The sequence below is a fragment of the Brevibacillus sp. NSP2.1 genome (genome assembly GCF_000470975.2).
GTDB classification, from domain to species: domain Bacteria; phylum Bacillota; class Bacilli; order Brevibacillales; family Brevibacillaceae; genus Brevibacillus; species Brevibacillus agri.
Genome location: NZ_CP048274.1, coordinates 633,698 through 691,368 on the forward strand (window position 1 = coordinate 633,698; position 57,671 = coordinate 691,368).

General features: G+C 52.1%; 56 protein-coding genes and 1 pseudogene (2 of these 57 running past the window's edge). 47 read left to right on the plus strand and 10 right to left on the minus strand.

Going from position 1 to position 57,671, the window contains the following annotated elements:
• The 3 genes in view from M655_RS03075 to csrA are tightly spaced (at most 16 nt apart) and all read left to right on the plus strand, a layout consistent with a single transcriptional unit that may run on beyond the window.
• Positions 1-196: the final stretch of a DUF6470 family protein gene (locus M655_RS03075; protein WP_005829801.1), read on the plus strand. Its footprint begins 386 nt before the window's first position; 196 of the gene's 582 nt are visible here — the last part of the coding sequence; its start codon lies beyond the left edge, outside the window; its stop codon occupies positions 194-196.
• A gap of 16 nt (positions 197-212) precedes the next feature.
• The gene (fliW, locus tag M655_RS03080; protein ID WP_026557537.1) at positions 213-632 is read left to right on the plus strand and encodes a flagellar assembly protein FliW; all 420 of its coding nucleotides are present in this window, start codon (positions 213-215) and stop codon (positions 630-632) included.
• A gap of 7 nt (positions 633-639) precedes the next feature.
• Positions 640-879: a carbon storage regulator CsrA gene (csrA, locus tag M655_RS03085; protein WP_026557536.1), complete on the plus strand. Its 240-nt coding sequence runs from the start codon at positions 640-642 to the stop codon at positions 877-879.
• 82 nt (positions 880-961) lie between these two features.
• On the opposite strand, the gene M655_RS03090 is transcribed toward csrA, so the two are convergent.
• A complete protein-coding gene (locus M655_RS03090) occupies positions 962-1,714 on the minus strand; it encodes a hypothetical protein (protein WP_051353914.1) in 753 nt (250 codons plus the stop codon).
• 332 nt (positions 1,715-2,046) lie between these two features.
• Between M655_RS03090 and M655_RS03095 the strand changes: the two genes are divergently transcribed.
• The 6 genes from M655_RS03095 (at position 2,047) to M655_RS03120 (ending at position 6,953) form a co-directional block, all read left to right on the plus strand.
• Entirely contained in the window at positions 2,047-3,744 is a 1,698-nt protein-coding gene (locus M655_RS03095; RefSeq protein ID WP_026557535.1) for a flagellin N-terminal helical domain-containing protein, read from the plus strand.
• Between the two features lie 152 nt (positions 3,745-3,896).
• Complete coding sequence (locus M655_RS03100) at positions 3,897-4,256, plus strand: flagellar protein FlaG (protein ID WP_025844246.1); 360 nt, start codon at positions 3,897-3,899, stop codon at positions 4,254-4,256.
• Positions 4,257-4,272: 16 nt separating this feature from the next.
• The gene (gene fliD, locus M655_RS03105; protein WP_035422891.1) at positions 4,273-5,826 is read left to right on the plus strand and encodes a flagellar filament capping protein FliD; all 1,554 of its coding nucleotides are present in this window, start codon (positions 4,273-4,275) and stop codon (positions 5,824-5,826) included.
• Between the two features lie 21 nt (positions 5,827-5,847).
• Complete coding sequence (gene fliS, locus M655_RS03110; protein ID WP_025844251.1) at positions 5,848-6,228, plus strand: flagellar export chaperone FliS; 381 nt, start codon at positions 5,848-5,850, stop codon at positions 6,226-6,228.
• Positions 6,229-6,321: 93 nt separating this feature from the next.
• Positions 6,322-6,618, plus strand: a complete 297-nt coding sequence (locus M655_RS03115; protein WP_005829831.1) for a flagellar protein FliT — start codon at positions 6,322-6,324, stop codon at positions 6,616-6,618.
• Positions 6,619-6,707: 89 nt separating this feature from the next.
• Positions 6,708-6,953, plus strand: a complete 246-nt coding sequence (locus M655_RS03120) for a helix-turn-helix domain-containing protein (RefSeq protein WP_005829832.1) — start codon at positions 6,708-6,710, stop codon at positions 6,951-6,953.
• Positions 6,954-7,007: 54 nt separating this feature from the next.
• On the opposite strand, the gene M655_RS03125 is transcribed toward M655_RS03120, so the two are convergent.
• Positions 7,008-7,199: a putative motility protein gene (locus M655_RS03125; RefSeq protein ID WP_005829834.1), complete on the minus strand. Its 192-nt coding sequence runs from the start codon at positions 7,197-7,199 to the stop codon at positions 7,008-7,010.
• 150 nt (positions 7,200-7,349) lie between these two features.
• On the opposite strand from M655_RS03125, the gene M655_RS03130 reads away from it, so the two are divergent.
• The 5 genes from M655_RS03130 to M655_RS03150 all read left to right on the plus strand — a co-directional run bounded on the left by M655_RS03130 (position 7,350) and on the right by M655_RS03150 (position 11,132).
• The gene (locus tag M655_RS03130; protein ID WP_026557533.1) at positions 7,350-8,159 is read left to right on the plus strand and encodes a motility protein A; all 810 of its coding nucleotides are present in this window, start codon (positions 7,350-7,352) and stop codon (positions 8,157-8,159) included.
• The gene (locus tag M655_RS03135) at positions 8,152-8,961 is read left to right on the plus strand and encodes an OmpA family protein (RefSeq protein WP_005829838.1); all 810 of its coding nucleotides are present in this window, start codon (positions 8,152-8,154) and stop codon (positions 8,959-8,961) included. The genes M655_RS03130 and M655_RS03135 overlap by 8 nt, the downstream gene beginning before the upstream one ends.
• A gap of 303 nt (positions 8,962-9,264) precedes the next feature.
• Positions 9,265-10,086: a basic amino acid ABC transporter substrate-binding protein gene (locus tag M655_RS03140; protein WP_007778013.1), complete on the plus strand. Its 822-nt coding sequence runs from the start codon at positions 9,265-9,267 to the stop codon at positions 10,084-10,086.
• An 81-nt stretch (positions 10,087-10,167) separates the two neighbouring features.
• Positions 10,168-10,842 carry an amino acid ABC transporter permease gene (locus M655_RS03145; protein WP_007778010.1) on the plus strand — a complete coding sequence of 225 codons (675 nt, stop codon included), beginning with the start codon at positions 10,168-10,170 and terminating at the stop codon, positions 10,840-10,842.
• Between the two features lie 92 nt (positions 10,843-10,934).
• Complete coding sequence (locus M655_RS03150) at positions 10,935-11,132, plus strand: cold shock domain-containing protein (protein ID WP_005829843.1); 198 nt, start codon at positions 10,935-10,937, stop codon at positions 11,130-11,132.
• Positions 11,133-11,191: 59 nt separating this feature from the next.
• Here M655_RS03150 and M655_RS03155 read toward each other — a convergent pair whose 3' ends face one another.
• On the minus strand, positions 11,192-12,244 hold the full coding sequence (locus M655_RS03155) for an HD-GYP domain-containing protein (RefSeq protein ID WP_026557532.1): 1,053 nt from the start codon (positions 12,242-12,244) through the stop codon (positions 11,192-11,194).
• A gap of 207 nt (positions 12,245-12,451) precedes the next feature.
• Here M655_RS03155 and hpf point away from each other — a divergent pair, with 207 nt between their 5' ends.
• The 4 genes from hpf (at position 12,452) to prfB (ending at position 17,754) form a co-directional block, all read left to right on the plus strand.
• Complete coding sequence (gene hpf / locus M655_RS03160; RefSeq protein ID WP_005829846.1) at positions 12,452-13,006, plus strand: ribosome hibernation-promoting factor, HPF/YfiA family; 555 nt, start codon at positions 12,452-12,454, stop codon at positions 13,004-13,006.
• A gap of 194 nt (positions 13,007-13,200) precedes the next feature.
• Complete coding sequence (gene secA, locus M655_RS03165) at positions 13,201-15,720, plus strand: preprotein translocase subunit SecA (RefSeq protein ID WP_005829848.1); 2,520 nt, start codon at positions 13,201-13,203, stop codon at positions 15,718-15,720.
• A gap of 334 nt (positions 15,721-16,054) precedes the next feature.
• Entirely contained in the window at positions 16,055-16,504 is a 450-nt protein-coding gene (locus tag M655_RS03170; protein ID WP_005829851.1) for a hypothetical protein, read from the plus strand.
• A 136-nt stretch (positions 16,505-16,640) separates the two neighbouring features.
• Positions 16,641-17,754 (plus strand): peptide chain release factor 2 gene (gene prfB / locus M655_RS03175; protein ID WP_100228543.1). Its coding sequence is split into 2 segments (ribosomal slippage): positions 16,641-16,721 and positions 16,723-17,754, totalling 1,113 coding nucleotides; the frame shifts between segments, so codons are not numbered across the junction.
• Positions 17,755-17,760: 6 nt separating this feature from the next.
• On the opposite strand, the gene M655_RS03180 is transcribed toward prfB, so the two are convergent.
• The 3 genes and pseudogenes from M655_RS03180 to M655_RS03190 form a co-directional block, all read right to left on the minus strand.
• A complete protein-coding gene (locus M655_RS03180) occupies positions 17,761-18,141 on the minus strand; it encodes an ATP-binding protein (RefSeq protein WP_235694634.1) in 381 nt (126 codons plus the stop codon).
• A gap of 43 nt (positions 18,142-18,184) precedes the next feature.
• Positions 18,185-18,565: pseudogene (locus M655_RS03185) on the minus strand (histidine kinase dimerization/phospho-acceptor domain-containing protein); the annotation flags it as partial.
• 38 nt (positions 18,566-18,603) lie between these two features.
• Complete coding sequence (locus M655_RS03190) at positions 18,604-18,756, minus strand: PAS domain S-box protein (protein WP_235694635.1); 153 nt, start codon at positions 18,754-18,756, stop codon at positions 18,604-18,606.
• Between the two features lie 140 nt (positions 18,757-18,896).
• Between M655_RS03190 and M655_RS03195 the strand changes: the two genes are divergently transcribed.
• The 14 genes from M655_RS03195 (at position 18,897) to M655_RS03260 (ending at position 35,068) form a co-directional block, all read left to right on the plus strand.
• Positions 18,897-19,166 (plus strand): YciI family protein, encoded by a 270-nt coding sequence (locus M655_RS03195; RefSeq protein WP_005829860.1) that lies wholly within the window; start codon positions 18,897-18,899, stop codon positions 19,164-19,166.
• A gap of 81 nt (positions 19,167-19,247) precedes the next feature.
• Positions 19,248-19,613: a cytochrome c551 gene (cccB, locus tag M655_RS03200; RefSeq protein ID WP_026557530.1), complete on the plus strand. Its 366-nt coding sequence runs from the start codon at positions 19,248-19,250 to the stop codon at positions 19,611-19,613.
• A gap of 189 nt (positions 19,614-19,802) precedes the next feature.
• Entirely contained in the window at positions 19,803-20,843 is a 1,041-nt protein-coding gene (gene argC / locus M655_RS03205) for an N-acetyl-gamma-glutamyl-phosphate reductase (RefSeq protein WP_026557529.1), read from the plus strand.
• 13 nt (positions 20,844-20,856) lie between these two features.
• The gene (gene argB / locus M655_RS03210) at positions 20,857-21,657 is read left to right on the plus strand and encodes an acetylglutamate kinase (protein WP_005829867.1); all 801 of its coding nucleotides are present in this window, start codon (positions 20,857-20,859) and stop codon (positions 21,655-21,657) included.
• 13 nt (positions 21,658-21,670) lie between these two features.
• Positions 21,671-22,852 (plus strand): aspartate aminotransferase family protein, encoded by a 1,182-nt coding sequence (locus M655_RS03215; protein ID WP_007777983.1) that lies wholly within the window; start codon positions 21,671-21,673, stop codon positions 22,850-22,852.
• Between the two features lie 205 nt (positions 22,853-23,057).
• The gene (locus M655_RS03220; protein WP_005829871.1) at positions 23,058-24,164 is read left to right on the plus strand and encodes a carbamoyl phosphate synthase small subunit; all 1,107 of its coding nucleotides are present in this window, start codon (positions 23,058-23,060) and stop codon (positions 24,162-24,164) included.
• On the plus strand, positions 24,157-27,399 hold the full coding sequence (carB, locus tag M655_RS03225) for a carbamoyl-phosphate synthase (glutamine-hydrolyzing) large subunit (protein WP_025844285.1): 3,243 nt from the start codon (positions 24,157-24,159) through the stop codon (positions 27,397-27,399). The genes M655_RS03220 and carB overlap by 8 nt, the downstream gene beginning before the upstream one ends.
• Positions 27,344-28,315, plus strand: a complete 972-nt coding sequence (gene argF / locus M655_RS03230; protein ID WP_005829874.1) for an ornithine carbamoyltransferase — start codon at positions 27,344-27,346, stop codon at positions 28,313-28,315. Before carB ends, argF begins: the two co-directional genes overlap by 56 nt.
• 433 nt (positions 28,316-28,748) lie before the next feature.
• Positions 28,749-29,300 (plus strand): DUF5317 domain-containing protein, encoded by a 552-nt coding sequence (locus M655_RS03235; RefSeq protein ID WP_025844288.1) that lies wholly within the window; start codon positions 28,749-28,751, stop codon positions 29,298-29,300.
• Positions 29,284-30,621, plus strand: a complete 1,338-nt coding sequence (locus M655_RS03240; protein WP_025844290.1) for an HD-GYP domain-containing protein — start codon at positions 29,284-29,286, stop codon at positions 30,619-30,621. The genes M655_RS03235 and M655_RS03240 overlap by 17 nt, the downstream gene beginning before the upstream one ends.
• A gap of 114 nt (positions 30,622-30,735) precedes the next feature.
• Complete coding sequence (locus tag M655_RS03245) at positions 30,736-31,032, plus strand: hypothetical protein (protein ID WP_141333637.1); 297 nt, start codon at positions 30,736-30,738, stop codon at positions 31,030-31,032.
• A gap of 54 nt (positions 31,033-31,086) precedes the next feature.
• Positions 31,087-32,346 carry an argininosuccinate synthase gene (locus tag M655_RS03250; protein WP_005829883.1) on the plus strand — a complete coding sequence of 420 codons (1,260 nt, stop codon included), beginning with the start codon at positions 31,087-31,089 and terminating at the stop codon, positions 32,344-32,346.
• On the plus strand, positions 32,343-33,788 hold the full coding sequence (argH, locus tag M655_RS03255) for an argininosuccinate lyase (RefSeq protein ID WP_005829884.1): 1,446 nt from the start codon (positions 32,343-32,345) through the stop codon (positions 33,786-33,788). The genes M655_RS03250 and argH overlap by 4 nt, the downstream gene beginning before the upstream one ends.
• A gap of 167 nt (positions 33,789-33,955) precedes the next feature.
• Positions 33,956-35,068 carry a GerAB/ArcD/ProY family transporter gene (locus M655_RS03260; RefSeq protein WP_005829885.1) on the plus strand — a complete coding sequence of 371 codons (1,113 nt, stop codon included), beginning with the start codon at positions 33,956-33,958 and terminating at the stop codon, positions 35,066-35,068.
• 52 nt (positions 35,069-35,120) lie between these two features.
• On the opposite strand, the gene M655_RS03265 is transcribed toward M655_RS03260, so the two are convergent.
• Complete coding sequence (locus M655_RS03265) at positions 35,121-36,278, minus strand: iron-containing alcohol dehydrogenase (RefSeq protein WP_026557528.1); 1,158 nt, start codon at positions 36,276-36,278, stop codon at positions 35,121-35,123.
• A 349-nt stretch (positions 36,279-36,627) separates the two neighbouring features.
• On the opposite strand from M655_RS03265, the gene ftsE reads away from it, so the two are divergent.
• The 6 genes from ftsE to M655_RS03295 all read left to right on the plus strand — a co-directional run bounded on the left by ftsE (position 36,628) and on the right by M655_RS03295 (position 44,222).
• A complete protein-coding gene (gene ftsE / locus M655_RS03270; protein WP_005829887.1) occupies positions 36,628-37,314 on the plus strand; it encodes a cell division ATP-binding protein FtsE in 687 nt (228 codons plus the stop codon).
• Positions 37,304-38,200: a permease-like cell division protein FtsX gene (ftsX, locus tag M655_RS03275; protein ID WP_025844303.1), complete on the plus strand. Its 897-nt coding sequence runs from the start codon at positions 37,304-37,306 to the stop codon at positions 38,198-38,200. The genes ftsE and ftsX overlap by 11 nt, the downstream gene beginning before the upstream one ends.
• 25 nt (positions 38,201-38,225) lie before the next feature.
• Positions 38,226-39,425, plus strand: a complete 1,200-nt coding sequence (locus tag M655_RS03280; protein ID WP_025844305.1) for a murein hydrolase activator EnvC family protein — start codon at positions 38,226-38,228, stop codon at positions 39,423-39,425.
• A 97-nt stretch (positions 39,426-39,522) separates the two neighbouring features.
• Positions 39,523-40,992 carry a S41 family peptidase gene (locus tag M655_RS03285; RefSeq protein ID WP_007777953.1) on the plus strand — a complete coding sequence of 490 codons (1,470 nt, stop codon included), beginning with the start codon at positions 39,523-39,525 and terminating at the stop codon, positions 40,990-40,992.
• A 110-nt stretch (positions 40,993-41,102) separates the two neighbouring features.
• A complete protein-coding gene (locus M655_RS03290; RefSeq protein WP_025844307.1) occupies positions 41,103-42,371 on the plus strand; it encodes a PDZ domain-containing protein in 1,269 nt (422 codons plus the stop codon).
• 150 nt (positions 42,372-42,521) lie between these two features.
• Complete coding sequence (locus tag M655_RS03295) at positions 42,522-44,222, plus strand: hypothetical protein (RefSeq protein WP_035422890.1); 1,701 nt, start codon at positions 42,522-42,524, stop codon at positions 44,220-44,222.
• Between the two features lie 67 nt (positions 44,223-44,289).
• On the opposite strand, the gene M655_RS03300 is transcribed toward M655_RS03295, so the two are convergent.
• Entirely contained in the window at positions 44,290-45,222 is a 933-nt protein-coding gene (locus M655_RS03300) for a flagellar hook assembly protein FlgD (RefSeq protein WP_005829896.1), read from the minus strand.
• A gap of 178 nt (positions 45,223-45,400) precedes the next feature.
• Here M655_RS03300 and uvrB point away from each other — a divergent pair, with 178 nt between their 5' ends.
• The 4 genes from uvrB (at position 45,401) to M655_RS03320 (ending at position 51,432) form a co-directional block, all read left to right on the plus strand.
• Entirely contained in the window at positions 45,401-47,377 is a 1,977-nt protein-coding gene (uvrB, locus tag M655_RS03305; RefSeq protein WP_026557526.1) for an excinuclease ABC subunit UvrB, read from the plus strand.
• A gap of 14 nt (positions 47,378-47,391) precedes the next feature.
• On the plus strand, positions 47,392-50,259 hold the full coding sequence (uvrA, locus tag M655_RS03310) for an excinuclease ABC subunit UvrA (protein ID WP_026557525.1): 2,868 nt from the start codon (positions 47,392-47,394) through the stop codon (positions 50,257-50,259).
• Positions 50,260-50,400: 141 nt separating this feature from the next.
• Positions 50,401-51,030 carry an HD domain-containing protein gene (locus M655_RS03315; RefSeq protein ID WP_026557524.1) on the plus strand — a complete coding sequence of 210 codons (630 nt, stop codon included), beginning with the start codon at positions 50,401-50,403 and terminating at the stop codon, positions 51,028-51,030.
• A 33-nt stretch (positions 51,031-51,063) separates the two neighbouring features.
• Positions 51,064-51,432 (plus strand): phage holin family protein, encoded by a 369-nt coding sequence (locus M655_RS03320; RefSeq protein ID WP_005829904.1) that lies wholly within the window; start codon positions 51,064-51,066, stop codon positions 51,430-51,432.
• 212 nt (positions 51,433-51,644) lie between these two features.
• Here the strand turns inward: M655_RS03320 and M655_RS03325 are convergent, their stop codons facing one another.
• Both M655_RS03325 and M655_RS03330 read right to left on the minus strand, forming a co-directional pair.
• Positions 51,645-52,253, minus strand: a complete 609-nt coding sequence (locus M655_RS03325; RefSeq protein ID WP_005829905.1) for an accessory gene regulator ArgB-like protein — start codon at positions 52,251-52,253, stop codon at positions 51,645-51,647.
• A gap of 15 nt (positions 52,254-52,268) precedes the next feature.
• On the minus strand, positions 52,269-53,612 hold the full coding sequence (locus M655_RS03330) for a sensor histidine kinase (protein WP_286085960.1): 1,344 nt from the start codon (positions 53,610-53,612) through the stop codon (positions 52,269-52,271).
• 250 nt (positions 53,613-53,862) lie between these two features.
• Here M655_RS03330 and hprK point away from each other — a divergent pair, with 250 nt between their 5' ends.
• From hprK to hisD, 5 genes are all read left to right on the plus strand, one after another.
• A complete protein-coding gene (hprK, locus tag M655_RS03335; protein ID WP_005829909.1) occupies positions 53,863-54,798 on the plus strand; it encodes an HPr(Ser) kinase/phosphatase in 936 nt (311 codons plus the stop codon).
• A gap of 15 nt (positions 54,799-54,813) precedes the next feature.
• Complete coding sequence (locus M655_RS03340; RefSeq protein ID WP_007777925.1) at positions 54,814-55,311, plus strand: acyltransferase; 498 nt, start codon at positions 54,814-54,816, stop codon at positions 55,309-55,311.
• A gap of 295 nt (positions 55,312-55,606) precedes the next feature.
• Complete coding sequence (locus tag M655_RS03345) at positions 55,607-56,782, plus strand: ATP phosphoribosyltransferase regulatory subunit (RefSeq protein ID WP_007777922.1); 1,176 nt, start codon at positions 55,607-55,609, stop codon at positions 56,780-56,782.
• 3 nt (positions 56,783-56,785) lie between these two features.
• Complete coding sequence (gene hisG / locus M655_RS03350) at positions 56,786-57,433, plus strand: ATP phosphoribosyltransferase (RefSeq protein WP_005829913.1); 648 nt, start codon at positions 56,786-56,788, stop codon at positions 57,431-57,433.
• A 23-nt stretch (positions 57,434-57,456) separates the two neighbouring features.
• Positions 57,457-57,671 carry the 5' portion of a histidinol dehydrogenase gene (gene hisD, locus M655_RS03355; RefSeq protein WP_005829915.1) on the plus strand. The gene runs 1,081 nt beyond the window's last position, so 215 of the gene's 1,296 nt are visible here — the first part of the coding sequence; the start codon lies at positions 57,457-57,459; its stop codon lies off the right edge, out of view.

The following is a 57,671-nucleotide window of genomic DNA, read 5'->3' on the forward strand; positions in this document are numbered from 1 at the left end:
TATCGGAGACGGTATTGAGATCAGGTACGACCTCCAGCCGGCCCAGATCAACGTACAGGTGCGCGGCAAGAAAATGGACCCGGTTATTCATCGGCCTGTTCACAATTATACGCCGGGAAAAGTGGAAGGCTACATGAGACAATGGAATCGTGTCGAGTTTGATGTGGTAGGATTGTATGTAGATCAAAAGATGTGAGGCAGGAGAGAAGATCATGACACAATCCCAGGCGATACAGAGCATGGAGCTGTCTTTTCCGGATGGAGTTCCCGGTTTTCCGCAGCTTTCGCGCTTTCAGATGACGCAGGAAGAAGCGGGACAGCCGTTCTTTAGCTTGAAATCTTTGGAAGACGATCAGGTAGGCTTCTGGATGATAGACCCGTTTCCGTTTTTTCCTCAGTATGAGTTTACTTTGGCTGAAGCCGTGAAAAAACAACTGCAAATCGAGGAAGGAACGCCACTGTCCGTCCGCACCGTCATCACCGTCCGCAATGAAGGCGATGTCACCGTGAATTTGAAGGCGCCTATCATCATCAACGAGGAAAAGGCTTTGGCCAAGCAAGTGATCTTGAACGACGAAAACTACGGAATCCGCCAGCCGCTCTTTCAGCGGCCCAAAGCGGCCAGTGAGTAGGTGAACTATGCTTGTCTTGTCGAGAAAAAAGAACGAGTCGGTGATGATTGGCGACCAGATTGAAATCAAGATCATTGCGATCGAGGGCGACGTGGTGAAAATCGGCATCGAAGCGCCGAGGGAAATAGACGTATATCGCCAGGAAATCTATCTGGCGATTAAAGAAGAAAACCGTCTGGCTTCGCAGACGAAGATCGATCTGTCGAGCCTGACGAAAATGTTTGGAACCAAATCTGATGCGCCATAGCGTGTCAGATTTTTTTGTGCAGGTATACTTGGTGTGTAAAATATGTTCACGATGGAATACTCGATCCAGACGAGCGGAATTTCTAATCGACAATCATATTCTGCGAAGGATGTTTGCCTTCCGTGTTAATGATTAATGAAATTTCTTTTGTCTTGTTTTCTCCTGCATTCCAACTTTTCAAAGTATCAAACGTATAATCTTTTGTATCTGGTAGAACGGCTTTCAGTGTAGTTTCATTTTCCCAGCTTATCGAAAGAATGGGAACAGAAAAATCAGAACTTGTTAACTTGATGAATTCGTCAGTGTTTTTAAGTTCAGCTAACGTAAACGAATCTAACTCAATCATCATCACGCTGTGCCTCATAACATCCGTACCCTCGTTTCTCCCTAATAAGAGTGCTAGATAGTTATCATCAGGGGAGAATGTGTGTTCCATAAAAATGCTTCCTGAATGCAGGGGAAGGCTTTTTATGTGATTGTTCTTTATTTGCAGGAAAGTATGATCGCAAAGTTTCATTCCGCAACCATACCTGATGTCGCTATAGATTATTCCCGACGCAGATGTAAATGTTGTGGTTTCTATGCGCTTTAGTTCATTTGCTCTTTCCTTTGAGTCAAACTGATCCAGGTACTTTTTTACTGAATCTATTTTTGAAATGGGAATCGCCACTGTTTTTGAGTCAAGACGAACGGTTAGCGCCTCTGGCTGTTGGTCTCTATGTTGATTCTGCGTATTAATCGAATCAGGAGACTTATTTGTTGAAGGTTGGCCGCAACCTGTTACAAGGAGTATTGTTAAAATAACCCAAAAGCATATGGAATACCTTTTTTTCATAAAAACTCTCCTCTTAGATTGTATTTTTGATTTCAATTCATTCTTTATCTTATGTCATTTTATGTAAAAGAAAAGGGGGATTGAAAAAACAATGAGTATTCCGATGTAACTGGACATTTTGATGGACAGGGCTTGGCATCTTCATTGGCAAAATCGTCCCGCAGTTTTTTTGCAAAAAAAGTAGAAAAAACACTAAACAAGGATGAATCTCCCACCGATAATAAAAATGTAGGGGAAAAACGGCCTAAGCGCGCGATTGGGTTCGGCTTTTCCGAAACATTACCCAAACCTTCCGCAGGGACGTGGAGGGTACACTCAAGGAGGAAATATTCATGCGTATTAACCACAATATCGCATCTTTGAACACTTACCGTCAGTTGACTGGTAACCAAGCTGCAACAAACAAAAACATCGAGAAACTGTCTTCCGGTCTCCGCATCAACCGTGCTGGTGATGACGCGGCTGGTCTGGCAATCTCTGAAAAAATGCGCTCCCAAGTTCGCGGTTTGGACATGGCTTCCAAAAACGCGCAAGATGGTATTTCTATGATTCAAACTGCTGAAGGTGCGTTGAATGAGACACATTCGATTCTTCAACGTATGCGTGAATTGGCAGTACAATCTGCTAGTGGAACAAATACAGCTGATGACCGAAAAGCTCTCCAAGATGAAGTGAAACAGTTAAAGGATGAAATTGACCGTATTGGTAATACAACTGAATTCAATACACAAAAACTCTTAAATGGTAACTTGTCTGGTGCTGGCGGTACTAATGGGACTAACTCCATTTCGGGTGCGCAAGTATTTAAACAAACAACTGGTTCACTAACTGGTGTTGATTCTAAAGCTGTAAATGCAAGTGGTACAAACTTGGATATGACTGCTGATGATGCACTGGTTATCGATGGACAAAAAATCACTATCGATTGGGATAAGCACTTAACTGAGGCAGATAAAGCAGTATTGAATGCAGATTACAGCACTAATAACCTTAATGCCACATCTAGTGGGAAAGTAAGAGAGATTTTAGAGAGAGTTATTAATGCTGCAATTGATGAGTCGGGAACTGGTGCTGCTCACATTAAAGTAACCGATGCTACACCTGGTACATTTAAAATTGAAAGTGGTTCTACAGGTAATACTTCCAAAGTAGAGTTGTACCATGGTACTGATGGTGCTGCAACTGCGAAGCTTGCTGATGGAACCACGCTTGCAGTTTCTGCAAAATCTGTTTTGAGTCTCTTTGTTGGTAATAATGTAGAAATGGCTGGTGGTGCTGTAACGCAAACTTCCGGTACCAACCAAGTTTTGGATGGATTGACAGCTGCGGATAAATTCCAATTGTCCATTAACGGGCACACTATGGAAATAACCTCTCCAGTTGCGGCAGCAGGCTCTGACGCTAATGCATACGCTACAGCATTGAAAACTGCAATTAATGCAAAAATTGCTGCATATAACACTGCTGCTGGCTTTACAACAGATGAACAAAAAATTAAAGACGTTGATGTGAAAATTGAAAATGGAAGATTGTCTATCACTAGTCCTAGCGGTGCTGTAGAATTAGCTGATGTGCCCAATGGTAGTGCGCTGAAAAAATTGGGACTTGATCAAGCGTCCCGCGAAAGCGCAGGTACAGGCGCTGTTACTTTCCAAATTGGTGCTAACAAAGGTCAAACAATCGCATTTTCTGTAAAAGACATGAGAACGAATGCACTCGGAATTAGTGGTGTCGACATTTCTAGTGCAACAGGAGCTTCAAGTGCGATTACTGCCCTTGACAAAGCTATTAGTAGTGTGTCTTCTGAACGCGCGAAACTGGGTGCTGTTCAAAACCGTCTGGAGCACACCATCAACAACCTGGGTACTGCTTCCGAGAACCTGACAGCCGCTGAATCCCGTATCCGCGACGTAGATATGGCGAAAGAAATGATGGAACAAACCAAGAACAACATCTTGGCTCAAGCCGCCCAAGCTATGTTGGCTCAAGCTAACCAACAGCCACAAGGCGTTCTGCAACTGCTCCGCTAATCGAAATACCCCTGGAGACCTTAGATATTCTAAGGTCTCTTTTTTGTCATTCCTACCGAAAGAAATCTCTCATTCGAGGTATATCCTCCTTAAATCCTCCTCCATTTTTTCCGATACATACAATAAGGAGAAACCGGAATGGAGGTTAATACATGGACGTATCTATCAATAGTCAATCAGGATTAGGGACGAAGGCAGCGGGAGTGCCTGTACAGGCAGCGTCTGCAGGTGTACCAGCGGCAAAGGAAAGCAAACCGGAGGCAGAGACAGCCACTCAGCAGTACTCTGAAAAAGAACTCGGAAAAGCGGTAGACGACCTGAACAAATGGATGCAGCAAACGCAAAGCACGCATCTGCAATTCCGTTTGCACGAGCAACTCAAAGAATATTATGTCGAAATCGTCAACGACTCGACCAAAGAAGTCATCCGCCAGGTTCCTTCCAAAAAAATTATGGACATAGCGGCCAAGATGCAAGAAATGATCGGGTTGTTGGTTGACGAGAAACGATAGAGAAGGAGGGATCGACATGGTTAGTCCGATTCGTTTTTCTGGTCTCGTTTCCGGGCTGGATACGGACAGCATGGTCAAGGAATTGATGAAAGCCCAGCGCGCACCTTTAAACAAGATGCTGCAGAAAAAGCAATTAGAAACATGGAAGCGCGATGCCTACCGCGAAATGAACGCGCTGCTGTTGGATTTCCGCCTGAACACAGTAAGCGACATGCGTTTGCAAGGTCCATACCTGAAAAAAAAGCTCGTATCAGATAATGAAGGTGCGGCTTCGATCAAGCAAGTAGGAATGCCTAATTTGCCTACCTACAAAGTGACGGTAAACACCCTGGCTACAGAAGCCGAGCCAGCTAGAATGGATACGACTACGACAGTGGCAGCAGCCGATTCTGCGAAAAATCTGTCTACTGCGGGTTTGAGCGGATCTTTCGAACTGACGGTGAATGGTACGAAAATTACGATCAACGATACCGATTCCATGGAGAGCGCTGTTAAAAAAATCAATGAACAGACCTCCAAGACAGGGGTAGCAGCAACTTTCTTTAACGGTAAATTGATTTTTTCTTCCACTTCCGCTGGGGAAAATGCAAAAATCAAGCTCGAGTACACAAACGATGACAACGCGAAAGTTTTTGGCCTGTTTGATAGCGGCGTTACAGCAGGAGATCCGGCAACCAAAGAAGCTCAGGGTCAAAAAAGTATAGATGGATCTGTTACCATTAATGGCGTGACTACTGCGATCAGCAGCAACAAGTTTACCTTTGACGGCATCGAGTTCGAACTGAAAAAAGCAGAATCGTTTACCGTAAACTCTATGCAGGACGACGAGGCCATCTTCAAGTCCATTAAAGGCTTCATTGATAAGTACAACGAAGTCATCGACAAGATTAATAAAAAAATTAGCGAGCCTCGCTATAAAGACTACCAACCTCTGCTCGAGGAAGAGAAAAGCGCTTTGGATGAGAAGCAAATTGAGAAGTGGGAAGAAAAAGCAAAAAGCGGTGTCCTCCTTCGCGATTCTGTCCTGTCATCCGCGCTGACGGAGATGCGCCAAATCTTCTCTACGGTTGTAGCAGGCATGGGCGATGAAAATTTTGACACTCTCTCTGATATCGGGATCAGCACAGCAAAAGCTGATGCCAAGTTCAGCTATGCCAACTACATGGAAAAAGGGAAGCTGTACATCGACGAAGAGAAGCTGCGCAAAGCCATTCGTGAAAACGGCACAAAAGTAATGGATTTGTTCACCAAAAACCCGGCGGAGACAACCACAGATAAAGACCAGATGGCACGAGAAACGGGAATCGCCAAAAGACTGTATAACAGTCTGACTGGCATTATGTCTAAAATTACAGACATTGCCGGTTCTTCTTCCATGGGCGATATCTCCGACAGCTACTCCATGGGCCGACAAATGAAAACTCTCACGAAAAACATCAGCACTCTGGAGCTGCGCATGAAGAACATGGAGGAGCGCTACTACCGCCAATTCACCGCTATGGAACAAGCGATGAGCAAGGCAAATTCGCAGAGTAGTTGGCTCGCCCAGCAATTCAGCAGCGGCAGGTAGGATCGAAAGGAGCCGGATATGATGGCCTATCAACAATCGTTACAAGCTTACCAAACGAACTCGGTAAACACAGCCAATCCAGGGGAATTGACGTTGATGCTCTACAACGGAGCGCTGAAATTTCTGAAGCAGTCAAAAGCAGCGATTTCCGAAAAAAAGTTCGACAAAGCTAACGAGTACATCAAACGCGTGCAAGAGATTGTGGGCGAACTGATGGTGACGTTGGATCAAAAATACCCGATCGCCCAACAAATGATGTCGTTGTACGAATATATGCAAACAAGACTGATTGAAGCCAACCTCAAAAAGGAAACCTCCATTCTGGATGAGGTAGAAGGACTTCTCACCCAATTCCGCGACACATGGAAGCAAGCCATGGTCTTGGCAAAAACGCAAGGGTAGCGGATGGAGATGTCATTTCAACTAACGAGAGAGACAGTCGAGCCGCTATTTCAACAGCTATTGCTTCATTCTCATGATTTGGAGAAAGCCGTCTTGAAGGAAGAAGCAGAGCCGGAGGAATGGCTCGAGCTGTTGGACAAACGCGAAGAGGTACTGGGGCAAATTGCTGATGCAATCGATCGGGGATTTGTTCTGCCGCCAGAATGGAATCTGCAGTACGCCACGCCATTTTTGGAGATTGACCAGCGCTTGCTTCCGGTTATGCAGGAGAAGCAGGACGAACTGTCCGAGAAAATCAACCAGATCCAACGCGGTCGAACGGCTAACAAACAGTACGGAGGCTATAGCGGATCTCCGGCATATGGCGCTTTTTTTGACACCAAGAAATAACGGTCATGATACATTTGGATAAGCTCCCTCTTGACTGAATAGGTGCGTGCGTCAATTAGCCGTACTTGTTCGATTCAGGAGGGATTTTTATGCCTGTAAAAGGCCAGAAATTTACGAGTTACACAACCGAATTCAAGCTGAAAGCGGTAAACATGTACTTGGAAGAAGGAATGGGCTACAACCGGGTGACGAAAGAGCTGAATTTAATCAGTAGCTCTTATATCAGAAGATGGGTCAAAAATTACCGGGAGCATGGGATCGAGGGGCTCACAGAGCGCAGAGGAAAAGCAGCAAGGCTCTCCAATGAAAAACCTCACCCCGAAAGAAAGGGATGAGGTCTGGTTAAAGCCGATGGCGAAGAAGGGATTCTTCGCTTTTTTCTTGCCTAATTACACGCTGATATCAATCTGTTTCCCAAGTGTAGGGTGGGGAGCCTGTGTCGTTGCTTGGGCATTGGTAAAATCCTGGAGCATTACCATCGCGCCTGCTGCCTGGGTAGCTTGCGCCATTTTCAGCATGCTCAGGCCTACGGTTTGCTGGAGCTGGCTTACTTGCGCGCCCATAATGGAACTGATATCCATATCGAATTTCCTCCTCTCCTGCCATGTCCATTCTTTACATTTATCGGCAGAGCGAACCTCTGCTATAATAATGGAATTCAAATCAACCGATACACCAATAGAAAACCTCAACCCGCTTTACCAGGAAAGAACGTTAGGAAGGTGACACCATTGTCCACAAAACGTCGCTCACTCGTCTTGATCGGAGCCGTCGTCCTCATTTTCATACACGCGGTTTACATGAACGGCAACCTTGCCGATCTGCTGAACGTGACCGCCATCGAGCTGGTCGCGCTCGCTGTAGTTGTTTCCTACGCGATCAAGCGCAAGCACCTCGACCTGAAAAAAATGATCCGCCTGCTGATTCACGGGCGGGACAGCAACGTCGAGGAGACGATCAAGCGCTTTTACTACTACGCGCTCGTCCAGAAAGAACAGGGATATATCGCGCTTGAGCGCGAACTGCAGCAGGAGCGTGACTCGTTCGTGCAGCGCGGCAGCCTGCTGGCGATCGAGGGCGTGCCTGAGGACGAGCTGCGGATGATCCTGGAGAACGAGCTGAAGGGCGAGCAGTACCGTTACCAGCAGGCAGCAGGCTTCTTTCGGCTTATCAGCTTGCTGGCGCCAGGGATGGGGCTGGTCGGCACGCTGCTCGGGATGACGGGGGTACTCAAGTCGCTCGAAGACATGGCGCTCACAGGGCACAGCCTGAGCGCAGCCGTTGTCGCCACGCTCTATGGCGCGCTCCTTGCCAATTTGTTCGCGCTGCCGTGCTACTACCGGATGATGGATTTGTATGACCGGGAAATGTTTGAAAAACGGCTGTACATCGAGGGCTGCGTCGGTTTGCAGCGGATGGAGACGCCGCGCCTGCTGTTTGAAAAGCTCAACTCGTTTTTGCCAGGCGACCAGAAGCTGGTGCTCGTCAAAGAGCCTGGCAGCATGAAGGGCACGATTGAAAGGCAGGATCGCTATGCATGACGATCGGTTGTACGATGAGAAAGAGCTGGAGAAAAGCTGGCTCATCAGCTACAGCGACTTGATTACGCTGCTGTTCGTCATCGTCATTATCATCGCGGCGACGCAAATGACGAAGATTCAGACCCAGCGCGAAGCCGCCAAAAAGGAGCAAGCTGAACAGCAGGCTAATCTGAAGCAGGTGCATGAGAGCCTCGATCTGTTGAATTTGCAAAAGCTGGAGCTGGAACGCGAGATTCATCAACTGGAGGGGCAAAAAAAGGCGCTCACAGGCACCGTGGATGAAAAAGGCACACAGGAGCAAGAGCAGGCGCAAAAGAGCGTGCCAAAGCCGCCTGTCGGCATGCCGGACACGGGTGAGCGCGATATGGAGACGGTGCACAACCAGCTCTCGTCCGCTTTGGCCGAGCTGAATCTGGACTACGAGGAGACCGAAGAGGGATTGCGCATCCGCCTTCCGGAGAAAATTTTGTTCGCCAGTGGCTCTGCTGATCTCCAGGAGCAGGGGAAAGAGGTCGTAGGCACTGTAGCACGTGTGTTGCAGCGCTACGAGTACAAAGTGAGGATCGAAGGCTACACAGACGACGTGCCGATCTCGCGCAGCGCATACAAGTCCAACTGGGAGCTGTCCTCTGCCCGCGCTATTGCGGTGATGCGGGAAATGGTTGATGCATATTCCTTGCCGGCGTCGCGCTTTACGGTGGCAGGATTGGGAGAATACAGGCCACTCGTGGACAATTCGAACGAAGAGAACCGCGCGCGCAACCGCCGGGTAGAGGTTATTATTTTGGCGGAAAAAGAATAATTCGTATTTTTCAGATAAATAAATCGTTTTCAGGCAGGATTTTTATATACAGGATAGAAGTATATCCGGTGTATACGAATCCTGCCTTTTTGCTGCTAATTCCAGTTCTATACCAAAACTCGACTCCGTAACCATAGTACCAGAGCCGCAGAACGAGCAGGAAAATAGTTATACACAGCTTGTGCACAACGTCATGTGGATAATGTGGATAACTTTGTGGAGAACGCAAAAAACACATGATTTCCATGTGGACAGTGCTGGGGAAAAGTAAGCATACACAGAGAGAAACAAGGGGGATTTTTAATGCGTATCGGGAAAAAGTGGTTCAAGTCTCTTGTGCTGGTCGTAGGCGTGGGGCTTTTGGTCTCAGCCTGTGGATCGGGTGGCCAGCAAAGCTCGGGAAGCGGAACTGGCGCGAGCGGCTCAGGGTCAGGCTCCGGCTCGGGTGAAAAAGTGTACGTGGTAGGAACAGATGCAGCTTATCCGCCGTTCCAGATGCTGGAGGCCGACAAAATCAGCGGCCATGACATTGACGTGATGAATGCGATCGCAGAAGCGGGAGGATTCAAGATCGAGTGGAAAAACACAGGCTGGGACCCGCTGTTCGACGGATTGGACAAAGGGACGGTGGACATCGGGATTTCGTCGATCACGATCACGGACAAGCGCAAGGAAAAATACGATTTCTCGGATTCGTACTTCGAAGCGAATCAGCTCATTCTCGTAGCGGAAGACTCTCAGGTGACCAAGCTGGCCGATCTGAAAGGCAAAAAGATCGGGGTACAGGCCGCGACTACAGGGGAAGAAGTGGTCAAAAAGGCGTTTGGCGATACGTATCAAGGCTTGATGGGCTATGACGACATGCCTTCGTCCGTGGACGATTTCTTCAATGGCCGTGTCGATGCAGTTGTCGGGGATAATGGCGTGCTGCAATATTACGTAAATAAAATCAAAGACAAGAAGTTCAAGCTGATAAAAGACGACTCGTTTGAAAAAGAATACTACGGAATCATGGTGAAAAAGGGCAACACGGACGCGCTGAACAAAATCAACGACGGCTTGAAGAAAATCAAGGAAAACGGCAAGCTCCAGGAAATCTACAACCAGTACTTTGGCAGCAATTAGTCATCAGTAGCCGGGTGCGTCGCGGGACGTGCCCGGTGTTTGTGACTCCAGTGCTGACATACACGAAGGGAGGACTTGCCATTGGACTGGAGCGTCATCTATGAATATCGCGAGCTGTTTATCCGAGGCATTATCAATACCATTTTACTAACGGCGGTTGCTACCGTTTGCGGGACCTTTTTGGGGTTGTTTATCAGTTTGGGCAAAATGTCGTCGAACCGCTTTTGGCGGTGGACATGCTCGATCTACGTGGAGCTTTTTCGGGGGACGCCGATGCTGGTGCAAATTTTGCTGATTCACTTCGCCGTCATCCCGTCTATCTGGGGACTGTTTTTTTCGGGAGAGAGCAGTCCGGAAGCGATCTACTCCGGATTCGTGGCGCTGTCGCTCAACGCAGCGGCCTACATCGCCGAGATTTTTCGCGCAGGGATTCAATCGATCGATCCGGGACAGATGGAAGCGGCACGCTCGCTCGGGATGACGAAGGGGCTGGCGATGCGGCTGATTATTTTGCCGCAGGCGTTTACCCGGATGCTTCCTGCCATCGGGAACGAATTTATCGCCCTTTTAAAAGACTCCTCCCTCTGCGCCGTTATTGCGACACCGGAGTTGAATTACGCCGCCATGAACGTGGCGAAGAGCACGTTTGAGCGCTACCCGCCGTATTTGACAGAGGCGGCTGTGTACCTGGTGCTCACGTTGTTCCTGTCGCGGGTAGTCGTAAGAGGATTGGAGAAAAAATATTCAACGAGATAGAAGAATGCAGCTTCTGATTTTGGAGAAACTAGAGGTGTACACACAAAGATTTGTAATCCAAATTTTTACAAGAGAAAGGGTTGTGCTGTTTCATGCAAGGCAAAGTAAAATGGTTTAACGCAGAAAAAGGTTTTGGTTTTATCGAGCGAGAAGGTGGCGACGACGTATTTGTCCACTTTTCCGCGATTCAGTCGGATGGTTTTCGGACATTGGAAGAAGGACAAGCTGTAGAATTTGATATTGTGGAAGGCGACCGCGGGCCGCAAGCAGCCAATGTCGTCAAACTGTAAATCATATCGCTGACAGCAAATCCCCCTGGCCAACATCAGGCTCGGGGGGATTTTTACGTCTAGCTAATCATTCGGGTGATGGTAAGCGCGCGATGCTCGCGCAAATCCAAAAACTCGTCTCCTCGGCGAACGAGTGGACGCATCGGTTCATCGGTATGAATCATAATGATTTCGACGTGGTCTCCATTGCTGAGCAACGCCTGAGAGCCGACGTAGAGCAAAATAATGTACTGGATAAAACGCGAAACGATCAAAGGATTCAGTTGGCCTTGGCATGCCAGCTCCCTCAATACGTTGGCAGCGTGAAAGGGAGAGGTGCCGCGGCGGTAGACGCGGTCTGTGCAGATAGCGTCGAACACGTCAGCAACGCTGATGATCTGGCACTCCAGAGGGATGTCTTCCTTTTGGCAGCCATGAGGATAGCCGCTGCCATCCAGGCGCTCGTGATGCATGAGAGCGCACCTGGCGATCCACTCGTCAGCGTCCTCCATCGACAGGAGCAGCTCGCTGCCGTAGAGGGTGTGCAGCTTCATGATCTCGTACTCTTCATCGCTCAAGCGATCGGGTTTGGACAAAATCTCGTCGGGAATCATCATCTTCCCTACGTCATGCAAGAGACCGGCTTGTCCCAAGCGGTAGATTTCGTCCTGGGGTCTTCCTGCGATTTTACCGATCAGGGCAGCTACGATTCCGACATTGAGAGAATGGCGATAGGTGTAATTTTCCGTGCCTTCCTTGATGTAGAGGAACCGGAGGAAGCCCATTCGCTGGAGCACTTGGTCCAGCAGAGGATAAAATGTGCTGTTGAACTGATGCAGGGGAGGAACAGAACCTGTAGCGATCTGTTTGAAAAGGTGCTCGGTTTCTTTGACTGCTGCAATGTACTCGCGGGCAGCTTCTGCCTCGTTCCAATGCAGAATGGGCAAAGGCGGCTTGGGAGCTTCCGACGCAGAAGTGACGTGCACAGCTTGAATGTGGTGTGCCTCCAAAAGTCGAATGTCACTCAGGTGAAGGACTGCCCCGGCGGGCAAAAGAAGCAGGCCGTACTCATTGTAGACGTCTTGCGCGAGCGTAGTACCAATAATGGAATGAGAAGGTTTCACCTCTGCCATGAGGATTCCTCCAGTGCGATGACGACCGCGATATAGGATTGAGTGACTACCCTCTCTATTATAACATAGGGAAACTAGAGAGTATTGGTAAAATTCTGTCGATTATTGCCGGATTGTAAAAATTTCACTAAGATTTTTTTTAGCTTGGAGCAGGATTAATTACAGGGGTGCCGAATACCTATATATAGACGGAAGGAGGTTGGAACCATGAAATTTAATATTCGTGGAGAAAACATTCAAGTCACCGCAGCACTGAAAGAGTATGTGGAAAAGAAAGTCGGCCGTCTCGAAAAATATTTCGAAACTACACCTGCAGATGTACAAGTTACCATGCATGTACATCGTGGAGAAGGCACAATCGAGGTAACAATCCCGCTTGCCGGGGTGATTATCCGAGCAGAAGAAACGCACGAGGATATGTATGCCGCTATTGACCTGGTGGCAGAAAAGCTGGAGCGTCAAGTTCGCAAGCATAAAACGAAACTGATGCGCAAGCTGCGGGTTGATTCCGCTGCGAAAGTCGGACAGCGCGATAGTCAGCCAGTAGCTGTGATGATACCAGATGTCGATGAGGAAGATGTTGACATTGATATTGTCAGAACGAAGCGTTTTGACCTGAAACCGATGGATGCGCAGGAAGCCGTCATGCAGATGGATATGCTGGGACACAGCTTCTTCGTTTTCCAAAACAGCGATACCAACGACGTCAGCGTGGTGTACCGCCGCAACGACGGACGCTATGGTTTGATTGAACCGAAATAACGAAACTTTACATTTCTTTACTCGTATAAGACTAGGGAGTTGCTTTTGGCAACTCCCTTTACTTGTGTATATGAGCTTCTATTTGTTAAAATAGCTTTTTAGAAAGTATTATTTTCGTAGAATCGGTATCCTTTTTTCTGGCGCGCCAGGTGGTGCGATATTTTTGTCCGGAAGCATATGGAAGGGGTGTCCTCATGTTAGGACTCGTTAAAAAGATATTTGGCGACAGCAATGAACGTGAAGTGAAAAAGATGTTTAAGCGCGTGGAAGCGATCAACGCGCTCGAACCAAGCATAGCAGCGCTTTCCGACGAGCAACTGCGGGAGAAGACCGCAGAGTTCAAAGCCCGGCTGGCCCAAGGGGAGCAGTTGGACAAAATTTTGAACGAAGCATTTGCCGTTGTGCGCGAAGCATCGAAGCGGGTTTTGGGCATGCGCCACTTCGATGTCCAGTTGATCGGTGGTATGGTGCTGCAGGAAGGCCGCATTGCCGAGATGAAAACCGGTGAGGGGAAAACCTTGGTGGCTACCTTGGCGACCTACCTCAACGCTCTACTTGGCAAAGGCGTTCACGTCGTAACAGTGAACGAATACTTGGCAGAGCGCGACTCGCGGATCATGGGCCAACTGTACAACTTCCTCGGTCTGACAGTCGGCCTGAACAAAAACGGACTGAGCCCGGAAGAAAAGCGGGCCGCTTATGCTTGTGACATTACGTATGGTACGAACAACGAGTTCGGCTTTGACTATTTGCGCGACAACATGGTTCTGTACAAGGAACAGATGGTGCAGCGCCCGCTCTTTTTCGCCATCATCGACGAGGTGGACAGCATCCTGATCGACGAGGCGCGGACGCCGCTGATTATTTCCGGATCGGCAAACAAATCGACAGAGCTCTACTACATCTGCTCGCACTTTGTGAAGCGGCTGGAGCCGGAAAAAGACTTTACGATTGATGAAAAGCTGAAGATCGTCAACCTGACAGACGAAGGTGTGGGCAAGGTCGAGAAAGCTTTCAACATCGACAACCTGTACGATACGGCACACATCACCTTGAACCACCACATTACAGCGGCATTGAAAGCCCAGGTCCTGTTCAAGCGCGACGTAGACTACGTGGTGCAAGAGGGCGAGGTTGTGATCGTCGACGAGTTCACGGGCCGTCTGATGGTGGGACGCCGGTACAGCGACGGTTTGCATCAGGCGATTGAAGCCAAGGAAGGTCTGCGCGTGCAGAGCGAGAGCATGACGCTCGCTACGATCACCTTGCAAAACTACTTCCGTATGTATGAAAAGCTTGCCGGTATGACCGGGACGGCGAAAACAGAGGAAGAAGAGTTCAAAAAGATTTACGGTCTGGACGTTGTCGTCATTCCAACGAACAAGCCGGTCATTCGCCAAGACTTGCCGGACCTGGTTTTCAAAACCGAAGCTGCCAAGTACCGTGCGGTTGTGAACGACATCGTCGAACGTCATAAAAAAGGCCAGCCGATTCTCGTCGGTACGATTTCCATTGAAAACTCGGAGCGGCTGTCGCACATGCTGAAGCAAAAAGGCGTTCCGCACAGCGTGTTGAATGCGAAGCATCACGAGCGCGAGGCGGAAATCGTCGCGCGCGCAGGTCAATACGGTGCGGTGACGATTGCTACCAACATGGCCGGTCGCGGTACGGACATCCAGTTGGGCGAAGGCGTAGCGGAATTGGGCGGCCTGCACATTATCGGTACAGAGCGTCACGAGAGCCGCCGGATCGACAACCAGTTGCGCGGTCGTGCCGGGCGTCAAGGGGACCCGGGTTCCTCCCAGTTCTTCCTGTCGATGCAGGATGAGCTGATGCGCCGCTTTGGTGCCGACAATATCATGAACATGATGGATCGTCTGGGCATGGAAGAAGACATGCCGATCGAGAGCCGTCTGGTTACCCGTGCGGTAGAATCTGCGCAAAAACGTGTCGAAGGAGCCAACTTCGATGCACGGAAAGGCGTACTCCAGTACGACGACGTGATGAACCAGCAGCGCCTCGTCGTTTACAAACAGCGCAAAGACATCCTGGAGCAAGAAAACCTCAGCGATGTTGCGCTCAACATGATTTACAGCGTGCTGGAGCGTGCTGTCGAGCAGCATTGCCCAAAAGAAGAGGTACCGGAGGATTGGGACCTGCAAGCATTGGCCGATGCGGCGAACAACGGCTTCCTGCACGATGAAACCATTACCGTCTCCATGCTGAAAGGCAAGGAAGCAGAGGAAATCGTCGAGTTGCTGAAAGCCGAAGTCGTCAAACAGTACAAAGAGCGCGAAGCTCAAATCGGCGAGATGATGCGCGAGTTCGAAAAAGTGGTCATTCTGCGCGCTGTCGACAGCAAATGGATGGATCACATCGACGCGATGGATCAACTGCGCCAAGGGATTCACCTGCGTGCTTACGCGCAAAACGATCCGCTGCGCGAGTACCAGTTCGAAGGCTACGAGATGTATCAAGCGATGCTGGCTTCCGTACAGGAAGAGGTGGCCATGTACATCATGAAGGCCGAAGTGAGCCAAAACCTGGAGCGCCAGGATGTCATCCGCGGCCAGGGCATCGACCCGAACCAACTGCAGACGTCAGGCCCATCCGACCGTCCGGACCCTGAGACGTCTGGCGATGCCGACCCGAAAAACCGCGCGCAGCGCCGTGCCCAGGAGCAGGAGCGCCGTCGCCAAAACAAAAAACAGTAAGGCATAGCCTACATTAGCCAGCAATCAAAGCATTCCTCTGCACAGCGGCCATTTCGCTGCGGGAGGGATGCTTTTTCTTTTCCAATCGACAGCAGATGCTCCGTTGCAGCGCGGTTGCGCCGTTTGTGTAGACCTGCCCAAGAGATTTTCTTACTGTTTCCTGACGCCTAGACAGTATTCGTCCCGATCTGTTCTTCCTCGTCTGTTATGGTCGGTCTATTTGTCTAACACTGGTAAAAGTCATCGAACGATTCAGGTGGAAATGTTCGGAAAAATCCATAGAATCATAAGTACAACACTTTTTACCAAATACACGGGGACGGGGGAATGAACAATGAAAGCGTCAGTCAACGTGATGGGCATACAAACCAAAAACATGATGGAGAGAATCGGGAAGACATTGAAAGCTGTACTGAAAGCGGCAGCGGAGCATAAAAAAGTAAAATGGATTACCAAAGAAGAAAGAGGGGAGGAGCCTAAAGTATTCACAGCCGAAGACCCTGTCTTCTATGAAGAACGACTGAAAACGGAGATACCGGAGCCGAACTGGACGCCAGGCGTGCTGATCTCGCCGAAAGGCATGCTGGATCAGCCGCAGCAAAGTCCGGCGGCTGCAGGGGAGCGGAGGCTCAGGCAAGCGCGAATGAAGCAAAACATCCGCAAGCGTGAGGCGCGGATTCGCCAGTCGCATCTGTCCGTGGTTGCGGCGCCGCAGACGGAGAGCAAACAACCACATGAAATCCGAGACTTGAGATCCTCGCCATCACCGCCAATGGCTACATAGGCGCTACATAGGCAGGACAGATGCCAGGCAAGCGGCGAATCACGCTTTTTACGCACGGCAGGTTGCCAGGTTTGCGGATCTGGCGAATTACGTTACAATAAACTTAGCTTACGTAAAGAGAAGGTGACTCGCAAAAATGGCATTGATCGATATTGCGGACGTCAAACAAGAGATGTCCAGTATGGCTAAACGTTTAGCGGATATCAGGGGGTCTCTTTGACCTCCCTGTAAAACAGGAGCGGATCGGCGAGCTGGAAGAGCGCATGCTGGCTCCGGACTTCTGGGATGACAACGAGGCTGCGCAGAAAACAATCAGCGAGCTGAACGCCATCAAAAGTCTCGTCGAAACGATGAGCAAGCTGGATTCCCAGTACGAAGACCTCCAGTTGATGCTGGAGCTGGTCATCGAAGAAGGTGACTCGTCGCTCATCCAGGACTTGTATGACAGTACCCAGGAGCTGAAAAAGTCGTTTGAACGCTTCGAGCTGGAGCTGCTTTTGAGCGATCAGTACGACAAAAACAATGCGATTCTTGAGCTGCATCCGGGAGCGGGTGGAACCGAATCACAGGACTGGGCTTCCATGCTCTTGCGAATGTACACACGATGGGGGGATGCCAAAGGCTTTAAAGTCGAGACCTTGGACTATTTGCCCGGGGATGAAGCAGGCGTAAAAAGCGTGACCCTCCTGATTAAAGGGTACAACGCCTACGGATATCTGAAATCGGAAAAAGGCGTGCACCGCCTCGTGCGCATTTCTCCATTCGACGCGTCCGGGCGCCGTCATACATCTTTTGTATCATGCAACGTTCTCCCCGAAATCGAGGACGACAATGCCGTAGACATCCGCACGGAAGACCTCAAGATCGACACCTACCGTTCCAGCGGTGCGGGTGGTCAGCATATCAACACGACCGACTCCGCTGTCCGGATTACCCACTTGCCGACGGGCATTGTGGTTACATGCCAAACCGAGCGCTCGCAAATTAAAAACCGGGAGCGAGCCATGAAAATGCTGACGGCTCGGCTGTTCGAGAAAAAGCGGGAGGAACAGGAAAAAACATTGGCTGCCATCCAGGGTGAACAAAAAGATATCGCCTGGGGAAGCCAAATCCGTTCCTACGTCTTCCACCCGTACAGTCTGGTGAAGGATCACCGGACCAACATGGAGGTAGGAAACGTTCAGGCAGTGATGGATGGCGAGATCGACGTCTTCATCGACGCGTATCTGCGCGCGCAGATCAAACGCTAGAGCTGTTTACAGCCCCTCTCTGCTGCAAGGCTTTTGCTTTTGCAAAGAAATGACGACCGTCGTGCCCTCGCCAAGCTCGCTCGTGATGTCGAGCGAGCCGCCGTGGTCGCGAATGATTTTGGTGCTAACCAATAGCCCCAGACCTGTTCCGGTTTCTTTTGTACTGTAAAATAGCTCTCCCAATCGCGGAAGCAGCTCCTCGGGTATCCCGTCGCCTTGATCGGATACCCGAATGAGGACGTTCTGATCGTTCTCGACTACCGCGATCGTGAGAATCCCACCTGACGGCATGGCTTCCATGCCGTTTTTTATGATGTTGATAAACACTTGCTTGATCTGGTATTCCTCGCAGGAAATAAGCGAAGTAGCCGTGGGAAATTCGTTCAATTTCGGAAAGCATAATTTGCAAGTAATGACGGTTGGTAATCGGCTCGCTCTCCATGAGCTGGAGAAACCCTTTCAGCGAGGTGAGCGGATTGCGGATTTCATGCGCGATCCCTGCCGCCAGCTCGCCAAGGGCGGAGAGCTTGTCCGAGTAGCGCAGCAGCTCCTCGGAATGGCGCCGTTCTATAATGTCGCGGGCGACGATCACTGTATTTTTCACTTCGCCATCTGCTCCGATGTCGAGCGTTCCTTTGAACTCGAACAGAAGCATGCGGCCGTCCGGGTGAGGGTAGATGTATTCAGCGTCCAAAGGTGTTTTTTCCACAATCATCTGCAAAAAGTCACGTCTGGCAGCCTCTCTCTGCTCAGGCTGAATCAGGATGGAAAAATGCCGGAGCAAAATATGAGAGGCTGGCAAGCCGAGCACGGATTGGATCGAGGGCGAAGCGTATGTAATGTGGCCGTTCAGATCATGCGCAACAGCTCGGAAGCTGCATAGCCCAGTAATTGCTCGGCTGCGGCGTTGACGCCAGTAAGGTTGCCATGCATGTCGATAATGTAAACAGCATCGGGGTTATTCTGGAAGAGAGAAGTGTATAACTGCAACTGCGTACCCATACGTGACCCACCTTTCTGTCGCTTCTTGCTTCATTTCAAACGTTCGCTGTAGATCGGAAAAATCCTACCTGTGCCAAAGTCCCGATTGGCAAATATGTTATACTGCAAACAAATACGCAAAATAAGGAGAGGACGCACACATGTTGTATGTCGCTTTGTTGCCGATTGTCGATCAGGAATTGAACGCGAAAATCAGACCGGCTCATTTAGAGTATATCAACGATTTGTACAAGCAAGATAAAGTGTTTATGGCAGGTCCGTTCACGGACAAGCAGGGAGGCATGGTCATCTACAAGGCCGCGTCCCTGGAGGAAGCGCGCAAGCTGGCGGAAGGCGATCCGGTTGTGGTGGAAGGCGCACGGACACTGGAACTGCGGGAGTGGAATCCGCTTGAGCTGCCCTTGACCTAAAATTCGCAGGGCCACAGGAATGAATAGCCCGCTGCGGAGGCATACTGAGCGAAGAATTTCTACAACAAGGAGGGAACCGCTTTGAAACGCATCCCACTGTTTACGGTTGCGGCTGTACTCGCATTCTCGCTCAGCGCCTGTGGCGGCGGCAATCAGCAGACGCAGCCCCCTGCTGAAAAGCCGGCTACGGAGACACCTTCGACAACCGCTCCATCTGGTAGCTATGACGCGGCTACGGCAGAGGCGTTGTTTAAAAACACCTGTGCAGGCTGTCATGGACAATCGCTGGAAGGTGCTGTCGGGCCGAATTTGCAAAAAATTGGCGGCCAACTGAGCAAGGAGCAGATTTTGGAAGTGCTGAATAACGGAAAAGGTTCGATGCCGCCTGGCCTGGTAAAAGGGACAGACGCGGAAAACATCGCTGCTTGGCTGGCCGACAAAAAATAAAGGTGAGTTGGACAAAAGACGCTCGGGTATGGAACCCGGCGTTTTTTTGTATAAAAGGGCCCCTTGCTAGCGACTTCCCGCTTTGCCAAATGAAGCAGAAACAGATTTGCTAGTTGTATTCCGTTTGAATTTTTATTATTATTCATGTATAAAAATACAAACGAATGATGGGAAGAAGGGGAGAGGTGCATGGTTCGGGTCGGAATCGTTGGGGCAACCGGGTACGGCGGTGCGGAGTTGATCCGTCTGCTGGCTGGCCACCCTCAGGTTGAAATAGCGAATGTTTATTCAAGTTCAGCAGATGGAGAGGGGCTGGAGAAAACCTTTCCTCACGTAGCGGGACTGGGACTGCCAAAGCTTTTGCCGATTGACGCTGACAGCATGAGCGCCGCAAATGATCTGATTTTTCTCGCGACGCCTGCTGGCGTAAGTGCCGGGTTGTCTCCGCAACTGGTAGCAAACGGCGTGAAGGTCATTGATCTGTCCGGCGATTTTCGCCTGGAAAAAGGCGAGGTGTACAAGGCGTGGTACAAAAAAGAGCCTGCGCCCGCCAACTTTGTCGAACAGGCGGTTTACGGCCTGACGGAATGGAATCAGGAGCAGGTGGCAGGCGCCAGCCTCATTGCCAATCCGGGCTGCTATCCGACAGCGACCTTGCTTGCCTTGATCCCTTTGCTGAAAAGCGGATGGGTGCAATCGAACAGTTGGATCGTCGACGCCAAGTCGGGCGTGTCCGGAGCGGGACGCGGCGTATCGCTTGGCGTGCATTACAGCGAAATCAATGAAAGCATTCACGCATACAAGGTGGGAAGCCATCAGCATACGCCAGAGATTGAGCAGGAGTTGCAAAAGCAGAGCGGCGTGGAGACGGTCGTCCAGTTTACGCCGCATCTGGTGCCGATGACGCGCGGGATTTTGGTCACTGCTTACGGACAGTTGTCCGCAGAGGTGACGCAGGCGCAAATTCAGGAGCTGTATGAAGCGACTTATGCCGACAAGCCGTTTGTCCGTGTGCGCCCAGCCGGAAGCCATCCGCATACAAAAGAGGTTTACGGTTCGAATTACTGCGACATTGCGATTCATGTGGATCAGCGCACTGGCCGCGTTGTTTTGCTGTCGGTGATCGACAACATGATGAAGGGCGCAGCAGGCCAAGCTGTGCAAAACATGAACGTCATGTACGGACTGCCCGAGAAAACGGGGCTGCCGCTCGTTCCGGTATATCCGTAGAGGAGGAGAAGCGATGCAGGGGATAGTAGTCATCAAGTGCGGCGGAAGCACGATGGATCAGTTGCCGGATTCTTTTTTTCAGGCGATCGCGAAGCTGCAGCAGGAAGGCAGGCAGATCGTCATCGTGCACGGAGGCGGACCGGCGATTAACGGCATGCTCGACCGCGTTCAGATTACTCCGCAGTTTGTCGACGGGCTGCGCGTGACTTGCGAGGATACGCTGCGCGTCGTGGAAATGGTTTTGTGCGGCAGCATCAACAAGGTGCTGGTGAGACGGCTGACGCAGGCAGGCGCCAAGGCATGGGGCGTGAGCGGAATTGACGGTCAGACGCTGATCGCGCAGAAAACGGCGAAGCCGCTTGGCTGGGTAGGGGAAATTACGAAAGCAAATACGGCGATACCGCAAGCGATTCTGGCGCAAGGCTACGTCCCGGTGATCGCGCCGCTTTCCGTAAGCGAGGATGGGGCGAATACGTACAACATCAATGCCGATGTGGCCGCAGGAGCGATTGCAGCGGCGCTCGCGGCGGAAAAGCTCATCATGGTCACGGACGTTCCCGGCATTCTGCGCCCGCAAGCAGACGGCACGAAGGCAGTCGTTGCGCAAACGAGCGCAGAGGAGATTCAGGACATGATCCAGTCCGAGATCATCACGGGCGGAATGATTCCGAAGGTTCAGGCCGCGCTGGACGCGCTCGGCCAGGGAGTGGACCAGGTGGTCATTTGCCGGGGGACGGCCGAGGATCTGCTCGGCGTATGCACAGGGGAAGCAGTCGGAACGACCGTCAGAATGAACGTGAATCACGCGAACTAAGGAGGGAATGGACATGAGTACAGTGACAGCGCCTATGCATGTGATGAATAACTATGCGAGATGGCCGATCAGTCTGGTAAAAGGCCAAGGAAATCAGGTGTGGGACGACCAGGGGAAACAGTATCTCGATTTTACTTCAGGGATTGCGGTGACGTCTTTGGGGCATGTCCCGCCAAAAGTGACAGCCAAGCTGCACGAACAGCTCGATACGCTGTGGCACTGCTCCAACCTGGTGCACATTCCGCAGCAGGAGATTTTGGCGGAAAAGCTGAGCCGCTTGTCCGGGCTCGATCAGGCGTTCTTTTGCAACAGCGGGGCGGAAGCCAATGAGGGCCTGATTAAGCTGGCCCGACGCTACGCGCAAAAGGTGAAAGGAGAGGACCGCTTCGAAGTCATCACGTTCGAGCAGTCTTTTCACGGACGGACGCTGGCGACATTGACGGCGACCGGGCAGGAAAAGGTCAAGGATGGCTTCGCGCCGTTGCCGCCGGGCTTTGTCACCGTGCCGTACAACGATCTCGCAGCGGTCAAGTCGGCGATTACAGACAAGACGTGCGCGATCATGCTGGAGCTGGTTCAGGGCGAGGGCGGCGTGCATCCGGCAGAGGAAGCGTGGGTCAAAGCGCTGCGCGACTTGTGCGACGAGCACGGCTTGCTGCTTTTGGTGGACGAAATTCAGACAGGGATTGGCCGCACCGGCACGTGGTTCGCTTTTCAGCAATACGGGGTGAAGCCGGACGCGATCTCGCTGGCAAAAGGATTGGGCAGCGGGTTCCCGATTGGCGCTGTAGTCGCCACGAAGGAAGTGGCCGCAGCCTTTGCGCCAGGGACGCACGGAACGACGTTTGGCGGCAATCCTTTGGCAGCGACCGCGGGAATCGCTACCTTGGCGACAATGGAAGAGGAGCAAATTTTGCAGCAGGTCGCCCATATTCACGACGTGCTGATGCAGGAGCTGGAAAAGCTGCATGCTGAGCATCCCGACAAGGTCGTCGCGGTTCGGGGCAAAGGACTTCTTCTGGGCGTGGAGCTGACGATTCCGGCAGGCGACGTGGTTGCTTATGCACGGGAAAAAGGCGTGATTCTGCTCACGGCTGGTCCGCAAGTAGTGCGCCTGCTGCCATCCTTCGTCACGACGGATGAAGAAGTAAAGCAGGCAATGGCCGTGTTCGGCGAAGCGTTGGCCCAGGCGTAACGGCAAATATTCCATGATTTGTGAAAATGCAACGAGTGCGGAAAGTCAAAAAACTCGTTGCATTTTTATAATGTTGAATGTATATTAATACAAAGAGTTGCATAAATTCTCGGTATGAACGGCATGAACGTGAATGACTTATTCACCTAAATAGATGCGCCAAATGGCGTTGGCTCTTGCCTATTGGAGAGGAGTGGCTTCATAGATGGATAGAGATAAGCAATCGCTGGGAACGGGCTACCTCACGCTGGAGAGCGGGGAGGTATTTGCAGGGCAGCTTTACGGAGCGCCTATTAACGGTTTCGGCGAAGTGGTTTTTCATACAGGCATGACCGGCTATCAGGAAGTAATGACAGACCCTTCCTTTGCAGGTCAGATCGTGACTTTTACTTATCCGTTGATCGGGAACTACGGAATCAACGAAAACGACTACGAGGCGGCAAAGCCGGCTCTGACGGGGATGATCGTCAGCGAGCTGTGCACAGAGCCGAGTCACTACGAATCGACGAAAACATTGGCCCAGGCGGCGGAAGACTTTGGCTTCCCGATTTTGGCCGGAATCGACACCCGAACCATTACGAAGCGAGTTCGCCAAAATGGTCCGGTTTTCGGGGTGATTTCCGATCAGCCTATGCAGGCGGCGGAGGTTGCGTCACTGCGCTACAAGCACGCGAAAAAATCGCTGGTAGCGAATGTATCCACCCAACAGATCGAGCGTTACCCGGGAGCCGGGGAGCATGTCGTCCTGGTCGACCTCGGGATGAAAAAATCGATTCTGGATGCGCTTTTGGAGCTGGGCTGCCGTGTGACCGTCGTGCCGTTCGACACTTCTTTTGCGCAAATTAACGCGCTCGCACCGGACGGCCTGCTGTTTTCCAACGGCCCTGGCGACCCGGAGCACCTGCTGGCGTATTGCAGCGAATGGCGAAAAGCGGTTGAGCAGTACCCGACTTTGGGTATCTGTCTGGGACATCAGGTGCTGGCGCTGATGTACGGCGGCAAAACAGAAAAGCTGGCGTACGGTCACCGCGGCAGCAATCACCCGGTGAAAGACCTGGTGACAGGCAAGGTGTACATGACCTCGCAAAACCACGGGTACGTCGTCAAGGAAGAGTCTTTGGACAAACGGCAGCTCGCCGTCTCGTACCGCAATGTAAACGACGGCTCTGTCGAAGGGCTGCGCCATGTGAGCCTGCCCGTTTTCAGCGTGCAGTACCACCCGGAGGCACATCCCGGACCGAGCGATACTTCCCATATATTCCACCAATTCTTGCAATCGATGCGTGTAGTAGGAGCGAAGAGATATGCCTAAATTGCCACACATTCATAAAGTTCTGGTGATCGGCTCCGGCCCGATCGTCATCGGCCAGGCGGCAGAATTTGACTACGCCGGAGCGCAGGCTTGCCTTTCGCTGAAGGAAGCGGGCGTGCAGGTCGTACTGGTGAACAATAACCCGGCGACGATCATGACAGATGAGCAGGTTGCAGACAAAGTTTATCTGGAGCCGCTCACGGTCGAATCCGTGACGGCGATTATCGCCAAAGAGCGTCCCGACGGACTTTTGCCCACGCTTGGCGGGCAGACGGGGCTGAATCTTGCGGTTGCTCTGGCAGAGGCAGGCGTGCTGGAAGCGTACAACGTTCAACTGCTGGGCACGCCGCTTGCTGCCATTCAAAACGGGGAAGACCGTGAGCTGTTCAAGCAGTTGATGCAGCAAATCGGCGAGCCTGTTCCCGAGAGCGATACCGTGGAATCAGTCGAGGCGGCTATCCAGTTCGCCAACACCATCGGCTATCCCGTCATCGTCCGTCCTGCTTACACGCTGGGCGGCGCAGGCGGCGGTATCGCTGAAGACGAGGCAGCCTTGCGCAAGGTCGCGGCAGGCGGAATTGCGGCCAGCCCCATCGGGCAAGTCCTGATCGAGCGCAGCGTAAAAGGCTGGAAAGAGATCGAATACGAAGTCATGCGGGATGCGAACGACACCTGCATCATCGTCTGCAATATGGAAAATCTCGATCCTGTAGGCATTCACACGGGAGACAGCATCGTCGTCGCGCCGTCGCAGACGCTGACAGACCGCCAGTATCAAATGCTGCGCAGCGCCTCGACAAAAGTGATTCGCTCGCTCGGTGTCGTCGGCGGCTGCAACATTCAGTTTGCGCTCGATCCGCACTCAGATCGCTACGTGCTGATCGAAGTCAATCCGCGGGTGAGCCGCTCCAGCGCGTTGGCTTCCAAGGCGACCGGCTATCCGATCGCGCGGATTGCGGCCAAGCTGGCATTGGGCTACGGGCTGGACGAGGTCATCAACCCGATTACAGGCTACACCTACGCCAGCTTTGAGCCGGCTCTGGACTATATCGTGGTGAAAATTCCACGCTTCCCGTTTGACAAATTCCCGCATGCCGATCGCAGGCTGGGCACGCAAATGAAGGCGACAGGCGAAGTCATGTCGATTGCCCGCAATCTGGAAGCGGGACTGTTGAAAGCCGTTCGCTCACTGGAGCAGGGCTGCACGCACCTGTCCCGTCCGGAGCTTGCTTCCTGGACGCGCGAGCAGCTTGCGCAGTCGTTGCAGGACGCTACCGACATCCGCCTGTTCGTTTTTGCCGAAGCGATCCGCAAAGGCTTCACAGAAGCAGAGCTGCACAGCCTGACAGGCGTCGATCCGTTTTTCCTGCGCAGCTTGCGCAAAATCGTCGATCTGGAAGCGGAGCTGTCCGCACACGACAGCAGCACGCTATCCAGAGAGCTGCTGCTTGCCGCAAAGCGCAGCGGCTTTGCGGATGAAACGATTGCTTCGCTGGTGGGAACCACTCCGCTTGCCATCAAAAAACAGCGCGAGCAAGCAGGCATCACGCCAACTTACAAAATTGTCGATACGTGCGCAGCCGAATTTGATGCGCAGACTCCATACTACTACTCGGATTGGCAAGGAGTAGACGAAGTAGAGACGCTGGCCGGGCGAAAAGTGCTCGTGCTCGGCTCCGGGCCAATCCGCATCGGGCAAGGAATCGAGTTTGACTACTGCTCCGTGCATGCCGCCAAAGCGCTGCAAGCAAGCGGAATCGCGGCCATCGTGGTGAACAACAACCCGGAAACGGTGAGTACGGACTACGAAACAGCCGACCACCTTTATTTTGAACCGCTGCATGTAGAAGACGTGCTGCATGTCGCCGAGCGCGAACAGGTAGAGGGCGTCATGGTCCAGTTTGGCGGACAGACGGCGATCAATCTGGCGGCAAAGCTGGAGCAGGCCGGACTGAAGGTCATGGGCACGACGCTGACCGCGATTGAGCGGGCAGAGGACCGCGAGCTGTTTTACGCGATGCTGCGCAAGCTGAACATCCCGCATATCCCGGGCAAAGGCGTATCGTCCCTGGAAGATGCGACAGCGATAGCGGAGGAAATCGGCTTCCCGGTTCTGATGCGGCCTTCCTACGTCATCGGCGGGCAAGGCATGGTAGTCGTACACAACATCGAGGAGCTGACAGCGACGATCAACGACTGGCTCCACCACCCGCAGAGCGAAGCGTTTTTCCCGCTTCTCGTGGACAAATACGTCCCGGGCCGGGAAGCAGAGGTCGATGCGGTCTGCGACGGGCAGTCTGTCATTATCCCGGGCATTTTCCAGCACGTGGAGAAAGCGGGCATTCACTCTGGCGACAGCGTGGCGCTGTTCCCGGCTCCGGCGCTGTCGGATGAGATCAAGCACAAAATTGCCAGCTACACAGAAGCGATCGCACGGGAAATGGAAGCGGTCGGCCTAATCAACATTCAGTTTGTCATCGACACCGATACCGTCTATGTGCTGGAGGTTAACCCGCGCGCATCGCGGACAGTGCCGATCACGAGCAAAGTGACGGGCATCCCGATGGTCCAGTTGGCTGTGCGCGCCCAGTTGGGGGAAAAGCTGGCGGACATGGGGTACGGAACCGGGCTGCTGCCTGAGATTCCTTTTGCAGTCGTCAAAGCTCCTGTCTTCTCGACCATCAAGCTGAACGGCGTCGACCCGGTACTCGGACCGGAAATGAAGTCGACCGGAGAAGTGCTCGGACTTGGACGGACGTTTGAGGAAGCGGCCGGAAAAGCGTTTGCCTTCAAAGACAACCTGTACGGCGACTGGAAAAACGGTCAGCTTGTCATGATCTCCCTGGCGGATGCGGACAAGAAGGAAGAGATCGGCCAACTGATCGGGCAGCTTCAGGCAGATGGTGCTACTCTCGCAGCGACGGCGGGCACGGCCAGTTGGTTGGCAGCAGCCGGCGTTGCGGTCAAGCATGTCGTGGAAGATGAAGCAGCCTGGAACCAATTGCTGCAAAAAGAGCAGGCAGCCTTTGCGCTGGTCACCGCAACAAAAGGAAATCAACAGGGCAGAAGAGGGTTTGCCTTGCGCAGCCGGATGGTGCAGCAAGGAATCCCGCTGTTCTGTGCAACGGATACATTCTCGTTATATGTGAAGTCCATTATGATGAAAAGAGGTGGCTCTCATGCAGCCAGTGAAGATATTGGAACACTTTCAAAACTTGCCCCTGCAAAAGCATAAAGGAAAAGATTTTCTGCGTGTCGACGAATTTAACGGCGACGAACTGATGGAGTTGCTCCATCTCGCCGCTCACATCAAGCAACTGCAAAAGCTGGGACAGCCGTTCCAGCCTTTGCAGGGCAAGACGCTGGGAATGATTTTTGACAAGGCGTCGACGCGCACGCGCGTCTCCTTCGAAGTAGGGATGCACCAGCTCGGCGGGCTTGGCATGTTCATGAGCGGAAAAGAGCTGCAACTGGGCCGCGGAGAGCCGATCAGCGACACGGCAAAGGTGTTGTCCCGCTACGTGGACGCGATCATGATCCGCACGTTCTCCCACTCTTATGTGGAAGAGCTGGCCGAGCACGCCTCCATCCCGATCATCAACGGCCTGACCGACCTGTACCATCCATGTCAGGCTTTGGCTGACATGCTGACCATCTGGGAGCACAAAGGCAAGCTCAAAGGTGTCAAGCTCGCCTACGTGGGCGACGGGAACAACGTAGCCAACTCGCTCGTTCTCGCTGCCGTTTTGCTCGGCCTGGAAGTGCGTGTGGCGACGCCTGTCGGCTATGAGATGGATGCTGCCATCGTGGCAAAAGCTGTCGAGTACGCGAAAAAGAGCGGCGGAAAAATGATGGTGACGCATGATCCAAAAGAAGCAGTCGCGGGGGCCGACGCTGTTTACACAGATGTTTGGACCAGCATGGGCTTCGAGGAGGAAAACGAAGTGCGCCTGAAAGCATTCGCGAATTACCAGGTAAACGAGCAACTGGTGGCACAGGCAGACCGCAACTACCTTTTCCTGCACTGCCTGCCGGCGCATCGCGGCGAGGAAGTGACCGCAGGCGTCATCGACGGACCAAGCTCCGTCATTTTCGATCAGGCTGAAAATCGCTTGCATGCCCAGAAGGCGATTCTGGCAGCGCTGGTATGAACAAGGTTCTAGTCAAATAGAACTAATCGGAATTAAATCCAATAGACTATGAAACTGTGATTGCCGAATTTTGTCACTTATGTGTAAAATATAGCTAGGAAAGTCGCAAAGAAGTACAGACTGTATCTGGTCGCTTGGTCTGTATGGAGCCAGTAGCGAATCCACCCTTCTCGCAACCAGTGCGGAAGGAAAGACGGAGCAGAGGCTGTACTTGGTCGCTTGGCCTCTGACTTGAAAACCAGTAGCGAAGCCAGCTTTCTCCACTATGCACGTAAGGAGGGGAATAGAGATGAAAAAATGGTTCGCGGCGATTTTGATGGTGGTAGCGATCGTGGCTGCTACTTCTGCAAACTTCCATATCGGATAATAAATTTTCGAGGAAACACCGCTTGCTTGAGTGGTGTTTTTTCTTAAACCTTTGGAGGCAAGCGAGATGCTTTTGGATGTAATTTGTTTATCTTTTATTGTTGCTTTAATACGAGGGGGGAGAATAAAGGAATTTCCTAAGTTTAATAAAGTTGCGTTGCTCATCATTACGATTGTTCTCCAAGTTTGCGCTGCATTTTTCCCAACAATGGGAGGCATTTTCATTTCTATCGCGTATGTATTTATATTGGCATTCTTGATGTTTAACAGAGAGTTCGAAGACATGCGCATATTTTTGATCGGATGGTTTCTTAATGCAATTGCTATTTGGACAAACAATGGAAAAATGCCTATAGATTTAGAGCAAGCAAAAAAGTTACCATATGATCTAGAGCCCGTTATCAATGGGACGAATTTTAAGCACAGTGTCTTGACGGAAAGTTCCAATTTGCCATTTTTAACAGATGTAATTTATATGCCCGTGATCATTCCAAGGGTAATCAGTATTGGAGATATCTTTATTATGTTAGGAGCCTTTTTGCTTGTTCAGCGCTTAATGAATAAACCTATCTCGCTATTACAGCTTCATGAAGGTAAAAGATATGCGAAAAAAAATTAATCTCTCTAACCTGATAAAGGGCATTGTAGTGCAGTTTGGCTTTGTTATAGCTGCAATCTGTATTTTTTACAGCTCAATATCGGAATGGGAGCCCAGAGAACATTGGGGAGTATTGTTTACCTATACTCTCCTCACTATCTTTTCCTGTTTTACACCTGTGCGAATTTCCAACACTATTTTGACAGTAAATAATGCTGTCATTTTTTCGGGGATCTTGTTATACGGTGTTTGGGTAGGGGTATGGACTGCGTTAATTGAATCCGTTATCATTGCTTTTCTGGTGAGGTTTCATCCTTTAAAAGCAGCTATTAACATTGGGCAGCTACTAATGACGATTTGGGTAGTAGCTGCTTTGAATGAGTGGATTAACAGTTTCGGTACAATCTCTCCCATCATATCGGATATATTTTTAGCAGTAGTTTACTGGTTTGTAAACCTTATGTTATGTGGATTGGGGATATCTTACTTCTATCAAAACAGTTGGGTCCAAACAGTGAAGGCGATGGCCAAGGGGTTCACCTCTACTTATTTGTTGCTTATGATTTTAGCAGGCGTAGGTTCCAGGCTAGTAGAGACTTACGGACCACTGACATTGATTCCGATGATGATTGCATTTTTTACAATTAATCATGTTTTTCATCATTACTACGAGAATCTTCAAAGGCTTCAACAAAAGGTTGAAGAGGTCAAATCTTTTAACCACAATTTTCTTACAGCCATGGCAGCCTCCATCGACGCCCGCGATCACTATACCAGCGGACATTCTCAACGGGTTGCTCACTGGGGAAAAGAAATTGCCAAAGAAATCGGATTGCCTGCGGATAAAGTGGAGGAAGTGTATGTTGGAGGCATCCTGCACGATATCGGCAAGATTGGCATCGCAGATGAGATTCTCAATAAAAAAGGAAAATTAACACCTGAGGAATACGATACGATTAAACAGCATACGGTGATAGGATACGAAATTATTTTGCAGGCAGGTATGTTTCATGAGCTTCTGCCTGCGATACGATCACACCATGAACGAATGGACGGCAGAGGATACCCTGATGGTTTGATGGGGGATGAGATCCCGCTCATTGCGAGAATTTTGGCCATATCCGATTCGTTCGATGCGATGGTGGCAGATCGGCCTTATCGAAAAGGGTTGCCGGTCGAGGAAGCCCTTCAGGAAATACGCAGAGGAGCAGGAACGCAGTTCGATCCGGAGCTGGCCAGCCATTTCGTTGCGATAGTGGAAAGACTGCCGCGAGAGGAACTGCAGTGCATTATTGGACAAGAATTAAATCCAAAAAAACAGTTACAGGAGGCAAACAGCTAGCTGCCTCTTGTAACTGTTTTTTGTTTGGACGCTTGCAAAGCAACGGCCAGATTTGGATAGCGGCCATTCAATTTTTGCATAAAAACGTTTCTATGCATGGGACGAGGTACTGGATTGCGCGTTCAATCAATGAAAACCCACTATGATCCTTCCGGGAAAAAGGCTTGCATAAAGGACAATACAGACGGAGAATCAACAGAATTTTGGCTGGCAAACAACGACGCGGAAGCGGTATTGCAAGATCAGCTAAGCCTTGCTACACGCCAAAACCAGCCCCCTTGCAATCAACACGACAACTCGGAAAAGCAAAAGCGCCAGAAGGGATACCGTCCTTTCCTCAGGAAAGCGCTTCCTGATTTTGTCTGCGAAAATATCGCGAATAAACAAGAAAAGTGGTTGTATTTTTATTAACTCGTTTGTATAATTACTCACATGAGAGATACTTCGAAACGGGGAGAGAGAATGATGGCAAAAGATAAAATTGTGTTGGCCTATTCTGGCGGTTTAGATACATCGGTAGCAATTAAATGGTTGCAAGACACCTACAATTTCGACGTAATCGCAGTTGCGCTCGATGTAGGCGAAGGGAAAGACCTGGATTTCGTCCAGAAAAAAGCGTTGCAAGTAGGCGCGCTCAAATCGATCGTCGTCGATGCCAAGGAAGCTTTTGCAGAAGAATTCGTTCTGCCAGCCCTGAAAGCAAACGCGATGTACGAAGGCAAATACCCGCTCGTATCGGCTTTGTCGCGTTACCTGATTTCCCGCGTGCTGGTTGAGATCGCGGAAAAAGAAGGCGCGGTAGCGGTAGCGCACGGTTGCACAGGAAAAGGAAACGACCAGGTGCGCTTCGACGTATCCTTCACAGCGCTCAATCCGAACCTGAAAATCGTGGCGCCTGTTCGCGAATGGGGCTGGACTCGCGACGAAGAGATCGAGTATGCGAAAAAGAACAATATCCCGATCCCGATTGATCTGGACAACCCATACAGCATTGACCAAAACCTGTGGGGCAGAAGCTGCGAGTGCGGCGTTCTGGAAGATCCGTGGGCAGCGCCGCCAGAAGGCGCGTACGATCTGACGAAGTCGATTGCAGATGCGCCGGACGAAGCAGAAGAAATCGAAATCACGTTTGTCCAAGGCAAGCCGACTGCCCTGAACGGCGAAGAGCTGCCTTTGTCCGAGCTGATTTTGAAGCTGAACAAAATCGCTGGAAACCACGGCGTAGGCCGCATCGACCACGTGGAAAACCGCCTGGTGGGGATCAAATCCCGTGAAGTGTACGAGACGCCTGCTGCCACAACCCTGATTCTGGCGCACCGCGAACTGGAATTTTTGACACAGCCTCGTGAGGTAGCGCAGTTCAAGCCGATCATCGAGCAAAAAATGTCCCAGGTGATCTACGAAGGTCTGTGGTACTCGCCAATTCGCAACGCGATTCAGGCGTTCATCGAAGAAACGCAAAAACACGTGACTGGCGTTGTACGCGTGAAGCTGCACAAAGGCCATGCAATTGTAGTGGGCCGCAAGTCTGCCTCTTCGCTCTACAGCCATGAGCTGGCGACTTACAACGCTGGCGACCAGTTCGACCATAAAGCAGCGCTCGGCTTCATCAAGCTGTGGGGCTTGCCAACAAAAGTGTACGCAGAAGTGAACGAAGGCGTACTGCATGAGAACAAAAACACCGCGATCAAGATTTTGGATGAAAAGGATGCGATCACGCAATGAAACTGTGGGGAGGACGCTTCACGAAGCCGACGAATCAGCTCGTAGAAGAATATACAGCTTCTATCTCTTTTGACCAGAAGATGTGGCGGCAGGACATCGTCGGCAGCCTGGCTCATGTTGCCATGCTGGGCAAGTGCGGCATCCTGCCGATGGAGGAAGTACGTCAAATCATCGCGGGCTTGAAAAAAGTCAAAGACAAAATCGAGCGCGGGCAAGCGGAGTTTTTGGTTGCTCACGAAGATGTTCATATGAATATCGAAAAAATGCTGATTGAAGAGATCGGTCCGGTGGGGGGCAAGCTTCACACCGGACGGAGCCGCAACGACCAGGTCGCACTCGATATGCACCTGTACTTGAGAGAAAAGCTGATGGAGATCATCCAGTTGGCCATGTATTTGCAGGAAGCGCTGCTTGAGCAGGCCAGTCAGCATCTCGATACGGTTATGCCTGGCTATACGCATCTGCAGCGTGCGCAGCCGGTTTTGTTCGGCTACCACCTGATGGCGTATGTCTCCATGCTTCAGCGCGATATCGAGCGGATGACAGAAACGTGGAAACGGGTGAATGTGCTGCCGCTTGGCGCTGGTGCGCTGGCGGGCACGACCTTCCCGATCGACCGGACGTTTGTCGCGGAGATGCTGCAATTCGACGGCATTTATCAAAACAGCATGGACGCGGTGAGCGATCGCGATTTCATCGTGGAGTTTTTGGCGGACGCTTCCTTGCTGATGACGCATTTGTCCCGTCTGTGTGAGGAACTGGTCATCTGGAGCAGCCAGGAGTTTTCTTTTGTAGAACTGGACGATGCGTTCTGCACAGGCTCCAGCATCATGCCGCAAAAGAAAAATCCGGACGTCGCCGAGCTGGTGCGCGGAAAAACGGGCCGTGTCTACGGCAACCTGTTCGGTCTTTTGACAGTGCTCAAAGGCTTGCCGCTCGCGTACAACAAGGACATGCAGGAAGACAAGGAAGGCATGTTCGATACGGTGGCGACGATCCACGGCGCTCTCGCTTTGCTGACGCCGATGATTAAGACGATGCAGGTGCGGACGGAGCGCATGCGCCAGGCTGTCACCAACGATTTTTCCAATGCGACCGATTTGGCGGACTACCTGGTGCGCAAAAACATGCCGTTCCGCCAGGCTCACGAGGTCGTCGGCAGAACTGTTCTGTACTGCATTGAGCAGCAAAAATATTTGCTGGATTTGACGCTGGAGGAGTTCCAAAGCTTCTCGGGAGTCATCGGGGCAGATGTGTACGACGCGCTGGCAGTGGAAACCGTCGTGAACGCCCGCAACGTGCTGGGCGGAACCGCGCGCAATCAGGTCGAAGCCCAAATTGCCTGGTATCAGGAAAAATGGAAAGAGACACAAGTCTGGGTCGATAAAAACAGCCAGAAAGTGATGATCGAGTCGCTGATTGATGTAGGATCGCCAGCGTAACCGATTAGACGGCAGAAAATGAGTACGGATAGGCATACCAGCCTGTCCGTTTTTTTTGTGCAAAAATTTTTTGGCGTGGCACGAGAGGCTTTCTTGGCGTTTAGCTCGGTTGGTCTGGGGCAATAATTGTGAAAAGGTCATAGGGTCGAAAGCGGGCAAAAAACACCATGCTAGAGAATTACAAAATCAGTCCCCGACAATTTATGATGCTGGTTACCCTTGTCACGATTGGCGATTCCGTGCTCGTCCTGCCCGCCATTGCGGCGGAGCTCGCCAAACAGGACGCCTGGATTTCGGTGACGGTCGGGCTGCTGATCGGACTGGGCAATGTTCTTTTGATGATCGCAGTAGGCAAGTGCTATCCGAATGAAAGCTTCTTTTCTTTTATAGATAACATGTTTGGGCGAGTGTTGGGCACGGTGATTACACTTTCCTTTGTTTGGTACACATTTTTTTCGGCTGCGGCACACGTCCTGGAGACGGGCGATTTTGTCGGGACGTATTTGTTGAATGACACGCCGAGCATAGCCATTCAACTGCTGCTCGTCAGTCTCATCATGTTCGGAGTGCGCCTGGGGCTGCAAACTGTCGCTGATTCCGCGCAAATTTACTTTTACGGGTTCTTTTGCTTTTTCGTGCTGCTGATGCTTTGTCTGATTCCCCAGGCAGACGTAGCCAGACTGCAGCCGGTGCTGGAAAATGGCTGGAAGCCTGTTTTGGCAGGCGCGATTCCGTCCATTGCTTTTCCGTTTTCTGAGCTGGTTATTTTTTTGGCGATCTTGCCATACGTATCCCCGATTCAGAGGCGAATGCGGTATTTTTTGAAAGGCGCATTTTTAGGCGGGCTTGTGCTCGTACTCGTCATTTTAATGTGCATTCTCGTCCTGGGGGCAGACATGACAGCAAGACACGGGTACCCTTCGTATGTGCTCGCCAAGCAAATGAAGATCGGGCTGTTCATCCAACGGCTGGAAGCGATTTTGGCCGTAGTCTGGTTCATCGCTGTCAACGTCAAGATCATGATTTACAGCGTGTTTTTTCAACTGGGGCTGCGGCATGTGTTTCGGATTCGGGAAATGTCTGTACTGACCTTGCCGTACATGGTGATGCTGCTGGTGATGGCGAACATTTTCACGCCGAACATGGTCGTGTACGTGCACATCATCTCGCAGTACTGGCCGTTTTACGATTTTACCTACTCGATTGCCCTGTTGCTTTTGCTCCTGATCGTTCACAAGTTGAGAAGCAAGTATGGTGATCGGAAAAGAAGCCCATCCTAAAAAACGCCGCGACTCTCATGGGAAGAGTGCGGCGTTTTTGCTTTTACAACTTTTACAAAGCCATGCGCAAAATTTCGCGGACATCTTCTTTGGTCAATGTTTTGAACTGACCAATCGGGCCAAACGGCGTCGCTTTTTCCGCCATCAGCTCCAAATGCTCGTCTGTAATTTCGTAGTCCGCCAAACGGGTCGGCGCTCCGATGCGGGCAAAGAACGCTTCTGTTGCCGCAATTCCTTCTAACGCCACTTCCTCGTCTGTTTTGCCGGCGGGATCGACATTCCACACCTCCACGGCGAAGCGGACGAAGCGGGCGACGTTTTCGCGATAGACGTAGCGCATCCATTTCGGGAAGATGATCGCCAGGCCGCCGCCGTGCGGAATGTCGTACACGGCGCTGACGGCGTGCTCGATGGAGTGGGTAGCCCAGTCAGTTGTCACGCCGACAGGCAGCGTGCCGTTGAGCGCCATCGTTCCGCAGTACAGGATGTTGGCGCGGGCATCGTAGTCGTGCGGGTTTTCCAGGACGCGCTCGGCGTTTTCAATGACGGTTTTCATGATCGACTCGGCGAAGCGCGTCTGGAGCGGAATCTCGGTTGTATGCGTGAAATACTGTTCGAAAACGTGCGACAAAATATCGCTGATTCCGTAGATCGTCTGATCGCGCGGGACGCTGAACGTATTTTCCGGATCGAGGATGGAGAAGGTCGGGAAGGTGGTGCCAGCCCCGTGCTTTTCTTTTGTTTCCCAGTTCGTAACGACGCTGCCTCTGTTCATTTCCGAGCCTGTTGCGGCCAGCGTCAGAACGGTGCCGAGAGGCAAGGCTTTTTCGGCCACTGCTTTGCGCGAGTAAAAATCCCACACATCCCCTTCGTAGGGGACGCCGACAGCTACTGCCTTGGCCGCGTCAATCACGCTTCCGCCGCCAACGGCGAGAATCCAGTCGACCCCTTCTGTCCGGCACAGATCAATCCCTTTTTTCACCGTGCTAAGACGAGGGTTCGGCTCGACGCCAGGCAACTCCAATACGCGGCAGCCCGCAGCTTGCAGAAGCGCTGTGACCTTGTCGTAAAGACCGGAGCGCTTGATGCTGCCGCCGCCGTACACAAGCAATACCGTGTTGCCGAGCTGCTTGGCTTTTTCCTCCAGTTGGGCCAACTGTCCCCGGCCGAAAATAAGTTGTGTCGGGTTGTAGTACACGAAGTTTTCCATCTTGCCAGCTCCTCTCATACTCATGCATACATTCATTGTAGCGGACTGCCCTGACCCGTGCCAGCGAGCGATGTGCTGCTGTAATTTTTTGGACATTTCATGTCGGATGGAAGAGAAACGAGGCGGTTTCGACAAGAAATGAGAGATTTAGTGGATACCATCCGCGAAACAGGGTGGTATAATAAATAAGATGGGTAACCTCGCTGTTTTTCAACAAGGTATGGCAACGGTTGCCCGAGGGAAGAGGGGTTTTGTCGATTTTGCCTGAAAAAGCAGCATTTCGGCGGAAAAACAAAAAATCAGGATCAAGAGAATATAGAAGGATCTGACAATGTAGGATGTGATTTGCTTGATCGAGATGTTTGATGTTTGGAAAACGTACCCGAATGGCACGAATGCTTTGAAGGGTATCAACATTCGGATTGAAAAAGGCGAATTTGTGTATGTGGTTGGGCCGAGCGGCGCGGGAAAATCCACGTTCATTAAGCTCATGTACCGCGAAGAGAAGCCGACCAAGGGCCAAATTTTTCTCGGCGGATTCAATGTCAGCCGGATCAAGGAACGGCAAATTCCGCTCGTTCGCCGCAGCATCGGGGTTGTCTTCCAGGATTTCAAACTGTTGCCGACACTCACTGTATTCGAAAATGTCGCATTTGCGATGGAGGTAATCGAGAGTAACCCGAAGCAGATCAAGCCGCGCGTCATGGACGTGCTGGGATTGGTCAAATTGAAGCACAAGGCGAAAATGCTGCCAAACGAGCTGTCTGGTGGCGAGCAGCAACGGGTGGCACTCGCGCGGGCGCTGGTAAACAACCCGGGCATTATTATCGCGGACGAGCCGACGGGTAACCTCGACCCGGAGACGTCCTGGGAGATCATGAAGCTGTTTGAGGAAATCAACCAGCGCGGTACGACTGTCGTCATGGCGACGCACAACCGGGAGATTGTCAACACGATGAGAAAGCGGGTCATTGCCATCGAGGCAGGACAGATCGCCCGTGATGAGCAGAGAGGGGATTACGGTTATGAAGATTAGAACGCTGGGACGCCATGTCCGTGAAGGGGTCAAAAACCTCGGCCGGAACGGCTGGATGTCGTTCGCGTCGGTCAGTGCCGTTACGATCACCCTTTTCATTTTGGGCGTGTTCCTCATCTTGGCAATGAACGTCAACTACTTTGCCAAATCAGTCGAAAAACAAGTGGAAATCAGAGTCTTCATGGCGGACCTTACCCCCAAGGAAGACTTGCAAAAATTCGAACAGAGCGTGCGCAACATGCCGACGGTGGAGTCCGTCGAGTTCATTTCCAAGGACGAAGGCTTGAAGCAGTTCAAGGAAAGCATGGGCGACAAGGCGTACCTTTTTGACGGCTTGGAAAAGGGAAATCCGCTTCCCGATTCTTTTGTGGTCAAGACGAAGCTGCCGCAAGATACGCCGGCAGTCGCCAATCAAATCAAGCAAATGAAATCGGTCAGAAGCTTGAACTACGGGGAGGGGACGGTTGAAAAGCTGTTCGCTGCCACTGACACTGTGCGAAACGTCGGGATCGGCTTCATCGTCGGCCTGGGCTTTACCGCCATGTTTTTGATTGCCAACACGATCAAGCTGACGATTGTCGCGAGACGCCGAGAGATCGAGATCATGAAGCTGGTTGGCGCGACAAACTGGTTTATCCGCTGGCCGTTTTTTGTAGAAGGACTGCTGATGGGAGTGTCCGGGGCGCTGATCCCGATCATCATGCTGACAGTTGGCTACTACTACCTGCTGGATGCTATCAATACCAGCTTCGAAGCTTCCCAACTGTTCAAACTGTTGCCATTGTACCCATTGGTATATCAGGTAGCCCTCGCTTTGCTGGCGATTGGCGCGTTTATCGGAATCTGGGGAAGCTTGGTGTCTGTGCGCCGCTTCTTGCGAGTTTAACATTGGAAAACGTGGGAGGAGTATCATGAGAAAGAGGATCCTATACACACTCTTAATCACCGGCCTCTTGGCTGGTTCTGCGATCCCGACTAACGTGAGCTGGGCAGCCAGCAAAGCATCTTTGGACAAGATCAATCGCGAGTTGAAGGAAATACAGCAAAAGAAGAAACAACAGCAGCAACAATTGAAGCAAACCGAGCAGCAGATCAGTGTCGTGCAAAAGGAACAGCAAGATTTGCAGACGCAACTGATGACGATCGACCTGCGCCGCAACGAGGCGCAAAACAAGCTGGACAAGCTCGAAAAGCAAATGAATGAAACAAAGGAAAAAGCTGCCGAGGCGCAAGATCAACTGGACGAGGCGAAGGATCGGGTAGCGAAGCGGGAAACGCTGCTGAAAACCCGGGTAAAATCCATGTATGAACGGGGAAATGTCTCGTACCTGGACGTGCTGCTCGGATCGTCCGACTTTGGCGATTTTCTGACCCGCATGGAGGGTTTGCAGTTGATCCTTGAGCAGGATACGCGTATCCTAGAAGACAATATTCGCGACAAAGAAACGATCGAGACGAAGAAGAAAGAAATCGAGCATCAACTGACCGTTTACGCGGGAATGCTCGACGAGGCGGAAGCGCTCAAGGCTGAACTGGACAAGCAGTACAAGCAAAGTCTCGTGGTCAAGGCCGAACTGAAGAAAAAAGAGGCCGCACTGGAAGAAGACCTGGAGCAGTACGGACAGCAACTGATCGAAATCACACGTCAGGAAGCCGCCAAATATGCGGAGCGTGTGCGCGCGATGAGCGCGTCCAGCACAGGGTACAAGGGCGGCAAGCTCGGTTTGCCGATCGCGGACGGACAGTTTCGCTTCAGTTCAGGCTTCGGGATGCGGTCAGACCCGTTTACAGGCCGTTCTGCTGGGCATAATGGTGTAGACATGGCAGCACACAAAGGAACGCCGATCTTGGCTGCGGCTGACGGGGTCGTCATTTTCGCAGGGTATTCCAACGGCTTCGGGAATACGGTAATGATTAAACACAGTGCGGAGATCACCACGCTCTACGGACACATTCGCGAGGGTGGCATCAAGGTTTCTGTGGGACAATCCGTATCGAGAGGCCAAAAAATCGCCGAAGTAGGCTCTACTGGCCGCTCTACCGGAAATCACCTTCATTTTACCGTCTACAAAAACGACGTTGCCGTCAACCCTATGCCGTACCTGAAATAGTCAAGCAACGGGCAGCCAGACAAATATTGCTAACGGCAAATGCATACACTAGCAGCATATCTTTTTGCCGGTAGCACAAAGGATGGTGACGTGAGTAGTGAGATGGAAAGGACGTACCGTATTAGCGCTTGTGCTCATCTCGATGGTGGCCAGCAGCTTTTTGACCATAGCGATGATGAAGACATCAGCCAGCGCGAACGCAACTCAGAATGGGGCGCTGACTGCGTCCACAGGCGCGGTGTTTTCGGGAGGCTCGGAATATCCCCAGGAGTTCAAGAAGCTGTATGAAGCGTTTACAGCGATTAAAAAAGACTACATTCAAACGGTTACGAATGAACAGTTGGTAGAAGGCGCAATCGGCGGGATGGTCGGAGCTTTGGAAGATCCGTACAGCGATTACATGGACCCGAAATCAGCCGAAGAGTTTACCTCGACGCTGCATTCGACTTTCCAGGGAATCGGCACAGAGGTCACGATGCAAAACGGACGGGTTACCGTCGTCTCGCCGTTCAAAGGTTCTCCGGCCGAGCGTGCGGGTCTTAGACCGAACGACCAGATTTTGAGCGTCAACGGAGAATCGCTGGAAGGCTTGGATCTGCATCAGGCCGTGACCAAAATTCGCGGGCCAAAAGGAACGAAAGCCGTTCTGAAGGTCGTTCGCGCAGGAGTGGCAGAGCCGCTCAACATCGTGTGCATTCGTGACGATATTCCAATCGAAACGGTGAATAGCCAAATTATCGAGAAAAACGGCGTAAAGGTCGGCGTGATCGGCATTACCCAGTTCTCGACGGAAACAGCCAAGCACTTCAAGGAGCAGCTTGCTTCCCTGGAGAAAACGGGAATCGGCGGCCTCGTCATCGACGTGCGCGGCAATCCGGGCGGCTATTTGCTGGCTGTCAAAGAAATCGGAGAAGTGCTCGTGCCGAAAAAAGGCGTCATCGTCGCCATTGAGTACGGTGCTGGCGGGCAGCAAAAAGAAGAGTACCGCTCGACAACGGATGCTGCCAAACCGTATCCGATTGCGGTCCTGATTAACGGCGGAAGTGCCAGTGCCTCGGAAATTTTGGCCGGGGCGATGCGCGACAGCGGCAACTACAAGCTGGTCGGCGAAAAGAGCTTCGGAAAAGGCACTGTCCAAAGCACGATGGAAATGACGGACAAGAGCCAGCTCAAGCTGACCATCGCCAAATGGGTCACCCCAAGCGGCGAATGGATTCACAAAAAAGGAATCGAGCCGGACTTCAAGGTCGCGCAGCCTGATTATTTCAATGCGACGCAGTTGCCAGCCGACAAGGAGCTGGCCCGCGACATGGCAGGCGCTGACGTGAAGAACCTGCAACTGATCCTGACCGGACTGAAATTGTCGCCAGGCCGCGATGACGGCTACTTTGACGAAAAGACCGAACAGGCGATCAAGCAGTTCCAGACGGCGAAAAAGCTGCCTGTAACCGGAAAAGTGGACGCGGCGACCCGCAGTCAGCTCGAAGAAAGCTTGCGCGAAACGATGCGCAAGCCGGAGAACGATCTGCAATTGCAGAAGGCGCTGGATGTCGTTACCGGCAAATAGGAAAAATAATCAAGAACAGGGAAGCAGGGAAATTCCGCTTTTCCGTAGAAATGATAACCACGGCAAATCACATGTCGTGGTTTTCTTTTTTTCCATTTGAGGTGAGGCAATTGGCGATTCAGGCAGATATGCTTTCCATTGCATATGGCTTTGCCGCATTTTTTCTCAATCCCGTTTTTTACCTCTTTCTCGGCTTCATTTACTTGCACTATCGCAGACAGATGAAGCTGGAAAGGCAGCTCTTTGCCGCACGCATGCAGTCTCCGCTCCTTTCGACAATCCGCGCAGTAGGGATGGGCGTGGCAGGGGGATTGTGCATCTCTCTTCTCGCCGCAGGACTGGGAGTCGTCGTGCAGGCGCAGGATTTGTGGATTTTATGGGCATTGGCCCTTCTTTTGGCGCTGGTTCGCTTGCGTTTTCTCTGCTTTGCTTATGCGGCGGGTCTGCTGACGGTTTTCCATGTAATTGCCCAACTGTTTCCGGGTTTGCAGGACGTTCCTGGTCTGGGCAGTGTGTGGACAATGCTGCTGCAGGCGAAGCCGATTCCGCTCCTTGCCCTGGTAGCCATCATGCACTTGATCGAAGCGATGCTCGTCCGCTGGAACGGAGGCAGGGACGCTTCTCCGCTGTTTGTCGAAGGACAGCGCGGACGAATCGTCGGGGCTTACTTGTTGCATTCTTTTTGGCTGACTCCGCTTGCCCTGTTCGTCCAGGTGGAGCCGGGGACGATCAGTGGCGCGCTTTATCCGGGTTGGCCGTTTTTTTCAGGCGAGCTTGCTTCCTTCGGACTGATGCTGCTGCCGACGGTTACGGGTTTTTCGGATATGACCCAGACGATGACACCATTGGAAAAGGTCAAGCAAATTTCCAAAAACCTTACCTGGTACGCAGTCGGGCTTTTGGCGCTTTGCGCCCTGTCCGTCTTGTTTGCCCCGCTCGTTTTGCTCGCTGCCCTGTTTGCGTTGTTCGGGCATGAAGCGTTGTTTTTCTGGAGCCAGTGGAAAGAAAGGAAGCGTTCTCCTTACTACATCCAGTCTTCACGCGGCATCAAGGTCATGGGAGTCATCCCGGGCACGCGGGCAGAGGAGATCGGGATTGCGACAGGAGAAATCATCGTGAAGGTCAACGGCATTCCGGTGCGAGACAAGGAAGACTTGTACCCGGCGTTGCAGGCCAATCCGGCTTTTTGCAAAATGGAAGTGCTCACGCGCGAAGGCGAGATGAAGTTTGTGCAGTGCGCTGTCTACGCGGGCAATCACCATCAATTGGGAATCATCGTGGTGCCGGACGCAACGACTCGCGTATTTGTCGATTTGAAACGATCCAGCGTCGTCGAGCTTATCAAGCAGAAGCTGGAAAAACTGAATGTCGGAGCTTGATGTATCGAACGAGAGAAGGGGAGAAGGTATGCGCCAACGGTTGCGTGCCTTCTTTTTTTTGGATAGACAGGTTCGATAAAAACATTTTTCTGAAAAGCTCGTCTGTTCGTAAAACTTACGCCTGGCTGGCGCGTCTACCTTTACGAGGAAATGAAGGGAGTGAGTCATTTGTCCGATCTGAAAAAAACGGTCTTGTGCGTTTTGACTGGGGCGTTAACGGCGACAAGCATAATGGTTGCGCCATTTGCCGGAGCAAGCGCAGAAAAATCGGCCAGTTCTGTACTCGCAGCGAATGCCGAGAGCGCAGTCCCTGCACCTGTTGCCAAAGGGGTGCAAAAATTGGTTCGGCTGTTGCCGGAACTGTCTTCGCGCAAGGTCGTTTACGGTGGCGATGTGGATGGACCAGGTGTCAGCGGCGTAAAAGTGTCTTTTGTGCGGGCGGCCACCGGAACAGCTCAGGGGGAGGACAGCGCGATTTTTGACCGAGCCACAGGGAATTTGCTCCAGTTGGACCTCGTTCCCGCCAAAATGGCAAAGCCAGCATTTCCGACTGACCAGCAAGCGAAAACGCGAGCGCAGACTTTCCTGACAGGCTTGCTTGCTGGAAATACGTATCAGGCGAGAGAAGTGAAGAAGGAAGAAGGCAAACTGACGGTCAGAATGGTTCGCAAAGTGAACAATGTGGTGTTCGACGATGCGTATGACAGCTTTGTCAGCTTCGACGCCGCGGGGCGGCTTGTCGGGTTGCGGATGTTTGACGGGCGATTGTATGAAACCGTGAATCTGGCGGTACTCCCTTCGCCGCAGCGCGTCATTTCCGCAGCGCAAGCAGTGGGCAAGTGGAAGGGACAACGCCCGCTGGAGCTGGTGTACTTGCTGCCGGAGCAGGAGCAAAACAATCAGACGGCAGCGCGTCTCGCCTATATTGTCAAGGATGGAGTCATTTCGCAGGAGCATACCGGCAGTGCCTTGGACGCGTTCAGCGGAAAAAGGCTGGCAGCACCAGTCCAGCAGGCACAAATTTTGAACGTGACCGGGACAGGGGAAAAGTGGAGCGCGCAGACCGAGAACGAGGCCCGCAATTTGCTGCGCATCCTGTTCAAACTCGAATCAGCCAATTTGCCGCTTGCCGTATTGGACGAGAAGTACGATGACGGCCAGGAGCGCCGTTTCTTTATTTGGGGTTACTTCCCGGAGAGTGTCGCCGATGCGGACAAGAAATACCACATCGGAAGTTTTCCGGTAGGGATCAGCCAGGCCCAAAAGCACCATATTATGCTCGAAACCGATGCCAAGACAGGGCGGCTGATTCGTTTTGTCTACAAGCAGGCAGATGAGCAGTGGTCCACCGCCAAAACAGACAAGAGCCGGGATCGCAAAGGGGCGGAAGCGTTGTTGCGAAGACTCGTGCCTTCCGGAAGCAACCAGTTGAGGCTTGCCGATGTCGGCACCGACAAATATACGACGCTGGTGGCCGACCCGCTTATCGGCGGCGTTCCTGTCTACCGGATCGGGCAGATGAAAGAAGAAGGGATGTACACGATTACCGCAAATGCGTGGACGGGCAAGGTCGAGGAAGTTATCGTGAAGCGCCCGGACAACATGGTTTTCCCCGCTCGCGCCAAGGCGATCAATGAACAGGGAGCGATGGAGCGATTGCTGCAAGCCATGCCGCTTGAACTGACCTACATTCACCAAAAGGATCGGCAAACAAGCGCGATGAGCTGGAAGCTTGGCTATGACCTGTCCTTCCGCCAGACCCGCTCGCACTGTTTTTGCGGGGGCGATGTGAAGATAGATACGACGTTGTATGTCGATGCGCTTACGGGACAGACGGTCGTAAAAGAATAGGGACAAGTAAAAAGAAAAAGCCGCACGCTCCAGAGAGAGCAAGTGCGGCTTTTTCGCATAGAAAGGACTAGGCGCTCGCTTCAAACCCGGTGATTTGATTCAGCGCAATTTTTTTGTCATCAGTCAAGACGAACTCCACGACGCCGTTTTTCATGCTGACGGCTTTAATGACACCGTTCAGGCTGTTGTCTATGGTCGAGCCGTCTGTATTGGTTTGCTTTTCCGTATAGGTGATGTTGAAGCCGATCATTTGGGCGTACTGCAGCGAATTGCTCATGACGCTGCTGTCCGGCCTGACGCTCATGCCCACGACCTGATCGAGCTTGACCGTCATGCCGTTATCGAGCGTAAACTGTGTGGCGCCGTCTTTCATGGAGAAGCCGGTGACGACCGCGTTGGCGATTTCATCTACTTTGGTGATGTCGTCTGTGGTCGCCGGATTGCCGTCTTTGTCTACTTCCTTGGTCGTCTTGTACGAGATTTCCTTGCCGATCATGTTCATGAACTTCACGCTGCTATCCAGCGCATTTCCGGTCATGCCTTGCGATTCCAGACCTTTGATGTCCGCGAGCGGAATCGGGGTAGACTCTCCGGCGACGCGGAAGTAGATTTTGCCGCTGTCCATGTAAACGGCGTCGAGCACGCCTTCCTTCGTCTCCGTCGAGGTTTCACCCGTCACCTCGTCTTTGGTCGTGAGGGAGTAGGTGGCGGTGCGGCCGATCAGCGACTCGTACTTTTCCAGCGTCAGCATGCTGTTGTTCGATTGCTCCATCAGCGTCGCCATCTTGGTGATTTTTTCCACCATGGTCATCATGCTCGTTTGCTGGATGAACTGGGAGTTGTCCATCGGGGACATCGGGTCCTGATGCTTCAACTGCTCCAGCAGCAGCTTCATGAAGGCGTTGTTGTCAAGCTCTGTGGTGAACTCCTTTTTACCTTGATAGCTCATATGTGGTTGAATATAAGGATTATTTTTAACGGTGGTTCCGATATCTGACATGTCGATCCTCCCTGAAGGTGGCGAGTCTAACCGTACGTGCTTGTACACTACTACTTATTATCGGTATAATGTGTCGAAGGATGAAGACAAACATTTGTTCGAATTTCGGCTTATCATAGCCGGAATTGTGTTATAATGGAAATAGAAACAGTTATGCAACGAGGAGATGAACGAGGGAATGGACCGTTTTGAATTGGTATCGGAGTATCAACCGTCCGGTGACCAGCCGACCGCGATCGCCGAACTGGTAGCGGGGCTCCAGGCAGGCAAGCGGCACCAGACGTTGCTCGGGGCCACTGGTACGGGAAAAACCTATACGGCCGCCCAGGTGATTGCCCAGGTGAACAAGCCGACACTGGTGATGGCGCACAACAAGACATTGGCTGCCCAGCTATGCGCAGAGTTCAAGGAGTTTTTCCCGAATAACGCGGTGGAATACTTCGTCAGCTACTACGACTACTACCAGCCGGAAGCGTACATTCCCCAATCGGATACGTTTATTGAAAAAGACTCCAGCATCAACGACGAGATCGACAAGCTGCGTCACTCGGCGACCAGTGCCCTGTTTGAGCGGCGCGACGTCATTATTGTGGCGTCGGTATCGTGCATCTACGGCTTGGGTTCGCCGGAAGAATACAAGGAGCTGCTGCTGTCGCTGCGCGTCGGCATGGAAAAAGGACGAGACGAGATTTTGCATCGGCTGGTCGACATCCAGTACACGCGCAACGACATCAACTTTACGCGGGGGACCTTCCGGGTGCGCGGAGACGTCGTGGAGATTTTTCCGGCGTCACAGAGCGAGCAGGCGATTCGCGTGGAGTTTTTCGGAGACGAAATTGAGCGAATTACCGCCATTGACGTGCTGACCGGAGAGATTTTAGGGCAGCGCGACCACGTAGCGATTTTCCCTGCGTCCCACTATGTCACCCGCGAAGAAAAAATGAAGCTGGCCGTCCAAAGCATCGAGGCGGAGCTGGAAGAGCGGCTGGCAGAGCTGCGCGCAGCCGGGAAGCTGCTGGAAGCGCAGCGGCTGGAGCAGCGGACGCGCTACGATATTGAGATGATGCTGGAGATGGGCTTTTGCTCCGGGATCGAAAACTACTCGCGCCATCTGACGGGGCTTCCGGCAGGGCACGCTCCGTACACGCTGATGGATTACTTTCCAGAGGACTACCTGCTGTTGATTGACGAGTCGCACATGACCTTGCCGCAGGTGCGGGGGATGTACAACGGCGACCAGGCGCGCAAGAACGTACTGGTCGAGCATGGATTCCGCCTGCCGTCTGCGAAGGATAACCGCCCGCTGCGATTCGAGGAGTTTGAGCAAAAAATCAACCAGGCGATATACATCTCGGCAACGCCCGGCCCGTATGAGCTGGAGCACTGCCCGGAACTGGTGCAGCAGGTCATTCGCCCGACAGGACTGGTCGACCCGACGATCTCGGTGCGCCCGATCAAAGGGCAAATTGACGATCTCATCGGGGAAATCCAGGCTACGATTGCCAAAAACGAACGCGTCCTCGTCACGACATTGACGAAAAAAATGTCGGAGGACCTGACCGATTACTTGAAAGAAATCGGGATCAAGGTCCGCTACTTGCACTCCGACATCAAGACGATCGAACGGATGCAGATTTTGCGTTCCTTGCGATTGGGCGAATTTGACGTGCTGATCGGGATCAACCTGTTGCGGGAAGGTCTGGACTTGCCCGAGGTTTCGCTTGTCGCTATTTTGGACGCCGACAAGGAAGGCTTCCTGCGCAACGAGCGCTCCCTGATCCAGACGATCGGGCGGGCAGCCCGGAACGCCGAAGGGCGCGTGATTATGTACGCGGACAAGATGACGGACTCGATGAACTCGGCGATTCGCGAGACGGAGCGCCGCCGCGCCATCCAGCTCGCCTACAACGAGAAGCACGGCATCACCCCGCAGACGGTGAAAAAAGCTGTGCGCGAAGTGATTGAGGCGACAAAGGTGGCCGAGGAAAAAGCGGACTATTTGCCACACGCCGATTTCAAGAAGATGCCGAAGAAAGATCGACTGGCTGTCATCGAACGCATGGAAGAAGAAATGAAGGAAGCGGCGCGCAACCTCATGTTCGAGCGTGCGGCCGAACTGCGTGATTTGATTCTGGAGCTGAAGGCGGAACTCTAAGGAGAGGTTTTTTCATGCCATTGGAACATATTGTCGTCAAGGGCGCGCGTGCCCACAATCTGAAAAACATTGATGTAGTGATTCCGAGGGACAAATTCGTCGTATTGACGGGTTTGTCCGGCTCGGGAAAGTCTTCCCTTGCTTTTGACACGATTTACGCAGAGGGACAGCGGCGCTACGTGGAGTCTCTCTCTGCCTATGCCCGCCAGTTCCTCGGGCAGATGGACAAGCCGGATGTGGATTCGATTGAAGGGCTGTCGCCCGCTATTTCCATCGACCAGAAGACGACGAGCCGCAACCCGCGCTCCACAGTCGGTACGGTGACGGAAATCTACGACTATTTGCGTCTTTTGTATGCGCGTGTGGGCAGAGCGATCTGTCCCGAGCACGGCATCGAAATTCAGTCCCAGACGATCGAGCAGATGGTAGATCGCCTGATGGAGTACCCGGAGCGCACGAGAATGCAAATCCTCGCGCCGATGGTACAGGGGCGCAAGGGAGAGCACGTCAAGCTGCTGGAGGACATTCGCAAGCAGGGCTTCGTGCGCGTGCGTGTGAACGGCGAAATTACCGATTTGTCCGAGGACATCAAGCTGGAAAAAAACAAAAAGCACAACATCGAAGTCGTGGTGGACCGCGTCGTCGTGAAGCCGGATGTGCAGTCGCGCCTCGCGGACTCTTTGGAGACGGCTTTGCGCCTCGCGGACGGCAAGGTGATCGTCGACGTGATGGAGCAGGAGGAGCTGTTGTTCAGCGAGAAGCACGCCTGCCCGATTTGCGGATTTTCCATCGGCGAGCTGGAGCCGCGAATTTTCTCTTTCAACAGTCCGTTTGGCGCGTGCCCGGAGTGCGACGGTTTGGGCGTAAAGCTGGAGGTAGACCCGGACATGGTCGTTCCGGATGCGACCAAGACGTTGCATGACGGCGCGATTGGCGCCTGGGAGCCGAAGTCGTCGACTTACTATCAGCAGTTGCTGGAATCGGCTTGCCGCCACTTTAACATTCGCATGGACATTCCATACGAGGAGCTGCCCCCGGAGCAAGTGCAGATTTTGATGTACGGCAGCGAAGGGGAGAAAATCCAGTTCCGCTATGAAAATGAGTTCGGGCAAGTCAGGGAAGCGGTTGTGCCGTTTGAAGGCGTCATTCCGAATCTGCAACGCCGTCATCTGGAAACCAGCTCGGACTACATTCGCGAGCAAATCGAAGGCTTCATGAGCCAAAAACCTTGCCCTGTCTGCAAAGGGCACCGTTTGCGTCAGGAGAGCCTCGCTGTGAAGGTTGGAGAGCGCAGCATTTCCGAGCTGACGACGCTGTCGATTCTCGATGCACACCAGTTCATTAATGAACTGGTGTTGACCGAGCGGGAAGCGAAGATTGCCAACCTGATCGTGAAGGAAATCAAGGCACGGCTCAACTTTTTGATCGACGTCGGGCTGGATTACTTGACTCTGAGCCGGGCGGCCGGGACATTGTCCGGGGGCGAGGCGCAGCGGATCAGGCTGGCTACCCAGATCGGCTCCAGCCTGATGGGCGTCCTCTACATCCTCGACGAGCCGAGCATCGGTCTGCACCAGCGGGATAACGCCCGCCTGATTAAGACCCTGGAGCATATGACCAAGCTGGGGAACACGCTGATCGTCGTCGAGCATGACGAAGATACGATGATGGCTTGCGACTACATTATCGACATCGGGCCTGGTGCGGGTATTCACGGTGGCCAGGTAGTGTCTGCGGGCACGCCGGAAGAAGTGATGAAGGATGAAAACTCGCTCACAGGCGCCTATTTGAGCGGTCGCAAGTTCATTCCGGTCCCGCTGGAGCGCAGAAAGCCTACAGACAAATGGATCAAAATCGAGGGCGCGAAGGAAAACAACCTGAAAAACGTCACAGCGAAAATTCCGCTGGGATTGTTCGTCGCTGTGACAGGTGTATCAGGCTCCGGGAAAAGTACGCTCATCAACGAGATTTTGCAAAAGGCGCTGTCGCGCGATCTGAACGGCGCCAAAGTAAAGCCGGGCGAACACCGCCGCATCGTGGGACTGGAGCATCTGGACAAAGTCATTGATATCGACCAATCCCCAATTGGCCGGACGCCGCGCTCCAATCCGGCGACGTACACAGGCGTCTTTGACGACATTCGCGATCTGTTTGCCTCGACGAACGAAGCGAAGGTGCGCGGTTACAAAAAAGGTCGCTTCAGCTTCAACGTCAAAGGCGGGCGCTGTGAGGCGTGCAGCGGCGACGGGATTATCAAAATCGAGATGCACTTTTTGCCGGACGTGTACGTGCCTTGCGAGGTGTGCCACGGCAAGCGCTACAACCGGGAGACGCTCGATGTAAAATACAAGGGCAAGAGCATCGCTGACGTGCTGGAAATGACGATTGAGGATGCGGTGGAGTTTTTCCGCAATCTGCCGAAGATCGAGCGCAAGCTGCAAACGATTGTGGACGTCGGCCTTGGCTACATGAAGCTGGGACAGCCTGCAACGACTCTCTCCGGCGGGGAAGCGCAGCGCGTCAAGCTGGCCTCCGAGCTGTATCGCCGCAGCACAGGGCGCACGCTGTACATTTTGGATGAGCCGACAACAGGCTTGCATACGGATGACATCGACCGTCTGCTCAAGGTGTTGCAGCGCCTGGTGGAAAACGGCGACACAGTACTCGTCATCGAGCACAATCTGGATGTCATCAAAACGGTCGATTACATCGTCGATTTGGGGCCAGAAGGCGGTACCCGCGGCGGACAGATTGTCGGCACAGGTACGCCGGAAGAAGTGGCGCAATTGGAAGGCTCGTACACGGGAACGTACTTGAAGCCGATTTTGGAAAGAGATAGAGCGAGAACCATGGCCAAGCTGGAACAGTTGGTATCGAAGTAAACAAAGATGGCCTCCCTGGTAAAAGCAGGGGGGCGTCTTTTTCTGTCCAAAACAAGCCGGGCAAGAAAAAGGGAACCGCTAAAAGCGTGGCGAGGCTGCGCCATGCCATGCTCATGCTGGCAAGAGACGGGGGAGAAGAACATGGAATACGTGGCTAAAGCGCTGGCGGCCCTCCCAGCCGATCTGGTGGAGGAAGCGAAAAAATGCTTTGACGGTCAAGACCCTGCACACGATTGGCAGCATAATTTGCGCGTGCTGGCGATGTGCGAGCGGATCGGGGGCGAGGAAGGGGCGGACATGCAGGTGCTGCGCCTCGCTGCTTTGCTGCACGATGTCGGGAGAGCGGAGGAGCGGCAGACCGGGGAGTGCCACGCGGAAATCAGCGCGCGAATGGCAGGAAAATGGCTGCGGGAGCGCGGCATGGAAGAAGAACTGATCGCGCGGGTACAGTCCGTGATCCTCGCCCATCGCTTTCGCAAGGAGCGTCCGCCTGTAAGCCTGGAAGAAAAAATCTTGTTCGATGCGGACAAGCTCGATTCAATTGGCGCTATTGGAGTTGCCAGAGTTTTTGCTTATACTGGGGTTATTGGAGGGCCTATCCAATCCGACGACCCGCAGCAGCATACTCCGCTCAAGGAGTATGACTGGAAGCTGCAGCGCATCAAAGACAGGCTGTTCACCAAAACGGCCCAAGCGATTGCGCAGGAACGGCACGCGTTCATGGTCCGCTTTTTTGCGCAGTGGGAGCGGGAAGTGAAAGGACTCCAGTAGACGCTGGGGAAACTGGCGGAAGGAGGAATGAGGATGATCCGCTGGATAATCAAAATGCTCCTGAACGGAGCTGCCTTGCTTTTCATTAGCAAATGGTTTGCGTCCATTTATGTTGCGAATTTCACCGTGGCATTGTGGGCCATTCTGATTTTGGGTGTCGTGAACACGTTGATTCGTCCGGTGCTGATGTTTTTTACTTTGCCGCTGACGATCCTGACGTTGGGGCTTTTCTGGTTTGTCATCAACGCTGTGACGTTTGCCCTGACAGCCTACTTCATTGACGGATTCGAAGTGGGACCGTGGCCGGACAATATCGGCATCGTCATCGTGGCTGCCGCGCTGATGAGTATTTTTGGCTGGTTGATCGAAATGGTTGTCGGCATGAAAAAAGAGAAAAGGTAGAAAGCATCAAAAAAACCCGCGGACTCTTTCGGGAGAGTTCGCGGGTTTGCTATTGTGGCGGGATTATGCTTGATTGTTAGATTTCTCTTCGTTTCGCATGTGAGGCGGGAGTGGTTCGTACAAGAAACCGACTTTCATAACACCTGCGACGCTCAAAACAGACAGGGCGCCAAAGAAACTGCAAACAGTGGAAAGCACTTTCTTCATGGGTATCATCCTCTCGAAAATGTTTTTTCTAGGAAAGATACAAAGCGAAACGAAACAGGCATGAGAAGCAGAGACTGATAGATAATTGCTAGTATGTAAGTCATAGGTAGCTTATAGGAATATCTTACCAAGAAAAGTGAGAGAATGCAACCAATAACTATCAGTAGAATAGCGATTTTTCGATGCTTTTTCTGGACAGTTGGGTTGTCTGGCATGTATGTATGTTTAGCTGGAGCGTATGTATAATTGATAAATGTTCCTGCCCCTGCAACGAGAAGGATGAGGAGTGGCATGACAGCAACAGAAGCCAGAGAAACATACTTGATAATAGCACCGCCAATAAGTAAGAGCAGGAGTGTCGCTACTAGACAGGACCATGGATTTTTAAAATGAACGCCGCCCGTGAAAAAACGGAGTAGAAAAAAGAAACAAAGGAGAGGGAAGACTTCTCCTAATAAGTTGAATACCGCAGAAACGAGTACGATGAAGAAAAGATTGATGACATTTAGCAAAAAGAGTTCAATTCCATGCGCCAATTGTCCCACGGTGTATGGCGAATCTTCTGTCTTAATCGACCGGGCAATTTTTCCTGACAATTTTTCTGTCCAGGTCATTCGGTTGCCTCCCTGCTAGCGGTTTGCAAAAGAAATGAAAAAACTGGTGATACCATCGGCAGATTTGACTTGAATGTTGCCGTTGTAGCGTTCCGCCACGTTTTTGACGATGGCTAGTCCAAGTCCGCCTTCTCCATTTTTCTTCGTGGTATAGCCCATTTGGAAGATTTCCTGAAGTTGACATTCCGGGATTGTCGGACCGCTATTTTCGATATACAGGAAGTGCTCGTTTTCTGTTTGTCCCCATTCAAGGCGTATGTAGCGATTTTCCTCCAGTTCGTAAGAGGTTGCACGTATGGCGTTGTCCAGCAGATTGCCCAAGATTTTGATTAAATCATATGTTTTGTAGTGCGAGAACTGGCTGATCTCCTTGATTTCCAACGTGAGCGAGATACGCTCAGCCAGACAAACTACCATTTTGGATTGCAGCAAGGAAGCAACGGCAGGATTTTTGATACGCTCCAATACTTGCGAACTGGAATCAGCGGATCTTTCAATCAGGACCGTTTCCTTTAACAGTTGCTCTACGTATTCTTTGGCGTGGCTATGCAGTTCTTTTTTCAAGAATCCATTGATTGCTGTGTAATGGTTCAAAGAATCGTGCTTGATGGAGCGAACGGCGGTAAAGAGATCCTGAATGCTGTTCAAATAAGGCGTTCCGGTTTCTTCTTCTACACGATTGATCGTCAAATTAAGATAAATCCGGAACAAAACCACAATCACGATGAACAAAGCCAAAATGGCTAACTGAAAGAACATTTGAAACTGCGGAGTATACAGCGCAAGAATGGCCGAGTTGTTCTCTCTCAGAAAAAACGACGTGTTCATAAATAGAATGAGCAAAAACTCGACGCTTCCCAGAAGAATTAACAGGAACAAGTAACGATTTAAACGGTTGTGCTGAAATAGCTGATGAATGTCAAATTTGGTTGTTCGCAATACGATAGCGATGGTTAGAAATACGCCTAGATAAAATAAAAGGGCAAACACTGCTAGCATCGTAGTAGACAATATTTCTTCCAGGAATAACTGCTGACTGTTAAAAATGGCGAGAATAATTGATTCGGCAAGAATCATGACGACCAGTGCGATCGTTCCCATAAATACCGATTTGAGAATGTTAAACCGATATAACAGGATCAGGTACGCAGTCATGCATAAAAACATCAATATCACTTTCGGTTGATAAAGCACTTCCAGCAAAGTTAGCAGCTCGCCTGTTAGTGCAAATAGCAGGCTAAATAGAATGGCTTGTTTCTTCTTTTCGAACACCGACAGGTTGAATAAAGCCAAACTAATCGTCAGTAGCAAGAAGGCTTCGGGTATGTCTACGAGTAAGAAGCGAAGTAAAAAATCCAAGGTGTTGCCTCCTCTTTTTGTCCGACATTCGGAGTAAAGCAGTCTATATTTGCACTTTAACTCAGATTTCGCCTGATACCAACCTCATTTTATATCTTATGAAATAACGCGAAAAATGTAAATGATACGACAAATTGCAAGCTTAGGCAAGTTGGGGGTCGAGAGGCAAAGGTTGTCGGAGGCAAGATGGTTTCGATACAATAGAGGCACACAACCGGGGACGGATATCCCAGATAAGGGGGAAGCTTTCATGCGCAAGACAAATGTGAGCCACCTTGTGGATCATTTCAATATGACGATTTTAAGCGGAGAAGAGGGGCTGGGGCGCGAGATTACGGTGACGGATTTGAGCCGTCCGGGCTTGCAGCTTGCAGGCTACTACTCCTACTACGCCGAGGAACGGATTCAACTGTTTGGCTTGACGGAAATCAACTTTTTCCAGACGCTGAACAGGGATGAGCGATTGGAGCGCATGAATTTTTTGATGCAGGGGCAGACGCCGTGTTTTTGTGTGACGCGCAACCAGCCTGTCCCGGAGGAAATGATCGAGGCCTCGAACAACTGGGGCGTGCCTGTGCTGCAATCGCCTTTGGCGACGACGACCTTGGTGGGCAAAATGACCAACTTCCTGGAGAACCGCCTGGCGCCTACTACCACGATTCATGGCGTACTGACGGATATTTACGGGGTCGGCGTCCTGATTATGGGATCGAGCGGAATCGGGAAAAGCGAAGCCGCTTTGGAACTGGTCAAACGCGGGCATCGGCTGGTGGCGGATGATGCTGTCGAAATTCGCCAGACGCAGGCAGGCCAGCTAAGCGGCAGCGCACCTGAGCTGATCCAGCATTTGCTGGAGATTCGCGGCGTGGGGATCATCAATGTCATGACCATGTTCGGAGCAGGGGCTGTCCGCAACGTGAAAAATATTGAGATGGTCGTGCAACTGGAGCTGTGGGAGCCGCACAAAATGTATGAGCGGCTTGGACTGGACGAAGAGACGCTGAAAATCATGGACACGGACATCCCGATCATTACCGTACCCGTGCGACCAGGGCGAAATCTGGCCGTCATCATCGAGGTGGCAGCGATGAACTTCCGCCTGAAGCGGATGGGCTACAATGCGGCGATGCATTTCTCGCGCAAGCAGTCGAACGCCATTCTGGAAGATGCCGATTCAGACTTGTAGGACGGAGAGTGGCGCATGAGGAAGACAACACGTTATCCGGTCCAGGGGCCAAACCCGCTCTGGCAAATGTACCGCACGGTCAGCTTCTGGAAAGTCATGAAAAACTTCATCGTCATCCAGCTTGCCCGCTACACGCCTTTTCCGTCATGGAAAAACTGGATGTACCGCACCTTTTTGCGGATGGAGGTCGGGCAGGAAACGGCAGTGGCGCTGATGGTCATGATGGACACGATGTTTCCGGAGTTGATAAAAATCGGCAAAAACAGTGTGATTGGCTACAATACGACCATTCTCGCCCACGAGTATCTCGTGGAGGAATACCGGCTGGGAGAAGTGCGCATTGGTGACAGGGTGCTGATTGGAGCCAACTCGACGATTTTGCCGGGGGTGACGATTGGGGACGGGGCGATCGTGGCTGCGGGAACGGTGGTCCACAAGGACGTGGCGCCCGGGTCTTTTGTCGGCGGCAACCCGATGCAAGTGATTCGGCCGGGAGGGCTTGAGGAAAAATAGGCTCGCGCGCCGCTGGTCAGGCTTTTGCGGGAGAAAGAAAGAATAAAGGAACGGAGTCCGTTTTGGCGGGCTCTTTTTTATTGGCTTGCAGAGGCGGGGCTGCTGATGAAGCCATTGTAAATGAGAGGTGCTTGCAAGCGTTGTTCGGGGCGCCTATAACCTATAATAAAGAATTTTTCGACTATTCTTATCTCCGTTGACCGTGAGCGGTCTTCGTGGTAATCTTCATCATAACACTTTAGTTTGTTACCATATTAGCAGAGTAAAGTGAAACGGAGCAATGGAGGGAATGACGATGGCGAAGCCGTTGGGATTTGAAAAACCGCTGGGGATGCGGGACATATTACCGGAATCACTGGCGAAGCAACGGCATTTGGAGCGGGCGCTGCGGCATTGTATCGAACGGTGGGGGTACGAGGAAATTTCCACACCGTCGCTGGAGTATTACGATACCGTGGGAATGGCGAGCGCAACGCTGACAGATCGAATGTTTCGCCTGTTGGATAAACAGGGGCATACCGTTGTGCTGCGGCCGGACATGACGACGCCAATCGCTCGCGTTGTTTCTTCTTTATATAAAGATGTACCGCTGCCGATCCGCCTGTTTTATCAGGCCAACGTGTTTCGCGCCCAGGAGAAGGAAGCTGGCCGAAATGCGGAGTTTTTCCAGACGGGGATCGAGCTGATTGGCGACGGCTCTGTGGATGCGGATGCGGAGGCGATCGCGCTGGCAGTTTTTTGTTTGCGGGCGGCAGGCGTGGAGACGTTCCGAATCGCGATCGGGCACGTCGATTTTGTAGACGGGCTGCTGGAGGACGTGGTCGCCGAAGCGGATGTGCGCCAGCAATTCCGCCAGTATTTGCACGAGCGCGATTTTGTCGGCTTCCGCCAATTGCTGGAGACGGTTGCGATTGACTCTGCGGGGAAAAAACGGCTGGACGCCTTGCTTCGTTTGCGCGGCGGAAAAAGCAAAATCGCGGAGGCGCGGGAGCTTGCGGGTGACGGAAAAGCAGGGCGGGCGGTAGAAACGATTGCTTCCTTGTGGGAATCGCTGGAGGCATACGGGGTTACCGAGGATTTGCTGTTGGACTTCAATCTGATTATCAATCTGAACTACTATACAGGCGTTGTCTTTGAAGGCTACGCCGCCGATCTCGGCTCTCCGCTGTTGGGCGGCGGGCGTTACGATCAGCTTTTGGCCCAGTTCGGGCGCTCTGCACCTGCCACCGGGTTTGCGATCAAAATGGATCGGCTGCTGACGGTCACGCCGTCGCTGCGAGGTCAAGCGCCAGAACGCATTTTGCTGCTTTATACAGAAGATCGGCGGCCGGAAGCATTGGCAAAGGCGCAGCAGTTGCGCGCGGACTTCCAGGTGGTCGTGACCCGGCTCGTAACGGGAAAAGCGGAGATAGCGGCAGAGAGCGGGCAAGGCTACAGCAAGGTGATCTGCATGACGGAACAGGAGGAGTAGGAGATGGCGTTTTTCGCAAATGAGCAAAAGCTGACGATTGCCATGCCCAAAGGGCGAATTTTTGAAGAGGCTGTGCACTTTTTGCAGCAGGCGGGTCTGGAGGTAACGGCTGAACTGCAGGATTCACGCAAGCTGGTCATCCCTGTGGAAAATGCCAGGCTCGAATTTATTTTGGCAAAGCCTACCGATGTCCCGACTTATGTGGAATACGGAGTTGCAGACGTAGGCGTGGTCGGCAAGGACGTTTTGCTCGAAGAAGAACGGGATGTCTACGAGCTGTTGGACCTGCAGATCGGCTACTGCCGGATGATGGTCGCCGGATTGCCGGACTGGAAGCCGACAGAAGCGCCGAGAGTGGCGACCAAATATCCGAAGATCGCTTCCCGCTATTTTCGCGAGCAGGGGCAGCAGGTGGAGGTCATCAAGCTGAACGGCTCGGTGGAGCTGGCGCCGATGATCGGGCTTGCGGACAGGATTGTGGATATCGTCTCTACCGGCCGGACGTTAAAAGAAAATGGCCTGGTGGAGCTGGAACATATTTGCGAGATTACGACGCGGCTGATTGCCAACCGCGCGAGCTACCGGATGAAAAGCGAAGCGGTCGATGATATTGCCGGAAAGTTTCTGGAGGTTATTCCAGGCAGAAAATAGAGAGAAGGAGGGGGAGAAGGACCATGCGGATTATGGAAGCGAGTCAGTTTGACGGAAAGCGGTCGGTGGAGTCGGGGACGAGAGAGCAGCAGGAAGCCGTCAGGGCCATTCTCGCCGCTGTTCGGGAGCGAAAAGACGAAGCTTTGCGGGAATATACAGAGAGGTTTGACCGGGTGCGGCTGGAGACGTTTCGGGTGAGCGCAGCGGAGTTTGCCGAAGCGAGCGAGCAAGTCTCCCC

Coding starts and splice junctions, on each gene's coding strand:
- fliW (WP_026557537.1), top strand. CDS start 213: ATGACACAATCCCAGGCGATACAGAGCATGGAGCTGTCTTTTCCGGAT.
- csrA (WP_026557536.1), top strand. CDS start 640: ATGCTTGTCTTGTCGAGAAAAAAGAACGAGTCGGTGATGATTGGCGAC.
- M655_RS03090 (WP_051353914.1), bottom strand. CDS start 1,714: ATGAAAAAAAGGTATTCCATATGCTTTTGGGTTATTTTAACAATACTC.
- M655_RS03095 (WP_026557535.1), top strand. CDS start 2,047: ATGCGTATTAACCACAATATCGCATCTTTGAACACTTACCGTCAGTTG.
- M655_RS03100 (WP_025844246.1), top strand. CDS start 3,897: ATGGACGTATCTATCAATAGTCAATCAGGATTAGGGACGAAGGCAGCG.
- fliD (WP_035422891.1), top strand. CDS start 4,273: ATGGTTAGTCCGATTCGTTTTTCTGGTCTCGTTTCCGGGCTGGATACG.
- fliS (WP_025844251.1), top strand. CDS start 5,848: ATGGCCTATCAACAATCGTTACAAGCTTACCAAACGAACTCGGTAAAC.
- M655_RS03120 (WP_005829832.1), top strand. CDS start 6,708: ATGCCTGTAAAAGGCCAGAAATTTACGAGTTACACAACCGAATTCAAG.
- M655_RS03125 (WP_005829834.1), bottom strand. CDS start 7,199: ATGGATATCAGTTCCATTATGGGCGCGCAAGTAAGCCAGCTCCAGCAA.
- M655_RS03135 (WP_005829838.1), top strand. CDS start 8,152: ATGCATGACGATCGGTTGTACGATGAGAAAGAGCTGGAGAAAAGCTGG.
- M655_RS03140 (WP_007778013.1), top strand. CDS start 9,265: ATGCGTATCGGGAAAAAGTGGTTCAAGTCTCTTGTGCTGGTCGTAGGC.
- M655_RS03150 (WP_005829843.1), top strand. CDS start 10,935: ATGCAAGGCAAAGTAAAATGGTTTAACGCAGAAAAAGGTTTTGGTTTT.
- M655_RS03155 (WP_026557532.1), bottom strand. CDS start 12,244: ATGGCAGAGGTGAAACCTTCTCATTCCATTATTGGTACTACGCTCGCG.
- hpf (WP_005829846.1), top strand. CDS start 12,452: ATGAAATTTAATATTCGTGGAGAAAACATTCAAGTCACCGCAGCACTG.
- secA (WP_005829848.1), top strand. CDS start 13,201: ATGTTAGGACTCGTTAAAAAGATATTTGGCGACAGCAATGAACGTGAA.
- M655_RS03170 (WP_005829851.1), top strand. CDS start 16,055: ATGAAAGCGTCAGTCAACGTGATGGGCATACAAACCAAAAACATGATG.
- M655_RS03190 (WP_235694635.1), bottom strand. CDS start 18,756: ATGGGTACGCAGTTGCAGTTATACACTTCTCTCTTCCAGAATAACCCC.
- M655_RS03195 (WP_005829860.1), top strand. CDS start 18,897: ATGTTGTATGTCGCTTTGTTGCCGATTGTCGATCAGGAATTGAACGCG.
- argC (WP_026557529.1), top strand. CDS start 19,803: ATGGTTCGGGTCGGAATCGTTGGGGCAACCGGGTACGGCGGTGCGGAG.
- argB (WP_005829867.1), top strand. CDS start 20,857: ATGCAGGGGATAGTAGTCATCAAGTGCGGCGGAAGCACGATGGATCAG.
- M655_RS03215 (WP_007777983.1), top strand. CDS start 21,671: ATGAGTACAGTGACAGCGCCTATGCATGTGATGAATAACTATGCGAGA.
- M655_RS03220 (WP_005829871.1), top strand. CDS start 23,058: ATGGATAGAGATAAGCAATCGCTGGGAACGGGCTACCTCACGCTGGAG.
- carB (WP_025844285.1), top strand. CDS start 24,157: ATGCCTAAATTGCCACACATTCATAAAGTTCTGGTGATCGGCTCCGGC.
- argF (WP_005829874.1), top strand. CDS start 27,344: ATGCAGCCAGTGAAGATATTGGAACACTTTCAAAACTTGCCCCTGCAA.
- M655_RS03235 (WP_025844288.1), top strand. CDS start 28,749: ATGCTTTTGGATGTAATTTGTTTATCTTTTATTGTTGCTTTAATACGA.
- M655_RS03240 (WP_025844290.1), top strand. CDS start 29,284: ATGCGAAAAAAAATTAATCTCTCTAACCTGATAAAGGGCATTGTAGTG.
- M655_RS03250 (WP_005829883.1), top strand. CDS start 31,087: ATGGCAAAAGATAAAATTGTGTTGGCCTATTCTGGCGGTTTAGATACA.
- argH (WP_005829884.1), top strand. CDS start 32,343: ATGAAACTGTGGGGAGGACGCTTCACGAAGCCGACGAATCAGCTCGTA.
- M655_RS03260 (WP_005829885.1), top strand. CDS start 33,956: ATGCTAGAGAATTACAAAATCAGTCCCCGACAATTTATGATGCTGGTT.
- M655_RS03265 (WP_026557528.1), bottom strand. CDS start 36,278: ATGGAAAACTTCGTGTACTACAACCCGACACAACTTATTTTCGGCCGG.
- ftsX (WP_025844303.1), top strand. CDS start 37,304: ATGAAGATTAGAACGCTGGGACGCCATGTCCGTGAAGGGGTCAAAAAC.
- M655_RS03280 (WP_025844305.1), top strand. CDS start 38,226: ATGAGAAAGAGGATCCTATACACACTCTTAATCACCGGCCTCTTGGCT.
- M655_RS03295 (WP_035422890.1), top strand. CDS start 42,522: ATGAAGGGAGTGAGTCATTTGTCCGATCTGAAAAAAACGGTCTTGTGC.
- M655_RS03300 (WP_005829896.1), bottom strand. CDS start 45,222: ATGTCAGATATCGGAACCACCGTTAAAAATAATCCTTATATTCAACCA.
- uvrB (WP_026557526.1), top strand. CDS start 45,401: ATGGACCGTTTTGAATTGGTATCGGAGTATCAACCGTCCGGTGACCAG.
- uvrA (WP_026557525.1), top strand. CDS start 47,392: ATGCCATTGGAACATATTGTCGTCAAGGGCGCGCGTGCCCACAATCTG.
- M655_RS03315 (WP_026557524.1), top strand. CDS start 50,401: ATGGAATACGTGGCTAAAGCGCTGGCGGCCCTCCCAGCCGATCTGGTG.
- M655_RS03320 (WP_005829904.1), top strand. CDS start 51,064: ATGATCCGCTGGATAATCAAAATGCTCCTGAACGGAGCTGCCTTGCTT.
- M655_RS03325 (WP_005829905.1), bottom strand. CDS start 52,253: ATGACCTGGACAGAAAAATTGTCAGGAAAAATTGCCCGGTCGATTAAG.
- hprK (WP_005829909.1), top strand. CDS start 53,863: ATGCGCAAGACAAATGTGAGCCACCTTGTGGATCATTTCAATATGACG.
- M655_RS03340 (WP_007777925.1), top strand. CDS start 54,814: ATGAGGAAGACAACACGTTATCCGGTCCAGGGGCCAAACCCGCTCTGG.
- M655_RS03345 (WP_007777922.1), top strand. CDS start 55,607: ATGGCGAAGCCGTTGGGATTTGAAAAACCGCTGGGGATGCGGGACATA.
- hisG (WP_005829913.1), top strand. CDS start 56,786: ATGGCGTTTTTCGCAAATGAGCAAAAGCTGACGATTGCCATGCCCAAA.